The 57,671-nt window shown below is 56.3% G+C and carries 50 protein-coding genes and 3 pseudogenes (1 of these 53 running past the window's edge); 20 read left to right on the forward strand and 33 right to left on the reverse strand.

The window, feature by feature from the left end:
* Positions 1–653 precede the first annotated feature (653 nt).
* The 8 genes and pseudogenes from RMR21_RS14805 to RMR21_RS14840 form a co-directional block, all read right to left on the reverse strand.
* Positions 654–1,648, reverse strand: a pseudogene (locus tag RMR21_RS14805) (IS3 family transposase); the annotation flags it as partial.
* Between the two features lie 26 nt (positions 1,649–1,674).
* Positions 1,675–3,330 carry an IS66 family transposase gene (gene tnpC, locus RMR21_RS14810; RefSeq protein ID WP_498667440.1) on the reverse strand — a complete coding sequence of 552 codons (1,656 nt, stop codon included), beginning with the start codon at positions 3,328–3,330 and terminating at the stop codon, positions 1,675–1,677.
* A gap of 45 nt (positions 3,331–3,375) precedes the next feature.
* Complete coding sequence (gene tnpB, locus RMR21_RS14815; protein WP_498667441.1) at positions 3,376–3,723, reverse strand: IS66 family insertion sequence element accessory protein TnpB; 348 nt, start codon at positions 3,721–3,723, stop codon at positions 3,376–3,378.
* Positions 3,720–4,130, reverse strand: a complete 411-nt coding sequence (tnpA, locus tag RMR21_RS14820; protein WP_498667442.1) for an IS66-like element accessory protein TnpA — start codon at positions 4,128–4,130, stop codon at positions 3,720–3,722. Before tnpA (RMR21_RS14820) ends, tnpB (RMR21_RS14815) begins: the two co-directional genes overlap by 4 nt.
* A gap of 79 nt (positions 4,131–4,209) precedes the next feature.
* Positions 4,210–4,410: pseudogene (locus RMR21_RS14825) on the reverse strand (transposase); the annotation flags it as partial.
* Positions 4,411–4,761: 351 nt separating this feature from the next.
* The gene (locus tag RMR21_RS14830) at positions 4,762–6,456 is read right to left on the reverse strand and encodes a hypothetical protein (RefSeq protein WP_498670244.1); all 1,695 of its coding nucleotides are present in this window, start codon (positions 6,454–6,456) and stop codon (positions 4,762–4,764) included.
* Entirely contained in the window at positions 6,429–8,174 is a 1,746-nt protein-coding gene (locus RMR21_RS14835; protein WP_498670245.1) for a hypothetical protein, read from the reverse strand. Before RMR21_RS14835 ends, RMR21_RS14830 begins: the two co-directional genes overlap by 28 nt.
* Positions 8,175–8,415: 241 nt before the next feature.
* Positions 8,416–9,309 (reverse strand): DMT family transporter, encoded by an 894-nt coding sequence (locus RMR21_RS14840; protein ID WP_498670246.1) that lies wholly within the window; start codon positions 9,307–9,309, stop codon positions 8,416–8,418.
* Between the two features lie 269 nt (positions 9,310–9,578).
* Between RMR21_RS14840 and RMR21_RS14845 the strand changes: the two genes are divergently transcribed.
* Both RMR21_RS14845 and RMR21_RS14850 read left to right on the forward strand, forming a co-directional pair.
* Positions 9,579–9,878 (forward strand): hypothetical protein, encoded by a 300-nt coding sequence (locus RMR21_RS14845; protein ID WP_498670247.1) that lies wholly within the window; start codon positions 9,579–9,581, stop codon positions 9,876–9,878.
* A 180-nt stretch (positions 9,879–10,058) separates the two neighbouring features.
* Positions 10,059–10,199: a hypothetical protein gene (locus tag RMR21_RS14850; protein WP_498670248.1), complete on the forward strand. Its 141-nt coding sequence runs from the start codon at positions 10,059–10,061 to the stop codon at positions 10,197–10,199.
* 13 nt (positions 10,200–10,212) lie between these two features.
* Here the strand turns inward: RMR21_RS14850 and RMR21_RS14855 are convergent, their stop codons facing one another.
* The 12 genes and pseudogenes from RMR21_RS14855 to tssI form a co-directional block, all read right to left on the reverse strand.
* A complete protein-coding gene (locus tag RMR21_RS14855) occupies positions 10,213–10,557 on the reverse strand; it encodes an IS5 family transposase (RefSeq protein WP_498670249.1) in 345 nt (114 codons plus the stop codon).
* Positions 10,558–10,574: 17 nt separating this feature from the next.
* Positions 10,575–12,230: an IS66 family transposase gene (tnpC, locus tag RMR21_RS14860; protein ID WP_498667440.1), complete on the reverse strand. Its 1,656-nt coding sequence runs from the start codon at positions 12,228–12,230 to the stop codon at positions 10,575–10,577.
* 45 nt (positions 12,231–12,275) lie between these two features.
* The gene (tnpB, locus tag RMR21_RS14865; RefSeq protein WP_498667441.1) at positions 12,276–12,623 is read right to left on the reverse strand and encodes an IS66 family insertion sequence element accessory protein TnpB; all 348 of its coding nucleotides are present in this window, start codon (positions 12,621–12,623) and stop codon (positions 12,276–12,278) included.
* Positions 12,620–13,030, reverse strand: a complete 411-nt coding sequence (gene tnpA, locus RMR21_RS14870) for an IS66-like element accessory protein TnpA (protein WP_498667442.1) — start codon at positions 13,028–13,030, stop codon at positions 12,620–12,622. The genes tnpB (RMR21_RS14865) and tnpA (RMR21_RS14870) overlap by 4 nt, the downstream gene beginning before the upstream one ends.
* 79 nt (positions 13,031–13,109) lie before the next feature.
* Positions 13,110–13,531, reverse strand: a pseudogene (locus RMR21_RS14875) (IS5 family transposase); the annotation flags it as partial.
* Between the two features lie 388 nt (positions 13,532–13,919).
* The gene (locus RMR21_RS14880; RefSeq protein ID WP_498670250.1) at positions 13,920–14,348 is read right to left on the reverse strand and encodes a hypothetical protein; all 429 of its coding nucleotides are present in this window, start codon (positions 14,346–14,348) and stop codon (positions 13,920–13,922) included.
* Positions 14,349–14,369: 21 nt separating this feature from the next.
* Positions 14,370–14,912, reverse strand: a complete 543-nt coding sequence (locus tag RMR21_RS14885; RefSeq protein ID WP_498670251.1) for a hypothetical protein — start codon at positions 14,910–14,912, stop codon at positions 14,370–14,372.
* A complete protein-coding gene (locus RMR21_RS14890; protein ID WP_498670252.1) occupies positions 14,909–16,165 on the reverse strand; it encodes a hypothetical protein in 1,257 nt (418 codons plus the stop codon). The genes RMR21_RS14885 and RMR21_RS14890 overlap by 4 nt, the downstream gene beginning before the upstream one ends.
* A complete protein-coding gene (locus RMR21_RS14895) occupies positions 16,117–16,509 on the reverse strand; it encodes a PAAR domain-containing protein (protein WP_498670253.1) in 393 nt (130 codons plus the stop codon). Before RMR21_RS14895 ends, RMR21_RS14890 begins: the two co-directional genes overlap by 49 nt.
* A gap of 24 nt (positions 16,510–16,533) precedes the next feature.
* Positions 16,534–17,292, reverse strand: coding sequence for a hypothetical protein (locus RMR21_RS14900; protein ID WP_498670254.1), 759 nt, complete (start codon positions 17,290–17,292; stop codon positions 16,534–16,536).
* Positions 17,267–18,229 (reverse strand): hypothetical protein, encoded by a 963-nt coding sequence (locus RMR21_RS14905; protein ID WP_498670255.1) that lies wholly within the window; start codon positions 18,227–18,229, stop codon positions 17,267–17,269. Before RMR21_RS14905 ends, RMR21_RS14900 begins: the two co-directional genes overlap by 26 nt.
* 9 nt (positions 18,230–18,238) lie before the next feature.
* Positions 18,239–20,350, reverse strand: a complete 2,112-nt coding sequence (tssI, locus tag RMR21_RS14910) for a type VI secretion system tip protein TssI/VgrG (RefSeq protein ID WP_498670256.1) — start codon at positions 20,348–20,350, stop codon at positions 18,239–18,241.
* A 253-nt stretch (positions 20,351–20,603) separates the two neighbouring features.
* On the opposite strand from tssI, the gene RMR21_RS14915 reads away from it, so the two are divergent.
* Positions 20,604–21,008 (forward strand): host attachment family protein, encoded by a 405-nt coding sequence (locus RMR21_RS14915; protein WP_498670257.1) that lies wholly within the window; start codon positions 20,604–20,606, stop codon positions 21,006–21,008.
* 39 nt (positions 21,009–21,047) lie between these two features.
* Here RMR21_RS14915 and RMR21_RS14920 read toward each other — a convergent pair whose 3' ends face one another.
* A complete protein-coding gene (locus tag RMR21_RS14920; protein ID WP_498670258.1) occupies positions 21,048–22,487 on the reverse strand; it encodes a phospholipase D-like domain-containing protein in 1,440 nt (479 codons plus the stop codon).
* A gap of 183 nt (positions 22,488–22,670) precedes the next feature.
* On the opposite strand from RMR21_RS14920, the gene RMR21_RS14925 reads away from it, so the two are divergent.
* Both RMR21_RS14925 and RMR21_RS14930 read left to right on the forward strand, forming a co-directional pair.
* Positions 22,671–23,252, forward strand: a complete 582-nt coding sequence (locus RMR21_RS14925; protein ID WP_498670259.1) for a DedA family protein — start codon at positions 22,671–22,673, stop codon at positions 23,250–23,252.
* A gap of 35 nt (positions 23,253–23,287) precedes the next feature.
* A complete protein-coding gene (locus RMR21_RS14930; RefSeq protein ID WP_498670260.1) occupies positions 23,288–24,316 on the forward strand; it encodes a hydroxyacid dehydrogenase in 1,029 nt (342 codons plus the stop codon).
* Between the two features lie 57 nt (positions 24,317–24,373).
* Here the strand turns inward: RMR21_RS14930 and RMR21_RS14935 are convergent, their stop codons facing one another.
* Positions 24,374–24,952: a ribonuclease H family protein gene (locus tag RMR21_RS14935; protein WP_498670261.1), complete on the reverse strand. Its 579-nt coding sequence runs from the start codon at positions 24,950–24,952 to the stop codon at positions 24,374–24,376.
* A gap of 69 nt (positions 24,953–25,021) precedes the next feature.
* Between RMR21_RS14935 and RMR21_RS14940 the strand changes: the two genes are divergently transcribed.
* Entirely contained in the window at positions 25,022–25,843 is an 822-nt protein-coding gene (locus RMR21_RS14940; protein ID WP_498670262.1) for a GGDEF domain-containing protein, read from the forward strand.
* A 69-nt stretch (positions 25,844–25,912) separates the two neighbouring features.
* Here the strand turns inward: RMR21_RS14940 and RMR21_RS14945 are convergent, their stop codons facing one another.
* The 7 genes from RMR21_RS14945 to RMR21_RS14975 all read right to left on the reverse strand — a co-directional run bounded on the left by RMR21_RS14945 (position 25,913) and on the right by RMR21_RS14975 (position 33,133).
* On the reverse strand, positions 25,913–26,827 hold the full coding sequence (locus RMR21_RS14945) for a TIM barrel protein (RefSeq protein ID WP_498670263.1): 915 nt from the start codon (positions 26,825–26,827) through the stop codon (positions 25,913–25,915).
* A gap of 14 nt (positions 26,828–26,841) precedes the next feature.
* Positions 26,842–27,600, reverse strand: a complete 759-nt coding sequence (locus tag RMR21_RS14950) for a glycerophosphodiester phosphodiesterase family protein (RefSeq protein ID WP_498670264.1) — start codon at positions 27,598–27,600, stop codon at positions 26,842–26,844.
* A 16-nt stretch (positions 27,601–27,616) separates the two neighbouring features.
* A complete protein-coding gene (locus RMR21_RS14955) occupies positions 27,617–28,498 on the reverse strand; it encodes an ABC transporter permease (protein ID WP_498670265.1) in 882 nt (293 codons plus the stop codon).
* Positions 28,499–28,509: 11 nt separating this feature from the next.
* Positions 28,510–29,436 (reverse strand): ABC transporter permease, encoded by a 927-nt coding sequence (locus tag RMR21_RS14960; RefSeq protein WP_498670266.1) that lies wholly within the window; start codon positions 29,434–29,436, stop codon positions 28,510–28,512.
* A 10-nt stretch (positions 29,437–29,446) separates the two neighbouring features.
* On the reverse strand, positions 29,447–30,373 hold the full coding sequence (locus RMR21_RS14965) for an ABC transporter ATP-binding protein (RefSeq protein ID WP_498671709.1): 927 nt from the start codon (positions 30,371–30,373) through the stop codon (positions 29,447–29,449).
* A gap of 56 nt (positions 30,374–30,429) precedes the next feature.
* The gene (locus RMR21_RS14970; protein ID WP_498670267.1) at positions 30,430–31,425 is read right to left on the reverse strand and encodes an ABC transporter ATP-binding protein; all 996 of its coding nucleotides are present in this window, start codon (positions 31,423–31,425) and stop codon (positions 30,430–30,432) included.
* A 73-nt stretch (positions 31,426–31,498) separates the two neighbouring features.
* Positions 31,499–33,133: an ABC transporter substrate-binding protein gene (locus tag RMR21_RS14975; protein WP_498670268.1), complete on the reverse strand. Its 1,635-nt coding sequence runs from the start codon at positions 33,131–33,133 to the stop codon at positions 31,499–31,501.
* A gap of 204 nt (positions 33,134–33,337) precedes the next feature.
* Between RMR21_RS14975 and RMR21_RS14980 the strand changes: the two genes are divergently transcribed.
* Entirely contained in the window at positions 33,338–34,282 is a 945-nt protein-coding gene (locus RMR21_RS14980; RefSeq protein ID WP_498670269.1) for a sugar-binding transcriptional regulator, read from the forward strand.
* Positions 34,283–34,298: 16 nt separating this feature from the next.
* A complete protein-coding gene (locus RMR21_RS14985; protein ID WP_498670270.1) occupies positions 34,299–34,823 on the forward strand; it encodes a 2'-5' RNA ligase family protein in 525 nt (174 codons plus the stop codon).
* A gap of 174 nt (positions 34,824–34,997) precedes the next feature.
* Here the strand turns inward: RMR21_RS14985 and RMR21_RS14990 are convergent, their stop codons facing one another.
* On the reverse strand, positions 34,998–35,468 hold the full coding sequence (locus tag RMR21_RS14990) for a winged helix-turn-helix transcriptional regulator (protein WP_498670271.1): 471 nt from the start codon (positions 35,466–35,468) through the stop codon (positions 34,998–35,000).
* Positions 35,469–35,554: 86 nt separating this feature from the next.
* On the opposite strand from RMR21_RS14990, the gene RMR21_RS14995 reads away from it, so the two are divergent.
* Positions 35,555–36,367 carry an oxidoreductase gene (locus RMR21_RS14995; RefSeq protein ID WP_498670272.1) on the forward strand — a complete coding sequence of 271 codons (813 nt, stop codon included), beginning with the start codon at positions 35,555–35,557 and terminating at the stop codon, positions 36,365–36,367.
* A gap of 18 nt (positions 36,368–36,385) precedes the next feature.
* Here the strand turns inward: RMR21_RS14995 and RMR21_RS15000 are convergent, their stop codons facing one another.
* Positions 36,386–37,297, reverse strand: coding sequence for a LysR family transcriptional regulator (locus RMR21_RS15000; RefSeq protein ID WP_498670273.1), 912 nt, complete (start codon positions 37,295–37,297; stop codon positions 36,386–36,388).
* Positions 37,298–37,444: 147 nt separating this feature from the next.
* Here RMR21_RS15000 and RMR21_RS15005 point away from each other — a divergent pair, with 147 nt between their 5' ends.
* The 4 genes from RMR21_RS15005 (at position 37,445) to RMR21_RS15020 (ending at position 44,283) form a co-directional block, all read left to right on the forward strand.
* The gene (locus RMR21_RS15005) at positions 37,445–38,242 is read left to right on the forward strand and encodes an alpha/beta hydrolase fold domain-containing protein (protein ID WP_498670274.1); all 798 of its coding nucleotides are present in this window, start codon (positions 37,445–37,447) and stop codon (positions 38,240–38,242) included.
* Between the two features lie 49 nt (positions 38,243–38,291).
* Positions 38,292–39,482 (forward strand): efflux RND transporter periplasmic adaptor subunit, encoded by a 1,191-nt coding sequence (locus RMR21_RS15010; protein WP_498670275.1) that lies wholly within the window; start codon positions 38,292–38,294, stop codon positions 39,480–39,482.
* A gap of 130 nt (positions 39,483–39,612) precedes the next feature.
* Entirely contained in the window at positions 39,613–42,807 is a 3,195-nt protein-coding gene (locus RMR21_RS15015; RefSeq protein WP_498670276.1) for an efflux RND transporter permease subunit, read from the forward strand.
* A gap of 162 nt (positions 42,808–42,969) precedes the next feature.
* Positions 42,970–44,283 carry an MFS transporter gene (locus RMR21_RS15020; protein WP_498670277.1) on the forward strand — a complete coding sequence of 438 codons (1,314 nt, stop codon included), beginning with the start codon at positions 42,970–42,972 and terminating at the stop codon, positions 44,281–44,283.
* Positions 44,284–44,287: 4 nt separating this feature from the next.
* On the opposite strand, the gene treZ is transcribed toward RMR21_RS15020, so the two are convergent.
* Positions 44,288–46,072 (reverse strand): malto-oligosyltrehalose trehalohydrolase, encoded by a 1,785-nt coding sequence (treZ, locus tag RMR21_RS15025; RefSeq protein ID WP_498670278.1) that lies wholly within the window; start codon positions 46,070–46,072, stop codon positions 44,288–44,290.
* Positions 46,073–46,244: 172 nt separating this feature from the next.
* Here treZ and treY point away from each other — a divergent pair, with 172 nt between their 5' ends.
* Complete coding sequence (gene treY / locus RMR21_RS15030) at positions 46,245–48,767, forward strand: malto-oligosyltrehalose synthase (RefSeq protein ID WP_498670279.1); 2,523 nt, start codon at positions 46,245–46,247, stop codon at positions 48,765–48,767.
* An 8-nt stretch (positions 48,768–48,775) separates the two neighbouring features.
* Here the strand turns inward: treY and RMR21_RS15035 are convergent, their stop codons facing one another.
* Positions 48,776–49,687 carry a helix-turn-helix domain-containing protein gene (locus RMR21_RS15035; RefSeq protein WP_498670280.1) on the reverse strand — a complete coding sequence of 304 codons (912 nt, stop codon included), beginning with the start codon at positions 49,685–49,687 and terminating at the stop codon, positions 48,776–48,778.
* A gap of 152 nt (positions 49,688–49,839) precedes the next feature.
* On the opposite strand from RMR21_RS15035, the gene RMR21_RS15040 reads away from it, so the two are divergent.
* The 6 genes from RMR21_RS15040 to RMR21_RS15065 form a co-directional block, all read left to right on the forward strand.
* The gene (locus RMR21_RS15040) at positions 49,840–51,069 is read left to right on the forward strand and encodes an ABC transporter substrate-binding protein (protein ID WP_498670281.1); all 1,230 of its coding nucleotides are present in this window, start codon (positions 49,840–49,842) and stop codon (positions 51,067–51,069) included.
* Positions 51,070–51,159: 90 nt separating this feature from the next.
* On the forward strand, positions 51,160–52,068 hold the full coding sequence (locus RMR21_RS15045; RefSeq protein ID WP_498670282.1) for a carbohydrate ABC transporter permease: 909 nt from the start codon (positions 51,160–51,162) through the stop codon (positions 52,066–52,068).
* Entirely contained in the window at positions 52,068–52,919 is an 852-nt protein-coding gene (locus RMR21_RS15050) for a carbohydrate ABC transporter permease (RefSeq protein WP_174155513.1), read from the forward strand. The genes RMR21_RS15045 and RMR21_RS15050 overlap by 1 nt, the downstream gene beginning before the upstream one ends.
* Positions 52,916–55,021, forward strand: coding sequence for an alpha-galactosidase (locus RMR21_RS15055; protein WP_498670283.1), 2,106 nt, complete (start codon positions 52,916–52,918; stop codon positions 55,019–55,021). The genes RMR21_RS15050 and RMR21_RS15055 overlap by 4 nt, the downstream gene beginning before the upstream one ends.
* Positions 55,014–56,105, forward strand: a complete 1,092-nt coding sequence (locus RMR21_RS15060; RefSeq protein ID WP_498670285.1) for an ABC transporter ATP-binding protein — start codon at positions 55,014–55,016, stop codon at positions 56,103–56,105. The genes RMR21_RS15055 and RMR21_RS15060 overlap by 8 nt, the downstream gene beginning before the upstream one ends.
* Positions 56,105–57,671, forward strand: the 5' portion of a protein-coding gene (locus RMR21_RS15065; RefSeq protein WP_498670286.1) for a beta-galactosidase. Its footprint extends 374 nt past the window's final position; the window shows 1,567 of its 1,941 coding nt (coding positions 1–1,567); the start codon lies at positions 56,105–56,107; its stop codon lies beyond the right edge, outside the window. Before RMR21_RS15060 ends, RMR21_RS15065 begins: the two co-directional genes overlap by 1 nt.

The following is a 57,671-nucleotide window of genomic DNA, read 5'->3' on the forward strand; positions in this document are numbered from 1 at the left end:
TGATACTGTTACTGTAATATCAATCTGCCTCGGTTGAGAACCAAAAAACCACCTGCTTTTCCTCCATTTTCCGTGCACACATAGCCAAATCCCTTCATTTACAGTCGATTCCGGGCTTTCTGGCTGGTTTCTATCCAAAAATACGCGCACTTATCTAGACCATCCGCACGTTCGATTGCGGATAATTTATATATTAACGCGCACAATCGATCTGCAAATATATATTTCTATATATGCAGCATTTTAAATTTAGTGATTTTATATCTTTATGTTCTTATCCTTCGATCTCACCTCTTTCCTTTAACAAGACACACCTATTCGTTCACGCAACTCATTGAGCTCGCGTCATCACCATTCGTTGCTCGTCCAACCATAAGCTAAACAAGCCATTTCAACGGGGTGCTGAAAGCTACCTCGTAACTGTATATGTGTGGCACCTCTCAGCGCCCCGAAATTATCAAACCGCACTTCCAGCCAGCATCCGGGCCCGCACGCCAGGCTGAAATCTAATCTTCCTCGTCTTCCTACTTCTCTGCCACTATCCGCATTCCAAACTCAGCCATGCTCGAAATACATCGACGCGCAATAAGAAAGCCCGTTCTGCCCATAGGGTCACCAACGGGTTATTCCGCCTGTGACCTGCCACTGAAGTTTCATCCGGCTGCGATTAGAGCCTCGGCGGTTTTTGATACGCCAAATGGCGCGGTGGGAGCAACCGGCGGCAACGCGAAGCTTCCACTTTGCGTAGCGTTGGAGCCGGTTGCGGCGATGATCCCGGCATAGTCCGCCGGGGTCTGGTATCCGAGCGATGAGTGCGGCCGGAAATTGTTATAGTCGTCGGCCCATTCCGCAATGGCGCTGCGGGCATGATCGAGCCCAAAGAACAAACTTTCATTGAGCAGTTCGTCGCGCATGCGGCCGTTAAAACTCTCGACATAGCCGTTTTGCATCGGTCTTCCCGGCGCAATGTAGTGCCACTCAACCTTATGATCCTTTGACCAGGCAAGGATGGCATTCGAGGTTAGTTCGGTCCCATTGTCTGAGACAATCATGCCGGGCTTGCCCCGTCGCTCGATAAGCGTCGTCAGTTCTCGCGCGACACGGCGGCCGGAGATCGATGTGTCCGGGATCGCCGCCAGGCATTCGCGCGTGACATCGTCGACCACATTGAGGACACGGAAGCGTCTGCCGCAGGCGAACTGGTCGTGGACGAAATCCAGCGACCAGCGGGCATTTGCCTTTGCTTCGACGAGGATCGGCGCACGCGTACCGACAGCACGACGCCTGCCTTTCCGCTTGCGCACGGAAAGACCTTCCTCGCGATATAGCCGGTAGATGCGATTGATACCAGACGGCTCTCCGTCTCGTCGAAGCAAGACGAACAATCGACGATAGCCGAACCGGCGGCGCTCATTGGCCAGATCGCGCAACTTCGCTCGCAGCTCTAACTCAGGTGGTCGACTGGATTGATAACGGACCGTCTTGCGGTCGGCAGATATGATCTGGCAGGCCCGCCGCTCCGAAAGCCCCATTGTGACCTTCAGATGCGTGACGGCTTCACGCTTGGCGGCAGGCCCTACCATTTTTTTCCAAGAAGCTCACGAAGAGCGGCAACATCCAGCATCTGCTCGGCCAACAACTTCTTCAGCGTAAGCATCCGGCGAAGGCCGCAGGTCAGGCCGCCTGAGCACTCAGCGTCTTGGGTGTCCAGTTCCACGGCAGGAGTTGCTCAAGCCTTCTGATCGGCGTGTCCGCAATGTTGGCGAGGACGTCTGCAAGCCAGGCCTGCGGGTCGATGTCATTGAGCTTGGCGCTCATGATCAGTGTCGCCATGAACGCCGCACGTTCAGCACCACGATCCGATCCGGCAAACAGCCATGACTTCCTGCCGAGTGCAAAGCCTCTGAGCGCTCGTTCGGCAGCATTGTTCGCCAGGCAAATCCGACCGTCATCGAGGAATGACGTAAAGCCATCCCATCGCTTGAGCATGTAATCTATCGCCTCGGCGACGGGAGAACTGCGCGACAATTTTGCCCGCTCGGTTTGGAGCCAGTCATGCAGCTCTTCTACGAGTGGCTGGCTGTCTTTGCGGCGGCGCTCCAGACGCTGCTCGGCGGCAAGACCGTTGATCTCCCGTTCGATATCGAACAGGGCATCGATCTGTTTGACGGCCTCTAATGCCATTGGCGAGATCGGCGCAGCTTTGCTGCCACGTTTGGCGTTCGCGGCGATGTCGGCCAGCACGAAGAACTTTCGGCGTGAATGTGCCCAGCAGAGTGCTTGGCGCAGAGGCGCGGGATCGCGATCTACCTTGAACAGCGGATTGTAGCCGCCATAAGCATCCGCCTGCAGAATGCCATAGAAGGCCTTCAGGTGGCGTACGGGATGCTCTTGTCGCCGGTCTCGCGACGCGTAGAACAGAGCTGCTGGCGGTGACAGCCCGCCAAACGGCCGGTCATCCCGGACATAGGTCCAGATGCGGCCCGTATCGGTCTTTCCCTTCGCCAGGATCGGTACGGTCGTGTCGTCGCCATGCAGTCGCTCGGCGGCCAGGACATGGGCCTCGATCAACGAATGGATTGGCTTCAGGGCCGCGGCGCACGCGCCGACCTGATCGGCAAGCGTCGACAGGCTGAGGTCGATCCCCTCTCGGGCATAGCGCTCGCTTTGGCGATTGAGCGGCTGATGCTGGGCGAACTTCTCGAACAGGATCATCGCCAGAAGGTTCGGGCCGGCAAAGCCGCGCGGCGTCACGTGGAAGGGTGCTGGCGGCTGCGTGATCTTCTCGCATTCGCGGCAGGAGAACTTCTCCCGCACGGTCTGAATGACTTTCCACTGACGCGGGATGACCTCCAGCGTCTCTGTGATATCCTCACCGAGCTTCGAAAGCTTGGCCGAGCCGCAGCAGGAACAGTTTGTTGGGGCAGCAATGACGACACGTTCGCGTGGCAGATGCTCGGGAAACGGCTTGCGTGACGGACGCTTGCGCTCGAAGACCCTAACGGTCGAGCCCTTGGCAACCATCTCCGCCGCGAGCTCGTCTTCGCCAGCATCAGCCTCCAGTTCCTCGAGCTGCAGTTCCATCTGTTCGAGAAGCCGCGCTTTGCGCTCGGAGCGACTGCCATAAAGCTCCCGGCGGACTTTCTCGATCTCCAGCTTCAACCGCGCGATCAGCGCCTCGGAGTGCGACACGAGCGCCTTTGCACTGGCGGCTTCTGCCTTGGCAGTCGCTGCTTCTACCTCGGCAGCAACACGCCGGGCACGCTCCGCCGCCAGGGCCGCAAGTGCGCTGGCAAGATCGTCGGGAAGCTGTTCGGCCGTATCGTTCATGGACTGATGGAATCATATTCTATCCAGCGATTCCAGCGTTTTTGCTCATCCGGCTGAGGTCGGTCTCCACGTTTTTTTTGGCATCCGCCAGTCGATACCTTCCAGCAAATAACTGAGCTGCGCCGGCGTAATCACGACCGTCCCATCGGCCGCCGACGGCCATATGAAGCGTCCCCGTTCCAGCTTCTTCGTGAACAGGCATGCTCCCTGGCCATCATGCCAGATGACCTTGATCAGGCCGCCGCCACGACCCCGGAAGACGAACAGATGCCCGCACATCGGATCGCGCTTCAGCGTCTCTTGCACCATCAGCGACAAACCGGGAAAGCCTTTGCGCATGTCCGTATGGCCGGTTGCCAACCAGACCTTCACACTAGCAGGAACAGGGATCATCGTCGCCCCAGCACACAATCGAGAATGCGGCCAAGCGCCTCCGCGTCTATGTCGCTGTCCACGCGGACACGGCGATCGCGGCCCAGCTCAATCGTCACATCGCTACGCTTCCGACGGGGTTGCGATGGGGCTGGCGCTTCTAAGGCGGCGGGCTGGGCTGCCGGCGCGGCCTCCGAAACGATCACGGGCACCAAGGTGCTCGATACCTGCTTCGACGGCTCCTCGATCCGGCAGAGTTCCTTGCGCCACCGAAAGAGCTGGCTAACGTGGATGCCGGCCGCACGGGCAATCTCGGAAAGAACCGCACCAGGCTCAAGGCAGGCTGCAACCAGCCGCTCTTTGTCCTCGCGAGACCAGCGCCGACGGCGCTCGACAGACGTGATCACTTCAATCGGATGCTTGGTCATAGGACTACTCCTAGTGTTTGCACTAGGACTTCCGATGTTCGCATCAACCTCGCAAGACGGCCCTCACCGTGGGCTTACTCTTCAGCTTTGCATTCTCGTCCTCAAGCGCCTTCAGACGCTTGGCCTCAGACACCTCCATGCCGCCGTATTTGGCCTTCCAATTATAAAAGGTCGCCTCGGAAATACCGTGCTTGCGGCAAAGATCAGCGGCCTTAACGCCCGCCTCCTGCTCCTTCAGCACACCAATAATCTGCTCTTCCGTAAATCTCTGCTTCTTCATAAGTCCGTCCTCGATGAGCCGGACTATAATCGAATCTGGAGGAAATTCTCAGTGGCAGGTCACCTGCACAGCGCGCATTTCATTGATCGAGTTCTGCTATGATGCCTGAGTACCATCAAACAAAACCCGCCACCTTCTCATCTGGGGCTGCCAACACGAGAACGCGACTTCAAACACTATAAAGGAAAAATATCTCGCCGTAAATCAAATTATGAATATTTTCCTATTTTGATTTGAAACATTTCGAAGCTATCCGAAGCGGACAATGCTCAGCCTACAAATGAAGCAGTAAATAACTCGCACTAAGAAGTTAACGCGTCTTAATCGCCCTCAAAATGGATTTAACTCATCTCACTCCTTGATAAGCCAAAAATGCGGCGGTATCGGCAACCGATAATGCCGACAAGCGGCTAAAAACAAAACATCCAGGCCGGATTTGATCGCACTGATTTCGCTGATTTCGTTGCAATTTTCAATGGCCGCATCAAGGGTATCAGCAACCTCTTCGAACCGTCGTTGAGGCGACAGATCGGTAACGCACACGCCGTGATAGGTCTCTCCCCGCCAAATAAGGGCATCAGTTTCCTCGTCGGGGAGCCAAGCTTGATGGGTGCAGTTAGGTAAAAATCTCGCTACGCGCTCTCTGAAATCAGATTTCTCAACATCACTTCCGGTATATTCTAACCAAACAAACAGATAAGGGTATAGAATACTCCCACTACACGCTTCGGCGCGATAGGAAACGTCAGAGCTGACTGGATGATTTAAAAGATCCTCATAATCTTGAAAACAAGTGGGATAATGTGAGTTAACGGTCAAAGCTAAGGTAGCTTGGCGGGCAATAGACTTCAACCAAGGTACGAATCGTGGTGTCGAACCCGTAATTTGAGCAAGATACATGACCAAGGCGATTTCGATCATGTGATCGTCTTTGAAGGGCGAATTCAGCGTGGGATTGGAATTCACTAACTGAACTATAGTGTCCAAAACACGATTCGTACTATCCTTCATCGCCTTCGCAAAATCAGGTTCTTGCTCCGCTAAGTTCCGAGACAGCATAGCTGTCCAACAACCGCGAATGGCCAAGCGCCCGAGGAGCTCAAACAAAGCCAAATTGACATCCAACGCTTCTCGTGACCTAACCGACGTAGAAAGCGCATGAAGAGCGTCACTATGCTTAAAGGCGGTTTTAGCGAGATACAGTTCTGAACAATTTAAATAAAGCTTGATAAATTGATCTAGAAGCACGCTTAGTTCTTGATCGTGTTTGCTAGGTCGGCGCCTGTTGGGTTGGGCGCGTACGATATTCCAACATAACATAACTCCAAGCTCAGAGACTGTATAAATGCTCTCGAGATTGTTCGCTTCGATAGCCCACGTAGTTACAGCATTCAAACAAATATAAGCTTGTCTTAGGCGAAGAAGCTGGTCACTCGGCGATAGTCCCTCTTCCAACAAGTCGTGTAAAAATATACGAGAATACTCGTAGCAAGCACTGGGCTCATTTACCATCGCGACCGCTTTTTGGAAATTTCGCCGGGGAGTCTCATCCAACAATTCACGTGCAAGCAAGCTCCGCATCATAAGATCAGCTAAGCGATCTCCGTTCCATTCCTGATATCTTACTTTTTCCGTTTCGTTTTCAGTTGAGTATCCGGCCCAATTCATAAGGACAGTTTCATCAAGCTCACCGCCACAACAAAGAATTACCCGAACCGGAAGTCCAACATATTCTGCAGCCACGTTTGTACGGAGGTAAACGTCACGAATCTCGTTTAGCTCGGGACGTACCGCCTGTACTCCACTATCCCAATCGCGCCTGGTAATATTCCCAGCCTTTATACAGAAAAGGTATAAGTAACGTTCCTTATCTTCGCCCCTGATTTTACCCACTGCGGCAATATCAACCCCGTTTTGGCGTGTTCCAATCATTGGCGTATTGAGCACTCGCAGGCCAACCTCTGCTAGCAAGTTAGGGAGCACAGACTTGTCTAGGTCCCCCCGCTCCTTGAGCGACGCTAAATACTCCTTGAGGATAATTTCCATGCTGGCTTCCGCTTCATCGCGCGAAAAAAAGTAATCATCGCATTAAATCCAACAGGATCCATAACAATCAAACGGGGTAATTCTACACTGTGTGAAAACTCTGAAAGTGTAGAAATATTCGGATGCTTTTTACCTTCCGCACTGTGGATAATAGAAAAGCTCTTTCGCCCGTATAGGAGTGTTTGATGTGTCATCAAACTGGCGAAAATTGAATGCTCGTGCGCTTGTTTCCGAATATCACGATTCCGATCACGATCTTTCATTGCAACCGCGCGCCGATGCTCAATTGATGGAAGTAGTTCTACTAAATCTTTTGTCGTCTCAAGACCCAAAATATGCGCATCATGTTTGGAAAGCAGCCTCTTTGCACACTCTGAGATACGTTTGGAAGAATTCGAGCACTGTTTTTCGAGGAAAACTCTTAGATCGCCGCCATAGCTCAGTAGCAAAGGATCAAACAAAAGTTTTTCCACTGCTGATTGAGCTTCAGATTGCCCATATTTGACGATACTCAAAAGGATTGATGCAGCAGTCACCTCTCGATGCCACAAAAAACCTATACACTTGCGTGCCATAAATATTTGATCATCTACGTGTGGTGGGAGATGTAGCTTTTGCAGCCAAACTTCGTTTGGTCCATCACTTGCACCAAGTAGTTCTGCTAAGAATGAGCAGAGACTGAATTCGCCCTCACTGAGCCAACCCGCACAAAGATACGACAAGTATTCCGGGTTACCCCAGACCCAATTTGAAAAACTATAATAATCTCTCTTCCTAGCCTTCTCATCAAGACGAGGAATGCAAGTACCAAAAACGCGCGCAACCTTTACAAAAACCCAACGATCATCGTTTTCTTTGATCGCGTTATTTAGATTATTGAGTGTCGCCGCGCTATTTGACGGTAATGTCTCGAGAATATCAATAACCTCCTCAATGCTCTCTTTTGGTAGGCCCCTCTCATGATAGAATAGCATAGCAGAAAGAAAGCTTATTTCGGCTTCGTCGGCTCGCGTTGGTATTGCTCGAATAAATTCTCTTTGACGATAGGATTCCGAAGGAACAAGTTTTTCCCAAAGTCGAAAAGCAGTTTCAATAGCCGCAAATCTTAGCTCTCTATCAGTTTGAAATTTGATGACATCAAGAGCACTGTCTACGCCTCGTTTTATGCTACCGACTGATACAGTCTCAAATCGACCAAGTGCTTGCAGCCCAACTGCTACGACAGACAAATCTGATTGCGCGATGAGATCAAAAGCCAACGACTCATCACCAACACCAACAACCGCGAACACTCCATGCGCTAAGCAAAGATCATTAAGCTCTTTGACGCCGTTAACAATCTCGCGAGCCTTCGTCAGGTTGTTTTTGGACCAAGTTACGAGCGACGAATTTGGAATGCCGGCCGCACCATCCGAACCTGCTTTTTTTACCAGTTTTTGAACTAAACTTAAAACTTCGAGATACGAGCAATCGAGATTAGGAATGGCCTTATTTAAGGGATGCACCACTCTCCAAAAATCTTCGTGGACAAGAGCCTCAATTGCAGACAAATTCTGAGCGGATACTAAATTGATTGAACCAGCGTTGTGTAACTCGCATAAAGTGTCACCTAACTCTCTTCGCTGAGGCCGTATTTCTTCGGATAACAATGCTTGTATCAAACAGTCTTGCTGCTCGGCGTGAATCAAATCTGAGCGTGGATCACGTAAGATGTTCATGTGTAAAAGCCGAATCGTTGAGATAAGCCTATTTTAGCAACTTTCCCGCTCATTGCGCGGCTACAATTACAATCAAATTAATTTGCGACAGATTATCGCTTCAAATACTGTACTAGCCACACAATATCGCACGGTTAGTTGTTTGACGTCCTTACCGAACCATTCCCGCCAAACTCAACGCAGCTATGCTTGAACTATGCTGTAGCTACTTAACTATGCTCATCACGTTCTTGCAGAAAAATTAGCCAATCCGCTCCTTCGCAGTCCTCATGCTCAGTCGTTCCCACCCGACAAGCACAAGGCTCGCCGCGACGATAAGAACTGCGCCGATGAAGACGTTGATGGCCGGTACTTCCGTCCAGATGGCATAACCATAGATGAAGGCCCAGATCAGGCCGGTATATTCCACTGGCGCGAGTGAGGATGCGGGCGCGTATCTGAAGCCTTCGTAGAGAAGATATTGCCCGATTGTCGACACCAGCCCGACCCCGATCATGAGAAGCCAGCCCTGCACATCAGGGTTTTTCCAGAGCCAGGGCAAGGACAGTGCGCAGGCGATGCCGAACAATGCGCTGGTGGCATACATCTGCGTCAGCGTCGTTTCGCTTCTGCTGACAAGGCGAATGAGGATGGTGCTCCACGCCCAGCAGAAGCCTGCGACGATACAGAGTGTTGCGGGGAGCCAGTTTGGGGAGTTGGCGGGGTTTGCAGCCACGACGACGCCGACGAAACCCACCGCACAGGCTATCCAGCGGCCTGCGCCGACTGTCTCCTTCAGCACAAAGATGGAGAGGACCATGACCATGATGGGTGCGGAGAAATAGAGCGTGGTGAGTTCCGCAAGCCCCAGATATCGGGCGGAGCTGTAGAACAGCATCCATGCGGTGAGCATGAGTGCTGCGCGAATGATGACGGTGCCGCGGTATTTGCTTTTTAGGATGGAGGGGTGGCGGTAGCGATGTGCCAGTATGCCGGTGATCAGAACGATGACGGCGCTTCGCACAAAAAGGATCTGCGGGACCTCGTAGCTTTCGACAAGCCATTTGACGAGCAAATCCTGCAACGCGAAACAGGAGTAGCCCATGGCCGCCAGCCCGATGCCGAACAGCGGCCTTGCTTCCAATGATCCTGCCATGCGTTTCACCACGATACTGCTGATGATCTGTCCTAGCCGAGTCCCGTGGTATGATCCATGGCGATTGAATCGATTCTATCGGAGCCAGCCATCGGTGCGCGCCGGAAACCACTGGCAGCGGCAAATTCGGGAGCTTCCGGCCGTTGCACGTCAAAAAGTTTTGAGATCCGATTGTTCACAGATAACGTTTTCGCGATGGCAGGTGAAACATCTCGTGCTCACATATCGCTATGCCTATGTAATTGGCTGAGGTTAGAAGAGGAGACGGAATGAGCGAGAAATATGGTCCCCACGTCCTGATGGGAACACTTGCTGAGCGAATGGCGGCCCATTACCAAACAGATGCAAACCTGGAGTTGGGCCCGCACCTTGCGCACTACATGGAAGAGGTCGAGATCAACATTGCGGCTCACAGTTTCGACCACGTCGGGTTCATGTCCAAGATTCACGACCGGCTGGAAAAAACGCTGTTGGTACCCTCGGGTGTTCGGCGCGACGCTTTTCTGCAGGCCGTTGTTGCCTCGCTTCGGGACCGGATAGACCGGCATACTGTGGTGGCCGCCGGTTAGCATTGGCGCTAGCTTCGTGCGCGTTGCACTTGCCCCGGTGCGAAATAGGCGGTGGACGCAAAGCCGAGGTCCGTGGGCCGGCACCGGCTGCGGCAAAACGACAGATTGTTGACGATGCAGTTTGGGCGTAGCGCTATCTGACGACAGACCGTGTCGCGTGATAGCCTGGAAGTGTCCAAAATGATGGATCCCGATTGGGTCGATTGGTTCCCCATAATCCTCTTGCCGCTCAAGATTATCGTGCTGGGGGTGGGGATGTTTTACGCCATCAAGTGGCATCACGACCAGGCGAAGAAGGACAGGGAAACTGGTGGACACTAGGGCGGATCGACATTCATCGTAGCCAGATCATAATTGCAGCGAGATGGATGAACGCTGTGAAGTGAATGGTCCGTCGTTCATAACGCGTGGCAAATCGCCTGAAATGCTTGAGGCGATTGAAGCACCGCTCGATGCGGTTTCGATGTTTGTAGATGATCGGATCGTGAGAGATGATGATCTTGCGAGTGCGGTTGGAAGGGATGACTGCCTCGGCATTCATGGCCTTGATCGTCGCCCGCAAGGCATTGCTGTCATAGGCTTTGTCGCCAAGTACGGCTTTGCCTGCCTGTCCCTCGAGAAGCGCCGGTGCCTGCGTGATGTCACCGACCTGACCGGCCGTTACGATGAAGGTAAGCATCCGGCGAAGGCCGCAGGTCAGGCCGCCTGAGCACTCAGCGTCTTGGGTGTCCAGTTCCACGGCAGGAGTTGCTCAAGCCTTCTGATCGGCGTGTCCGCAATGTTGGCGAGGACGTCTGCAAGCCAGGCCTGCGGGTCGATGTCATTGAGCTTGGCGCTCATGATCAGTGTCGCCATGAACGCCGCACGTTCAGCACCACGATCCGATCCGGCAAACAGCCATGACTTCCTGCCGAGTGCAAAGCCTCTGAGCGCTCGTTCGGCAGCATTGTTCGCCAGGCAAATCCGACCGTCATCGAGGAATGACGTAAAGCCATCCCATCGCTTGAGCATGTAATCTATCGCCTCGGCGACGGGAGAACTGCGCGACAATTTTGCCCGCTCGGTTTGGAGCCAGTCATGCAGCTCTTCTACGAGTGGCTGGCTGTCTTTGCGGCGGCGCTCCAGACGCTGCTCGGCGGCAAGACCGTTGATCTCCCGTTCGATATCGAACAGGGCATCGATCTGTTTGACGGCCTCTAATGCCATTGGCGAGATCGGCGCAGCTTTGCTGCCACGTTTGGCGTTCGCGGCGATGTCGGCCAGCACGAAGAACTTTCGGCGTGAATGTGCCCAGCAGAGTGCTTGGCGCAGAGGCGCGGGATCGCGATCTACCTTGAACAGCGGATTGTAGCCGCCATAAGCATCCGCCTGCAGAATGCCATAGAAGGCCTTCAGGTGGCGTACGGGATGCTCTTGTCGCCGGTCTCGCGACGCGTAGAACAGAGCTGCTGGCGGTGACAGCCCGCCAAACGGCCGGTCATCCCGGACATAGGTCCAGATGCGGCCCGTATCGGTCTTTCCCTTCGCCAGGATCGGTACGGTCGTGTCGTCGCCATGCAGTCGCTCGGCGGCCAGGACATGGGCCTCGATCAACGAATGGATTGGCTTCAGGGCCGCGGCGCACGCGCCGACCTGATCGGCAAGCGTCGACAGGCTGAGGTCGATCCCCTCTCGGGCATAGCGCTCGCTTTGGCGATTGAGCGGCTGATGCTGGGCGAACTTCTCGAACAGGATCATCGCCAGAAGGTTCGGGCCGGCAAAGCCGCGCGGCGTCACGTGGAAGGGTGCTGGCGGCTGCGTGATCTTCTCGCATTCGCGGCAGGAGAACTTCTCCCGCACGGTCTGAATGACTTTCCACTGACGCGGGATGACCTCCAGCGTCTCTGTGATATCCTCACCGAGCTTCGAAAGCTTGGCCGAGCCGCAGCAGGAACAGTTTGTTGGGGCAGCAATGACGACACGTTCGCGTGGCAGATGCTCGGGAAACGGCTTGCGTGACGGACGCTTGCGCTCGAAGACCCTAACGGTCGAGCCCTTGGCAACCATCTCCGCCGCGAGCTCGTCTTCGCCAGCATCAGCCTCCAGTTCCTCGAGCTGCAGTTCCATCTGTTCGAGAAGCCGCGCTTTGCGCTCGGAGCGACTGCCATAAAGCTCCCGGCGGACTTTCTCGATCTCCAGCTTCAACCGCGCGATCAGCGCCTCGGAGTGCGACACGAGCGCCTTTGCACTGGCGGCTTCTGCCTTGGCAGTCGCTGCTTCTACCTCGGCAGCAACACGCCGGGCACGCTCCGCCGCCAGGGCCGCAAGTGCGCTGGCAAGATCGTCGGGAAGCTGTTCGGCCGTATCGTTCATGGACTGATGGAATCATATTCTATCCAGCGATTCCAGCGTTTTTGCTCATCCGGCTGAGGTCGGTCTCCACGTTTTTTTTGGCATCCGCCAGTCGATACCTTCCAGCAAATAACTGAGCTGCGCCGGCGTAATCACGACCGTCCCATCGGCCGCCGACGGCCATATGAAGCGTCCCCGTTCCAGCTTCTTCGTGAACAGGCATGCTCCCTGGCCATCATGCCAGATGACCTTGATCAGGCCGCCGCCACGACCCCGGAAGACGAACAGATGCCCGCACATCGGATCGCGCTTCAGCGTCTCTTGCACCATCAGCGACAAACCGGGAAAGCCTTTGCGCATGTCCGTATGGCCGGTTGCCAACCAGACCTTCACACTAGCAGGAACAGGGATCATCGTCGCCCCAGCACACAATCGAGAATGCGGCCAAGCGCCTCCGCGTCTATGTCGCTGTCCACGCGGACACGGCGATCGCGGCCCAGCTCAATCGTCACATCGCTACGCTTCCGACGGGGTTGCGATGGGGCTGGCGCTTCTAAGGCGGCGGGCTGGGCTGCCGGCGCGGCCTCCGAAACGATCACGGGCACCAAGGTGCTCGATACCTGCTTCGACGGCTCCTCGATCCGGCAGAGTTCCTTGCGCCACCGAAAGAGCTGGCTAACGTGGATGCCGGCCGCACGGGCAATCTCGGAAAGAACCGCACCAGGCTCAAGGCAGGCTGCAACCAGCCGCTCTTTGTCCTCGCGAGACCAGCGCCGACGGCGCTCGACAGACGTGATCACTTCAATCGGATGCTTGGTCATAGGACTACTCCTAGTGTTTGCACTAGGACTTCCGATGTTCGCATCAACCTCGCAAGACGGCCCTCACCGTGGGCTTACCGATGAAGCGCAATGGACGGCCGAGCGCATCGGCCAGCATGTGGATCTTGGTGGTCAGTCCACCTCTGGAACGCCCCAGCGCCTGATCCTTGGCCCCCCTTTTCCGCTCGCTGCCTGTTGATGGGCGCGCACGATGGTGCTGTCGATCATCAGATACTGGTTGTCCCGGTCCAGCGTCAGCGCGTCGAATACCCGCTCCCAGACACCTGCATGGCACCAGCGACTGAAGCGGCGATGAACCGTCTTCCACTTGCCATAGCGCTCCGGCAGGTCCCGCCAGTGTGCGCCCGAGCGCAGAACCCACAAACAACCGTTTACAAACAGCCGGTTATCAGTTCCGCTCCGGCCTGGATCACCTGCCTTGCCTGGCAACAAGGGCGCAATTCTCGACCATTGCGCCTCATTCAACTCGTAGCGTCTCACAGCCATAATCGGCCTCCGTGCTCAACACGGTGCCCTATGAATCAGCGATCAACTGATTTGGGAATCCTGAATGTCGATCCGGCCTAGCCTTCAGCAAGCGGCTTGTTCGGCAACAATGGCGCAATAACAGTCCGTTCGAAATCGGTGAGATCAAACCGGCGACGGGTCATCACGGGCCTCCCAATCAAGGCCGCAGTGAATCGAAAGCAGATCCATTTGAGAACCGGTTTATGAATGCGCAGCCTGGCGATGGGCGCATGGGATGAAACGAACGGTCTGCCTTGGTTTCTTCTTGGGAATGCTCGTCCAGCATCTGCGTTGATTGACGACATTAGAAATCACACCCGGGACGCAACGACGCCACTGGAAGGGACATCTCCCCATCAGTTCACGATGCAGGAATGGGATCCGAAGAAAATAATGCATTATAAAGGGTGGGATCAGAATCCAAGTCTAACAAATTTATGCTATAAGACGTCAGTAAAGTCTCGTTTTCTAGAATAGAGAAACCGGAATTCTCAAGACTATCAAGAATTTCCTTCATATCAGAGATGGAGCCGGTGAGAGCAAATGCCGCGGCGAAGGGGCCGACGAAGGATAGCTTGATGCAGAACTGTTTGGTATCGGCAGACGCAATCAATGTGCGACAGACATCGGTGTTAGGCTCTGTGTCATCCGCAACCGTAAAGCCGATTGTCTTCAATTTTTCTTCTATCTCCGAATGGAGATTATTTTCCAGGGCCAATCTGACAAAGCTATAATCCGGATTTTCCAAATCCTTATATGCGTCGGAAATGTAACGATCGAAATCTACCATAGAATGCTCTCCTAACGTACCTTACGAAGACGGAACAGGCGTTTCAGGGCCTGCCGGGTGCCCGTGAATCCGTCCGTCATTCCCTTGGTGAACTCTGACTTTCGTTTGACTGCCGCCGCCGGGGCCCTTGCCGATAGGGCGCCCGAAATCATGATCCTTGACATTGGGGCGACCTGGAACCGGCGTGCCTTTTTGCCACGCTTCCTGCGTCAAGTCATCGGCTTCCTGGCGATCACCATCGAAAGTGGATGTGGGTTTGCCCTGCTTTTCACGGTTCTTGTTTTGCGGCGTTCCTTTGACGTGGCCGTCCTGTTTCTGGTCCGCGATCTCAGGCGCTGCTGGCGGACACTCGCCAGTGCATTCACCGGGCTCTTCGTCGGACGTTTCCGCGTGGCTTTTGTTGTACATTTGGTAGAGTTCATACGCGCCGTAAGCAAGCAGTGCCGCACCGAGCGCAATTCCAAGCGGGCCACCGATCAACGCAGGAGCGGCACGTGATGCCACTCTTGCCGCGACACTGGCGGCCGTGCGGGCCTCGACGCCGCCGATTGCGAGTGAACTCACGTTCTTGCCCCCGTCATCGCAGCGTTCGCCATGAAGCCCATCATCTCGTCCAGACGCTTATCCGGGTTTTCTCCTTTCAGATGATCACGGATGTCAGGCGACTGGATGAACCGTCCCTCGCTTGCGCTCATCAGATAGGTCCATTGATAAAAACCACGTTCTGTCCGAAGGCCGTATGTACGCGCCTGCTGCTCATACCGTTCCATGCAGACAAGCGCCTCTTCATCGTTCAGACCCTCCAGAAGATGCGGTACTGACGTCCGAAACAAGGCAGCCCGCTTTCGGCGCGACGCCTCAAGGCGAATATCGGCCATCGCATCGATGTTCTGTTCACTCAGGGTCAAAATGCCGTGCTGCTGCGGGACGCCGTCCCTCTGCCGCGCACGCTTCACGCCGCCGCCCCATGTTGCATCCGGCGCAAAGATAATCTGCTCTGCAGGACCAAAGAGGATTGCCGTCTGGGTTTCATCCAGAACAGGAATGACCTGCATCATGACATTCGCATCGGCATGACGAAAAATCACGCGCTCATAGCCACGCAAACTCGACGTATCTGCACTGTCATCCTCTTGACCGGCAACAGCAATGTCGCGGCCATCTCCCGCCCCCGGCATTCGCGTATTTTTATCGCCCTTGGCTGACGTGGGCACGCGGACCGTATTCATACCGCGCAGGTGTCGATAAAGGTCCTGAGCGGCGAAATCGTTATCCCCCGACCAGAACATCAGTGCCGGCTTTTGATCACTCAACGAGATGATTTTCTGGAGACGCTCGATAACCAGTGCCGGATCGGCCTCGTCACTCGGCAGCATACCCCCGCCGGTCGGGTCGCCCGCCTTCAAGGATGACACCATCTGGGCGGACAAAGCCGCGGAACGGGCTTCCAGGTCCTCATCGGAAACATCACCCTCAGCGGCATCATGGGAAGAACGGTCACTCGAATGGGGCAACGCAGCCTGATACGGGTTCACCAGCCAAGGCCCGCCGATGATGACGGCATGGTCTCCTCCCGCAAAGCGATACAGCGGTCGATGGAAGACATCGGCCTGCTTCAACAGGCGCGGTAGATCGTTGAACTGCGAACCGTCCATGACGGCATAAACGCGCTTGTCGGTATCGGATGCGAGGTCCGAAACGCTTTTCACCAAAGCCTGAGCGACTGACGACAGAGGCGTCTCATCAATGGCATCCGGCATCATGCCATCTATCCCCGCACCGTCGGCATCGATTGGGAGGCCATGCTCTTCTGGCACTCCGTTCCACCAGCACCAGAACCAGCACCTGGGCCTGAACCACCCTCATCTCCGATGAAGACGTTGGATGAACCCGTTTGTGCCTGTCCACCACAGTCGATCGCATCGCCGATACGACCGGCCGGCTTGCCGTTTATGAAGACGGTGGACGAGCCAGCGGCCAGCTTGCGGCCATGGGTGGGTTCGGGGCAGACCGGGCAGCCGTGGGATACATAGGCGTCACCGACGCGCATCAAAGGCTTGTTGTTGACGTAGACGTTCGGACTGCCACCGGTCGCGAGCGTGGGCGGGAAGTGGCAGGAATGGCCGGAGCCTATGTCAGTTCGGCGATGTGCGGCAGGCATCAATTAAAGCTCCAAATTACAAGCTCAATCCCAGAAACCAATATATTTTTCCGTATTCTCTATAAAATTATCAAGTTGCTCCATACTCTTATCACTGATAGTTTTCTGTGGAAGTATATAATCCCAAGGAGCATTGCTATCAGTTACTACTCTGACCATAACCGATGCACCACCGTAACTAAGAAGGTTAAATCCTCTCTTAACTAATTTACGGGCATCTTTCACTACTTCCTTCACCTCCTCTTTAGCTCGTTTGGCAAACTCATCTTTCAAAGGTATATCTTCTGTAAGTAAATATATATAATAAATAATTCCCCATTCCAAATCTCCCGATTCAGAACCGACTGTAATGTGCAGCACCGCCTCTACACTAGGAGGACCAAGATTAAATTGACTTACCTTATACCCCTCACCTGGAGAAGGATGCATAACGTAGAGATTACCACTAGGAAAAACTAAGCTACCTCCAGCAGTTCGAACATATATAGGTATCTGCGAAGGAGTCGCTGTTACGTTGAGGCCAGCAGTTTTAACAATATAGTATTTAAAGTCACGCCGTTGAAGACCGTCAGCGTCTACCCCTGTACCAATTACAGACCTTTCATTTAGAAATTCCTTCCATCCATCAACAGTCGAAAAATCAAAACTATCCTTTGAGTAAAAATCACGAACATCTTTCGCAATATCATCTAACTCATTTTTATTCTGTAAATCTGACATATAAGCCTCACTATCTAAAGGAAGACGCGGATCAAAACTACTGAAGACTAAATCTTTTATCAATCTGGTCTGCCGTTTTTGGTGATAACATTCGAACGAAATCAACTATCCGCCGAATATATTCTTCCGAAAGAACTGGATTCGTCTGGGTCATCAGATCACGAACAAATCGGACTAAATCACCGGAACTAACAGGGATATCCTTATCTAATATACCCATTACCGAGGAGCATTCTTTTGCAAGCTCGAAGCCATATCTTGACATCGCATTCAACTGAAGAGATGCAGAACACGATGAGTCAATTATCCCGGACCTCCTAAGAGATAACAAAAGAGATGGATCATCCAAATCGTAAATACATTTTCTCAACCCTTCTGTCGTAATAGCTATCGAATTCAAATAGTAAACCTTGAGATGCATAAAACTTTCAGGATTACACACATTGGAAATTGCCGCTACTTTCCCGCATTTGTCGGCTGAGCATACTTCAAAAAACTTACTCCGTTGTAATTGGTCCCTCCAGACAGGCATGTAGAACGCATACCTATCTAAATCAAATGGCGTACCTTTTTCCTCGCGTGCAGCAAGTACGAAGTCATAAACATCTTGCAAATCTTCAACAAAATTTGGATTTCTATCCATCAACCCATTTAGTGATTGATATATATCAGCATCATACTTAAAATATCCGTGATCTCCGTTTCTTACTATTCCCTTCAAATAACTGATAATTTCCATGTCAGAGACAGTGCCTACTAAAGCAGAGACATATCCTGCCTGTAGAATTGCGGGCGCGAAAGAAGCATCTGTTTTTCTGCCTATTTTCACAGCGCATTCCGCCGATAAGTTAACGCCCAAGTATACTGAATCAACAGACCCGTCGTCTCGTAATGCGCGTTCTGCGGTACAATCTGCTGAGATTCCATAGTTTGGTTGCAAATAACAAAACAAAAAAATTGCAGCAAATTTTGTTAAGAGCAAAAACGATCGAAAAAACATAAATTATTCCTAGTTCAGATTTATCCTGTTGCCCTTTAGATCTATTTTTAATCCCGTGATCTCAATAGTTCCATCTTTCCTCATAACAAATTTTGACTTTCCACAACGAACTTCGAATGTCTCCTTGGCATGAATAAATTTTCCTTCTCTTATGCTTTCGAAAGAGCTTCGATGAACTCGCTCTATTTTATTTGCTCCAACTGTCAAAGTGTATGACATACCAATTGCGTTTGTGGCGGAATTTAGAACTTGCATAGTCATTGAAGACCGAACAAACGTATGAAAATCACGTCCTACAGCAACAATCATATTTCCTCCCCCCTTTAGATTATCACTTTTCGCCGTCAATGAATAAGCAATACCTAACAGATTGGAATTAAACGGACTGAATTTTTCTGAATAATTATTCCACAAGTCACGAGATCCGACTGTGATCGCATAACTACCGCCGACTACATTATCCAAATTGCGTGAGATCGCAGAGTATTTCGATCTTCCTATACTTTCTACATAAGAAGAATCCACTCGCTTTGACATATTATTTTCTACGTGAATATCATAATCTCTTTGAGCATGAATGTATATTTTCTCATTTTCAGTTTCATCGTCAAAACTAATTTCGTTAAAGCCGACGCCCTTATGAGTATTGGTCCTGAACGTGCTCTTCGTCTTGTTCGCCGGCAAATCATAAGGCACCTTCTGCCTCGCATTCGGCACCACCCCCGTCACCAATGGCCGATCCGGATCGCCGTCCACGAACGCAACCATGACCTCCATGCCGATGCGCGGAATGATCTGGCCTCCCCAGCCCCCGCCAGCCCAGCTCTGTGCTACCCGAACCCAGCACGTATCCGTGCCATCCTTCTTCGCCTTGCGGTCCCACGGGAACCACAGCTTGATGCGGCCATATTGATCGGGGTGGATTTCCTCACCTTCTGGACCGGCCACGATGGCGACCTGCGTGCCCTCGATCTTCGGGCGCTTGGTCGTGCGGTGAGGGGTCAGCGGTACGCGAGCGGGGATGGCCTCGAATTGGTTGCGGTATTCCGGCTCGTTACTGTTCGTCTCGTATGAGCGATCCACAATGGTATGGCTGGCTCTGATGATCACATGCTCTTCGTATTCGTGCTCGGGATGGGCTTCCTCGTAGGGGGTGAAGCGACGACCGGCTTCGAGAATACGCGATGTCGAACCACCGAAGACCCGGTCATGATCGGCCTCGATGGATTGTGCCCGCAGCTTTTGGGCGCGTTCTGCCTCATCCACCGTCCTGATGCGGGCCGGGTATTCATAAAGCTCGCGCTTGGTCGCATCTGGCATTTGCACCAGAGACGGCATCATCGTACCCGGCACCATGCCCGGCGTCTCGAAGTTCCAGTCGGCACCGGCGCGCTGGCCAGGCACATAGGAAAAACGACGGGCCCAGTCGTTGATGTGGTTGCGATCCGACGAGCCCTGTGCCAGTCTCACTCTGCCTTCGCCCTGAGCCGAGGGCGATGGTCCAAGCCATCCATTGGCGGTATCGGCCACATGCAGCTTGTGAGAGCCGTCCTCATGGCTGAAAAAGTAGTATAATCCGTCCTCCTGAAAGCGACGTAAGAGATAATCAAGGTCAAGTTCGTTAAACTGGACGCTGTATTCTTGTGCAGGCGGAGGTTTGATGATCCCCGATGTATCCGGTGCGGGAATGCCGTGCTCGGAAAATAGCGTCTCGACGATATCGATCGAGGTCTTGTTCTGCCAGATACGGCAATCGGAGCGACGGGAGAGTAGCCACATCTGTGGACGAATGGTCATGGCATAGGAGCGCAGGCCACGGGTAATGGGTGGGCCTTCATGAAGGTCCGTCACGAGGCCGTTGAAGGGACGGCGGACACCGCTACCGTCTTCACCATCGCCCTGCTGAACCTCGACCGATACATCGACCAGACGCCCGATCAGCTCTTCCGGCTTGACCGCTTCCTTCTTGGCGCGGACATTCAGCTGTATCTCGAACAGCTGTGAAACACCTTCATTAATCACCATGCGCTCGGGCAGCAACTGGTCTTCGCCCAGCGGCGACTTGACCTTCAAAACACGGCTGGCCTGGATGAAATCGGACGACGACGGCTGGTCGGTCATGGGGAACCCCGGTGATCGGAAATATCAATCAAATGTCAAAATCGGAACATAATGCAATCATTCATTGTGTCAACGATGTAAATTTTGAAAATTTCGTCGGTATTATTCGCGTTGGTTGCGTCGCCCTGCGAGGGCATAATAGGCCATCGCTTCCACATCAGCGTCAAGCTCAACTGCGTCAGGGAACAGATCGCCGTCCGATCGGTTCACCTCTGCAGGGCGTAACGCCTGATAGAAAACAAGGGAGAAGACGATGGATATTCCACAGAACACGGTCGTTGCCGTTGCGGATGGTGAAAAGCTGAGCCTTTTCAAAAATGATGGCGACGCACAGAATGTAAAGCTGACGGCGATGCAGAATGCGGATGTCGATGACACCAAGATTTCATCCGGCGCTCGCCATTCCAGCAGCTCGGCAAATCCCGATGACAGCCAGCAGGACGAGGATGGCTTTAGTGCAGGCGTTGCTCAGATGCTGAACAAGCAGGTTCTGGATGGCAAGATCAAGGGGCTCGTGATCATTGCAGCGCCGCGCACGCTGGGCGAGATGCGCAAGGCGTATCACAAGTCTCTGTCTGACGTGTTGCTGGGCGAGCTTGACAAGGACCTGACGGGACATTCGATTCAGGAAATCGAAAAGGCGCTGGCTGCAGCCTGACCTTCAACTGGCGGGAATGGACGGCTACGGCCGCTCCATTCAGCTGGCGCGGCGGCGCTTGAAGCGCCGTGTCACGCGCTCCTTGACCCCACTTGGACGTTCGGGATCGGCAATATCCGATTCCGCAAAGAGTTCTTCGTCAACCGTCAAATCCCGCATCGGCACGTCGACCAGGCCGCGACCGCTTGCTCGGTTCAGGGCGTCGATTGCGCGGATGACCGAGCCGCGTGTTTCGATCTCACCCTGCAGCTCCTGCGGGTCGCAGCCTAGATGTTCCGAGATCAGGCCGTTGCGGTGCTCGGTGATTTTGGCAGACAGAATGCCCTGATCCGGACGGGCCTCGATGACCACATCGCATTCGGAATCATATCCCATCGAGCGGTTGTTGAGATTGGCCGAGCCGATCTTGATCAGGCGATCGTCAGCGATCATGACCTTGGCGTGAACATAGATCGGCGTTCGCTGGTCATTGACGGGATACATCAGCCTGAAACGGCCATGCGTGTCCGCGTCGCGCACCAGCTTCATCAGGCGGATCCGCGCCGAGTCCATGGCTTTTGCTTCCAGCCAGCCTTCCGCACCATCGGGGTTGATGAGAATGATCTCGGGGCCGTTGGTCTCTTGCAACCTGGCGGCAATGGCTTCCGCAACCTTGCGTGAGGCGAAATACTGACTTTCGATGTAGAGGCATGTTTTCGTGGAAGCGATAATGGCGAGTTTGGCGGCCTCGATCTCACAGACCTGCGACTGCTTGTCGAACTCTGGCAGCGTTCGAGCAATAGCAACCGAAATGTCGTGAAAATCGACATCGAGGGCATCGGGCCAGGGGTCGGACGATACGACGACAGGCTCCAGTGTCTCGGCTGTTGCGAGCTCCCAGCGCGTTCTTGCCAGCTGTCCCAACTCGGCTGCGGCATCGCCGGAGATGCAGCTTGTTACGTCATGCCAGGGCCCTTGGGAAAAACCCAGCGGGGACAGACGGCGTTTGTCGCTTTCCAGATGCTCGCGCGTATCCCAACGCCCGACAGTCATATCGATGCCGCCGCAAAACGCCACGCGATCATCGATCACGAGCAGTTTCATATGGTGGGCCGACAGGGGTGGATGCGCGCTATCGAGTTTCAGCTGCACGCGTTTGGAAAACAGCCAGCGCAGAATGTAAAACGGCGTCTCACCTCTGGTAATGGAGTTGATGAGGCCGATATCCCATTTCAGAATGCGCACGTCGAGGTCGTCGCGCCGTCTTGCCAGCCAGTTCAGAAAGCTGCCAAGTTTTTCTGGTGCTTCATCCTCGGCCTTGCCGGGCACAAGGTTGATGCGGGTATCGAAATCCCAGCCGACCATGAAAATCGACCGCTCCGCTTTCAGCATGGCGCTACGTGCATGCTGGAAAAACGCGGCGGCATCAACGATGACACTCACGCGATCAGCACCGGCTATCTTCCAGCACGTTTCGCCTTCGACAAGTACAGACGTCATTCCAAGCCCCACGCATTTTCTGTCGTGCGGTATAAGCCAGAATACGCCCCTGCAATAGCATAAATTTTCCCGAAACCTGTTTCGTCCGCCCCTGTCTTCGTCTAACTTGCATGTTCAATATATGAAGGCATGCCAGCGCCGGGCTTGGCCGAAAATCATGGTCGGGGCCTCTTGGAAAGTTTTGTGACTGCAACAATGGATCAGATGGGTGTCTTCGGCATCACCCTGCTGATGTTCCTCGAAAACATCTTTCCGCCGATTCCCTCCGAGCTGATCATGCCGTTGGCGGGGTATCGAGCAACCCAGGGCAATATCTCGATCCTCTCCGTCATCGTTGCCGGATCCCTCGGTTCCGTAGCAGGGGTCGTGCCCTGGTATTTTCTGGGGCGGCTTCTGGGAGAGAGGAAACTGATGAAGATCGCGGCCCGTTATGGACGCTGGCTCACCATGTCGCCTGCCAATGTGGAACACGCTGGCGATCACTTTCGCAAACACGGCAAGACGTCGGTGCTTCTCGGCAGGCTGGTGCCGACGGTGCGCACCCTGATCTCGGTGCCCGCTGGCATCGCTCGAATGCCATTCGCCTTATTTCTGCTCTACTCCGCCATCGGCAGCGTCATCTGGACCGCAGCGCTCGCCTTTGCGGGCTTTGGCCTGGGGCAGGCCTATGGCATGGTGAAAGATTACATCAACCCGGTTGCAACCGGCGTTCTCGTCGTCATGATCGCCGTCTATATTTACCGGGTTGCAACATTCAAAGCCTAGCGGCGACCCACGCCGAAGATATAAAGGGAGGCATCATGCCTGAACGCAATATCGTGCTGGTCGATCCACTACCACGCACGCTCGATCTCATCATGGAGCCGGATGTACGCGCGCGTCTGGACAGGCTGGGAGAGGTGATCGTCTCGGAAGAGCGGCAAATGCCGGATGGACAGGTGGATGCCCTATTGCCCGATACGGTGCTGATATTTGGCCAGACCGATATGCCGAGAGCGCGCCTTGATCGGGCGCCGAAACTCAAGGCCATCATCAACGTCGAATCCAATTTTATGCCGAACATCGACTATCAGGCGTGTGTGGAGCGTGGCATCTGGGTGATCACGCCAGCGTCTGCCTTTTCGTCGCCGGTGGCAGAGGCCTCGCTTGGCATGGCGCTCGATCTGGCCCGTGGCATTACGATTGCCGACAGGCAGTTTCGCGATGGTGTGGAGGAATACGGTCTTGCCGGAAACACGGATACGTTCCGGTACGCTGGTGCACCCATCGGGATCATCGGATTTGGAGACCTTGGCAAGGAACTTCGCGAGTTGACGCGACCCTTCAAGAACGAGGTTCATGTTTACGATCCCTGGCTGCCGAAGGAGATCATCGAACGTCTGGACTGCATTCCAAGTGCGCTGGACGATGTCTTTTCCAAGTGCCGGGTCGTCTACGTCTTTGCAAGTGTAACCAGTGAAAACGAGGGTTTCATCGGCAAACCCCAATTCGATCTGATGCAGCCGGGCTCCGCATTTCTGCTGATGAGCCGGGCCGCTGTCGTGGATTTCCCCGCCATGCTCGAGGCGGTCAAATCCGGCCATATCCGTGCCGCGACGGATGTGTTTCCGGATGAGCCGGTTGCGGCTGACGACCCGGTCCGCTCCATCCCAGGTTTGCTGCTTTCTGCCCATCGCAGCGGAGGCACACGCGATGCGTTCTACCAATTGGGGGCGATGGCGGTCGCAGATGCAGAACTCATCATGAAAGGCCTGCCACCACAGCTTTGCCGACGCGCAGACCCGGCGACGGCAAGCAGGCTGCGCTCCAAACCAGTCAGTGTTTCCTGACGTTTCCATCGAACCCGAAAACACCCTGGACCATCCGGCGCGGTCGCGCCTCATGGGTCAGGATCTGGCGGAACTTGCTGCGCGGGCGAGCCTGTCCGCAAGCTCGTTGCCGATGTGCCCCCGGTGGCCTTTGCACCAGGCAACGGCAAGCTGTTGGTGCTCCAGGAGATGCCGATCGAGCGCTGCCCACAATTCCCAGTCTGCGATGCGGCGGTTTCGGGCGCGGGAATTGGGATTGTAATGCTTCCAGCCATTGTTGCGCCAGATCGGCCGCCAGCGATTGCAACCTTCAACAACATGCATCGAATCCGACCAGATCGTGACCGGAACCGAGAGAATATTGTCGCTTGCCCATCGTGCGGCGTGCAGCGTTGCGACGACTTCCACCGCATTGTTGGTTGCGGCGGCCAAACTGCCAGACTGTGTGACGACAATATCTTCGCCTTCTATCACCACGAATGCCCATCCACCTTTTTTCGACACGACATCATAGGAGCCATCCACGTAGATATCGATAGGCTGCGCACGCACGAGACCGATGGTATCCGGCAGCAGAGACGTCTCATTATTGGTCACATCGAGGTCGCCATTTCGCAGTGTTGAGAAAGAGAGCCAGGGGGACAGCAACCCGTTCATGACTCCTCAATCCATTTGTAGTCTTGTAACTCTTTGACGTTTTCATACGTGCTTATGGAGCCACGGGCTATGCTCGCATTTATCGATCGTTACGTAAAAGAGGCGTGTTCCACAAACCGTTTCGAAACACGTCGCGATGTCCTGTTTTTTGCGCTGACGATCACGATCTACGTCACGATAGCTGCCGATGTTCTCAATATTCTGGCTCATTATACGTTGAATGCGCTTGGGCTGCTGCCATATGCCGTTGTTCCCGCAGCAACCGTCGGCGTCATCATCTCCACGCTCGTTGCGTCCAGTCTGACGTTCTCCATCGTCTATATCGTCGGCATTGCCATCCACCATCTGACAATCTCAAGAGCAACCTTCGAAAGATTGAGCCGCACCGACATGCTGTCCGGTCTGCTCAACAGACGGGCGTTTCTGGAGGAGGCCGTCCGCGCACCAGCCAACTCTTCGCTCATTCTGTTCGACATCGATAAATTCAAGTCCATCAATGATCGCTATGGCCACGATATCGGCGATCAGGCAATTGTCGCGGTGGCCAGCCAGCTTTCCGACATCTTTGCTCAAAGTCAGGCCGTTGCCCGGATTGGTGGAGAGGAATTTGCGGTGCTGGTCTCCGCGCTCAGCCGCACGGAGCGTCTGGCTCTGGCGCAACGCTGCGTGGAACTGATTGCTGCCAAACCATTCTCCGCAGGCGGCAAGGGCTTTCGCATTACCATCTCCGGCGGCGTTGCCGATCATGAAGATCATTCCACCTTCGAAACACTGTTCAAGGCATGCGACAAGGCACTTTATCTTGCCAAGGCATCCGGACGCAATCGTATCGTCCACAGCAGCGAGACGAAACCGCTCGAACGCCAGGACGGCAAACGCGCCACGCTTTAACTTTGCAGGCCAAACCGGCTCACAGGAAATGGATGACCTCCCCCGACCGGAGGGAGGTCATCTGTCATGTCATTCAGCGGCAATCGCGACCTGCCCAGCATTCAGCGCCATCAACCTTTTTGCAAGTGCAAGGCTTTCCGGCTGTTCGGCGCGGTAGCGACGACCGACTTCCATCATCAGCACGGTGTCGGGAAGAAATGTCAGTTCGGAGAAAATCCCTTCCCAATCCATATCCCCCCAGCCGAGCGGCATATGGAGATCTCCGATACCGAGCGCGGTATTTTCCTGAATATGGTGCGGTTTATAAAAGGCTTGCGGACGACCGAAGCTGTCATGCACATGCAGGTGCCCAGCTACCGGTGCCATGGCCCGCACCTCTTCACGGAAATTCAGACCGCGATAGGTGGATTCGATATAGGCGTGGCTGAAATCGATCAGCGCAACGAGATTGGGATGACCGATGGTTTTGACGGTCTGCGTAAGCTCGGTCGGTGTCTGGCGATACTGACCCAGTTCCGTCGTGAAGATATTTTCGAATGCGATGCGCACGCCATAGGGTTTGCAGAATTCAGCAAGTTCATGCAGAGCGTCGCGCTCCCGACTTTCGGCATCGGCGCGTTCTGCCAGTTGGTCGGCGCGCAGGCATCCGCCGTGCTGAACCAGAATACGCGCACCGATCCGGTCGCAGATGACGGCAAGCGCCTTGGCGGCATCGAGCTGGTAACGGCAGGTTGCCGGGTCCATGAAGTTCGATGAGACGAGGCCGTGGACGGTATAGCGGAAATCGAACTGCTTGGTGAGGGCAACGAGTCTCTCAGCCCGCTCCTCGACGATGCGCCCACCGGCGATGAGGTCGAGACTGGTCAGGCCCAGTTCGACCGTATCGACGCCGATATCTGCGAGCGCGCGCAGATCTTCTTCCAGACTTCCAAGCTCTCCGTCTGTGGAGCCAGCATTGAAACCGGTACCGATGATGTTACCCATATTCGTATTCCTTCTCAGGCAGGTTGCGTTTGGGATTGGATTTCGCGACATAGCCGCAGGGCAAGGTCGGGGCTGTCTGATGTCAGATGGCCTATTCCCCGCTCAAGCCACGGGCGGATCAGCGCCTCGTCGTTGAGCGTCCAGACACCGAGACGACCAAGCGGCAGATGTCGGGTGATGAGCGCCCATTCTGCGGACATCAGTTCATGATGAATGGCGACGATATCGGCCAGCCCGTCGACCGAGTGCAGAAAGCGCTCAAGCCCACCCTGCTTTTGCGCCCATTCGGCATTCACCGAAACGAGCCGCGCAATCTGTGGGGCAACCCGGCGGCACTCCTTCAGCACGGAAACGTCGAAGGATGTCAGGTGGCAGCGCGTGGACAGGCCGAAGCGCTCGATCTCCGCGACTACTTTTTCGGTGATGCCGGGATAAGGCCGGTTTGCTTCGTCGGATTTGATTTCGACATGCAGTTGCTTGCCACCGGCCTGCGCCAAAACCGCCAACACGTCCGCAAGCGTCGGCACGGTATCCGATGATCCCTCCAGATGCGTTGTCGCACGGGCATCGGATGTCAGCGCACGCACAGGTCCGGTTTTATCAGTTGTTCGGTCGAGCGTGGCATCGTGGATGACGACCAGTTCGCCCGCATCGGTCAGGTGCACATCGAACTCGATGGCGTCGATATCCAGTGCCAGCACGTTGCGGAAGCCGGTCAGCGAGTTTTCAGGCCAGATATTGCGGGCGCCACGATGGCCGACGATCTTTGTCATGGGTGATATCCTTGATTTATCGCAGTGTGGGATCGAGCTTGTCGCGCAACCAGTCACCGACCAGCGAGATGGAGAGTGTCGTCATCATGATGACGAAGGCCGGGGCCAGCATGATCCAGGGTGCACGGGTCAGATATTCGCGGCCGAAGCCCACCATGTTGCCGAGGCTGGTTTCCGGCGGCTGGACGCCGAGGCCCAGAAATGACAGTCCGCTTTCCATCAGGATGATTTCCGGGAAAGTCAGCGTCATGGAAACGATGAGCGTTGCGGCGACATTGGGCAGAATGTGGCGCATGTAAACGCGCCAAGGCGTGGCACCCAGTTGCACGACAGCCGAAGCATAGCCTTGCGCGCTGGCGGAAATGGCAAGCCCACGCGCGATGCGGGCGTAGCGTTCCCACCCGTAAAATCCCATCAGGCCAATCAGAAGCGGCATGGACGATCCGAAAAAGGCAAGAACCGCCAAAGACATGACGAGAAACGGTAGCGCCGCTTGAAAGTCGGCCAGCATGAGAACGAACTGCTCGACCACACCCCTGAATTTGGCGGCCGCAAAGCCGAGCGCCGTGCCGAAAACCGCTGAAATGATCGTCGCGCCGAAAGCGATGGTAAAGGACACGCGGATGGACTGAACAAGACGTGACAGCACGTCGCGTCCGAGTTCGTCCGTCCCCAGAAAATGCGCCGGGTTGCCCGGTAACGACAGACGCGCCCGCAAATCCATGGCGGTGATGCCATAGGGACGGATGGTATCTGCGAAGAAGGCAATCAGGACCATCGCCGCAAGCCAGGCTATGCCGAAGGCCACGGAGAAAGGCACTTTCCGCACTTGCCGGATGACGCGGGTGTAAAGGGAAACCTCGTGTGCCGGTGAACGAGTGGTGTCTGCAAGGGTCATCACGTCTATCCTCAATGGGCTGTCTGGCTGCGCAGGCGCGGGTCGAGCCAGCCGTAGAGCAGGTCCACGATCAGGTTCGAGACGACCATGGTGGCGGCGATGAGCAGCAGAATGCACTGCACGACGGCGAGGTCCCGGTTGGTGACCGAGACGACCAGCAGACGACCTATGCCGGGCCAGGAGAAAATCGATTCCACCACCACGGCGCCGGCGATCAGCGTGCCGACCATGAAGCCGACGATGGTGACGATGGGCACAGCGGCGTTAGGCAGCGCATGTCGCCAGACGACATCCTGCCACCGCATGCCCTTGGCGGATGCGGCGCGGATATAGGGTTGTCCCATCACCTCGATCATGGCGCTTCGTGAAAAGCGGGCGAGAATGCCGATACCGCCGATGCTCATGGTCAGCGTGGGAAGAATGCCGTGCTGCCAGGTGTCGTGGCCGCCGGATGGCAGAAGTCCCAGCGTGATCGAAAAGATCAACACCAGCAGCAGACCCATGACGAAGGACGGAATGGTAAAGCCGAAGATCGCGGCCAGAATGACGCCGCGATCCACCGCGCTCTGGCGATGAAGGGCCGCATAAACCCCTGCGGGAATACCGATCAACACCTTGAGGAAGAGTGCGGGGATCGTCAGTTGCAGGGTGGCGGGGATGCGCTCGATGACAAGCTGCATGGCGGACGCCTTGTCACGCATCGAGACGCCGAAATCACCTGTCAGGATCGACTTCATATAGGCGAAATATTGAATCCACAGTGGTTGATCGAGACCCCAGGCCTTGCGGAAGGCATCGACGGCCTCTTGCGGCACATCGGGGCCGAGCATGATCTGCGCGGGATCTCCCGACATGCGCAGAACAATGAAAGCGAATGTCATCACCGCGATGATGGTCACCAAGGCGCGGAGGAAGCGGACAGAAACGTAACGCAGCATGGGATATTCCTTACGCCGCAACCGGCTGATCTGCACTGGCCAGCAGATGGCAGGCAGCAGTGCGGCCAGCGGAGATCGGTCTCAGGGACGGAACGCTCGTGCGACAGAGGTCGACGGCGACGGGGCAGCGTGGGTGGAACGCACAACCGGATGGGCGGTTGGCCGGGTTCGGCGGCTCCCCTTGCAGGATCGTTCGGCCCTGAAGCAATTTGCCCGGCACCGGCACGCTGGAGACGAGCGCCTTCGTGTAGGGATGCAACGGCGTGGCGAAGATGACGTCGGACGATGCCTCCTCAACGATGCGACCCAGATACATGACGGCCACGCGGTCTGCGATGTTGCGAACGACCTTGAGATCGTGGCTGATGAAAACCATGGCGATATGGTTCTTCTCCTGCAGGTCGCGCAGCATGTTGACCACCTGCGCCTGGATCGACACGTCGAGCGCCGACACCGGCTCGTCGCAGACCAGAAGCTTGGGACGTGAAGCCAAGGCACGGGCAATGACGACACGCTGACGCTGGCCGCCGGAAAGCTCATGCGGATACGATCCTGCCTGATCCGGTCGCAGACCGACAGCAGACATCAGTTCGGCAACACGGGTTTGCCGATGCTCTTTGGGAACCAGATTATGGATGGCAAGCGGTTCACCGATCTGCTCGGCAATGGTCAGACGCCTGTCGAGGGCCGCAAGCGGGTCCTGATAGACGAGTTGCATCTTTGCCCGCAGTGCCCGCCATTCAGGCGTGCCGAGCTTCGGCATGGGTTGGCCTTCGAAACGCGTATGTCCCCATTGCGGCGGATCGATACCAAGAAGCATGCGGCCGAGCGTCGATTTGCCCGAGCCGGATTCCCCGACGATACCGAGCGTCTCTCCCGGCATGACATCAAGGTCGATGCCATCGACTGCGCGTACCGCTGCGGTCTTGCCGAACATGCCCTGGCGAACCTCATAGGTTCTGACGAGGTCTTTCGCCTCAAGAAGAGGCGCCGTCACGATACGGACTCCAGAACACGGGTTTCAGTCGCGGACTTGACGCCAACAGGATGATGGCACGAGAGCAGACGACGATCTTCCATGGCGATCAGGTTCGGCTGGCGTATGCGACAGTCCATCGCCACATTCACGCATCGGGGTGAAAACGCGCAGCCATGTGGCAGATCGCGCGGATGTGGCACCGTACCGGGGATAGGGATCAGCCGCGACCGTGGTCCATCCAGCCGCGGAATGGCATCGAACAGGCCGCGCGTGTAGGGATGCCTGGGATTGTCGAACAGCGTTGCAATGGGTCCCTGCTCCACGATGCGACCGGCATACATGACACAGGCGCGCTCACAGACCTGACTGACGGCACCCAGATCATGGCTGATGAAGATGGTCGCCATGCCGGTTTCGGCGCGAAGAGCAATCAGAAGATCGAGGATCTGGGCCTGTATCGTGGCATCCAGCGCAGTCGTCGGCTCGTCGGCCACCAGAAGATCAGGCTCTCCCGCCAAGGCCATGGCAATCATCAGGCGCTGGCATTGGCCACCGGAAAATTCATGCGGGAAGAGATCGAACCTGTTGCGGGCATCGGGAATGCCGACCATATCGAGAAGACGCAGCGCCTCGGTTTTGGCAGCATCGCCCATCAAGCCGCGATGAATGGCAAGCGTCTCGGTAATCTGCCTGCCGATCCTTAGGACCGGGTTGAGAGAGCTTGAGGGGTCCTGAAAGATCATGGCAATGCGTTTGCCGCGAATACCTTCCAATACAGAACGTGGCGCGCCCAGAATTTCCTTGCCGTCGATTTTGACGGAGCCTGAGACGGTTGCTTTGCCGGGAAGGAGTCCCAACGCTGCCAGCCATGTGACCGACTTGCCGCAACCGGATTCACCGACAAGGCCGATTGCCTCGCCGCGTGCGACATCAAGGTCGATACCGTGCAGCACCTGAATGCCGTCGAAAGCGACTTTGAGGCCGCGCAGTTCCACGAGATTGGAGGCCATAGGAGCTCATCTCCATTTCAGACATGAAAGACGCCGGCCGCATAAAGCGACCGGCGCAGAAGAGTATGAAGGTTCAGGAATTCCAGTTGGCGGTCCGGAAATCCATGGCGAAGGCAGGGGCAGCCTTCCATTTCAGCGACGATTTCATGCCGGTGAAGACGGCATTCTGGTGCAGGACCTGATAGGCAGGGTCTTCGCGCTCGCAGATTTCCAGCATGCGGGTGATGGCCTTTTTGCGAAGCGCATGGTCGGTGGAGGTTTCCAAGACAACGGAAAGCGTGTTCATCTCTTCGTTGACCCAGTCCTTCTTCTGCTGTGCCTCGCCGTTGGGGCCGAACTGCACGACCAGCGGCGTAATAGGATCGTTGATGGAGTTACCGGCCGACCAATCGCGAACGCCCTTGACGCCTTCGGGATCATGGATTTGCGCCCAGTTTTCCTTCATCTGGATCTCGACGTTGAGGCCAACCTGCTTCCACATCTCAACCATGATCTGGGCAGTCGCGGTCTGGTTGGTGTAGTAGTTGTTGAGCAGGCGATACGGGATGGGATCGCCCTTGTAACCGGCTTCCTTCAAAAGCTTCTGGGCGAGTTCCGGATTGAACTCCGGTGTCGTCCAGCCGTCCACGAACATATCCGTGGCCTTGAAGGATTCGAACTGCAGCCCTGCCGGGACAACGGTCTGGCCAGCCCAGAGCGCATCGACAATTGCCTGACGATCGATGGAGTGCGTCATGGCGCGGCGAACAAGAGGGCTCTTGAGAACAGGGTTCTGCGTATTGAAGGTGGAGATACGGTGGTTCCAGATGGTCGAATTCTGGACCTCAAGGCCTGGCGCTCCTTGAATGGCGGAAATCTGGTCAGGTGGCAGGTCGCAGGCAAAATCATATTCGCCCGACAACAAACCGTTGACGCGGGAGGCAACCTCGGGAACTTCAACGAAACGGATCTGCTGAAGTGGTGGACGGCCACCCCAATATTCGTCGAAGGCGGCGAGCGTCAGTGAAACGTCAGGCCGATAATCGGCAACCATATAGGGACCGGTCGTGACAGGCTTGCGCGCCCAGTCGATATAGGTCTTGGCTTCGTCCCAAGAGCGGCGGCTGGTGATCTGGCTGCCGAAGGAGTACAGGCGACCTTCGAGCGTCACGTCAGGGGTCGCATTGTGGAAACGAACCGTATATTTATCAATGACTTCGACACCCGCCAAAGCAGGCCAAAGACGACGACCGACACCGGGAACGATGGCGGGCAATTCCTTGGCCGTCACAGGCTTGTTGTCATCTTCGAAAACCGTCTTGCCGCCCTTCGGCTCGGTATTGCCGAACAGACGCTCTTTCGAAAACGAGAAGGCAACGTCTTCTGCCGTCAGTTCATCGCCATTGTGGAACTTCACGCCCTGACGCAGTTTAAGCTCCAACGTCTTGTCGTCGATACGCTTCCACTCGGTCGCCAGACCCGGGACCGGCCCCTGATCGCCCATCCAGTTGCGATTGATCAGGCCTTCCCACAGATTGGGGAAGAAAACACGTTCGCCGACATTCGACTGTTCGTTCCAGATATCCAGCGTGTTGTTGTTGGTGATCTTCTGAACGGCGATCGTCACGGATGGGCGAGCGCCCTGACTGAATGACATGCGCGGCAGCATGATGCTGCCAGCAGCAGCGGACATGAGCCCCAGCGCGTGGCGGCGGTTGATGGAAAGCATGGATCACTCCTGTATAAGCAAAGGACGATACGGACGCGCAGACACATGCGCAGCGCCGCAGGGCACCACGTCAGGTTCCGTTCAATTGGACTGTCGATGTCGTGTCGGGAAACGCAGAGATCAAATCTCTTTACCGGCTTCTCAACTTCGATTACCTCTAGGTTACAAATGTTACGCTGTTGTGACATTTGAGAGGGGGATCCTATGCCTCATCAGCAAAGCATGGTGCGCGCGTCGTGGCTCTACCACGTCGAGGGCTTGACGCAGGCCCAGATTGCAGAGCGCATGCTGTTGACCCGACGCAGGGTCAACGAGCTTCTGGCCGCAGCACTCGATCAGGGCGTGGTGAGGATCAGCTTCAACTCTCCTTTGACGGAAAATATTGAGCTGGAAGCTGAATTGAGACAGCGCTTCGGCCTCACGGATGTCGTCATCGTTCCGACACCAACGGACAAGAGCCAGATCGCAACCGTCATCGGCCGTGCAGCGGCGATGTATCTCGAGCGATTGATTCAGGCGAGTGAACCGGCATCACTGGGTGTGGGTTGGGGCGCGACGCTGCGGGAAACCGTGCACCACATGGCACCCGCCAATGCACCCGATGTGAAGGTGCGCTCGATGATGGGCGGACTGACACGCGGTTCCGAGATCAACACATTTGAAATCGTGCAACGTTTTGCAAAGGTGATGAGCGCCGAGTGCCATTATCTGGCAGCACCGATTTATGCCGATAGCCCCCGGTCGCGTGACACGATTGTCTCTCAACCCGTTTTTGACAGTCTTCTACAAGAGGCGACAGCTGTCGATATATCCATCCTCAGCGTCGGAGATGTGTCATCGGAATCGCTTCAGGTGCGTTACGGCCTGCCAGAAGGTACGGACATTGGCGATATTACATCCGCCGGCGCGGTGGGCGATCTCTTGGGTCGTTATCTCGACAAAAACGGGGTTGAAGTCGATCATCCGCTCAACCGACAGGTCATCTCGCCATCCATCGACGAGTATCGAAAAATTCCCACACGCATCATTGCATCGGGAGGCGACCACAAGAAGACCATCTTGAAAGCCTGCATGATCGCAGGCCTTGCCACGACACTGATTACCGACTCGGGCAACGCGCTTCATCTCCTCGAACGCGACGCTGAGTGAACAAAGCCGGACGCCCATGAAAACCAATTATCCGCTGATCGTCACGGCACATGTCGTTGACGCCGATCTCGCGCCATTCGCGGCACTTCGCGCGCAGCATTTTCCACCGGACAGAAATTTCCTCCACGCGCATGTCACCATGTTTCACCGGCTGCCCGGTGAACATATAGACGCCATTACGGATGTCCTGAGAACGGTTGCGGCGTCTACGAGACAGATCGAGGCCAACGTCAACGGCGTTCGACATCTGGGGTTCGGTGTCGCCTTCACCATTGACAGTGCGGAGCTTCAGGCCACCAGAGGCCAACTGAAAAGCAATTTTTCCCATTGGCTGAACCCGCAGGACACACAGCCATGGCGACCGCACATCACCGTTCAGAACAAAGTGTCAAAAACAGCGGCAGATACGCTGTTTCACGAACTGAAACAAGATTTCGAACCAAGCCGGCTGCGGGTGGTCGGCTTCGATCTGTGGGCATATCTTGGTGGCCCATGGCGGCTGGAAGCATCGCTAGACTTCCTATCGCTTGCCGAGGCATAGAGAACCGGCACCGGCGCCACCGGATCGCAGCCGGATGGCGATACGAACGACGCGAATTGCGCTGCCAACACCCAGATTGCGCAGAGTTCGGCGACAACGACGACACCCGGAACACGATACCCTGCGAAATAATCGCCCGCAGTTACACCAGCCCGGCTGTATGCCGGGCTTCTTTTACGAAGGCACCTCATCCCGTACCCTTGGTCCGATCAGCCATCGACCGTCTTGACTTGTCCGCATCTTGCGCTTTCCGAGTTCCACGCCGGTGACGGCATCTATTGCGAGCGGTCTAATATCGGCGCCTGTCTCTTCATCGACATAGCGCGCGACGCCACCGCCGCAGTGGCGTTGAGCCCACCCGCCGATCATCATCAGCACCGGCAGAAAATCACGGCCTGCTTCGGTCAAAACGTATTCTTCACGAGGTGGATGTTCGGAATAGAGGCGTTTTTCCAAAAGCCCGTCCTCCGTCAAAGCCTTTAAACGCTTTGTCAGCATAGTCGGGGCAATACCGAGGCTCTTCCTGAATTGGTCAAAGCGGGTGAGGCCCGTATGAGCATCTCGCAAAACGAGAATGCTCCATGAATCGCCGACAGATTGAAGGGCGCGTGCGACCGGGCAAAGAGGATTGGCGTTTTTTTCCATTTAATATCTTTTCGATAGTGACAAGGTATCAAAAAGATAGTAACACACTTTTACTGAATGATCCACACACAATGAAAGCAAACAAAATGAGCAACAGAGATAAGGGCACAGCGCTCGTTACCGGCGCCTCGTCCGGCATCGGACTTGTCACAGCACTGGCGCTGGTCAAGGCCGGATACCACGTGTTCGGCACGAGCCGGAAACCGGCGGCAGGAGGGCAAGGCTTCACCATGCTGGTTTGTGATGTGACGGACGACGCGTCGGTGAAAAGCGCGGTCGACGCCATTATCGCTCAAACCGGTCGCATCGACCTCGTCGTCAACAATGCCGGTATCGGCCTTCTGGGCGGCGCAGAGGAATCATCCATCGAGCAGGCCAAGCGTCTTTTCGACGTCAACGTCTTTGGTGTTGCCCGTGTCGTGAACGCTGTTGTTCCGATCATGCGCAAGCAAAAGAGCGGCCGCATCATCAACATGAGCTCAATCCTTGGCCTCATACCCTCGCCCTACAATGCCTACTATGCCTCGACCAAGCATGCCATCGAAGGTTATTCGGAATCCATCGATCATGAGATGCGCGCGTTCGGCGTCCGCGTCGTGCTGGTCGAGCCCGGCGTGACCCGCACCGCTTTTGAAGAAAATCTGACGCGCGTGGACCAACCCCTGCCCGTTTACGAAGCAGAGCGGCTGCGGAGCGAAAACCTGATGCGCACCTGGGTCGAAAAGGGTGATGATCCACAGGTCGTTGCAGATACTGTGGTCAAGGCCGCCTTGGCCAAAACTCCGAAGCTACGCTATTCCGCAGGCAAGCAGTCGGCCCAGGTTCGGACGCTGCGCCGCTTCATGCCGGAAAAAATGGTCGACAGGATCTTTCGGAAGGTCAACGGTTTTACCGCCTGATTTACCCCGCCCTCGCCCTCACATCGCTCCCAAAGAGCTTTTGTGCAGAAGCTTTGCCAGCCAGTCAACGAAGACACGGACCTTGTTTGTGACGTGTTTCGTTTGCGGGTAAACGATATAGATCGGCATCGGCTCCTGCTTCCATTCCGGCAGAACACGCACGAGGTTGCCTTTGGCCAACTCGTCCCGGATGGCAAAGGGGGCGAGTTGGCCGATGCCCATTCCGGCCAGAACTGCGTTCTGATAAGTACGGCTGTCATTGGCCGACACGATGTACCGCGGATTCACCTCCACGGAGCGTGCGCCGTTGTCAAAGGCGAAGGTCATGATGTGTCCGGTGGTGGCGTTGAGATAGCCGACACTATAATGGTCACCCTCCAGCTCTTCAGGTTCAAGCGGCATACCGAATCGTTCGATGTAAAGCGGCGAGGCGCATGTCACGAGATCGAGTTCGGAGACCTTGCGAGCAATCAGCGACTGGTCGCGCGGTGTTCCTACGCGTAGGGCGCAGTCCACATTTTCCGCAATGTAGTCCACCAGCCTGTCGCCCACACCGATATCGAGCCGGATGAGCGGGAAGCGTTCATGGAAATCGCACAGGTTGGGTATGATGATGTTATCGGCAAACGCGCCCGCCATCTCGACGCGAAGACGGCCCGATGGTTGGACATTAGCATTGGACAGGCTTGCATCCAGTTCATCGACTTCGGATAGGATCTGGATGGCACGTTCATAATACAACGCACCGTCGGTCGTCACCATGACCCTACGCGTGGTACGATTGATAAGCGTCGTGCGCAAATGCGCTTCGAGCGCCTGGATCATATTGGTAACAGTGGTTTTCGGCATATCCAACGCACTGGCGGCGCGTGTAAAATTACCGGTTTCCACCACCCGCGCAAAGACGCGCATTGCCGAAAGCTGATCCATCCGCGCCGTCTCCGATCCATATTATCCATAATTTTGGAATAGTGTTTTCATTTTTGCACGCTTGCGCGAACTCTTCCGAACAATCATACCTAATTCAGAAATGACTGCAAGAGCAGGTCCTTTTTTAAAACCTGCTGAGGAAATGCAATGAACACGCAGTGGCACACCATGGAGAGCAGCGGCACCAGCCAGCCACCTCTGTCGGTTCGTGTCTACAAGGGCGAAGGCGAAAACCGCGCCCCGCCGCTGGTCTTGTACCTGCGTGGCGGCTCGTTTCTGGAGCAAGGCGGTCAGTGCGCGGAGTTGCCGGTGGCAAGAGCGCTGGCGGACAGAGGTGCCGTGGTGATCGAAGCGGATTACAGCACCTCTTCGGACAACGAGTTTCCAGCTGTGATCGATTGTGCATTCGAAGCACTGGATCGCCTGAGCAACAACCGCAAGGATTATGGCAGCGCGAAATCGCTCTTGTTCGTGGCGGGTGAAGAGGCTGGCGGCAATGTGGCGGCGGGTTTGGCGCTGAAGGCGCGCGATCGAATGCCTGGAAAATTGGCGGGGCAGATTTTGCTATCGCCGATGATCGACCCACAGATGGCGTCCACGTCTTTTCGTGATGCCGACAAGATTGGCATGCGGCAACGCTGGGCCGAGGGCTGGAGCCACTATCTGGCAAAGGCCTGTGGGTTTGCCCACCCCTATGCAGCACCGTGCCAGTGTACGCGGCTCAACCACGTGGCACCGGCATTGATATTTACAGCCGAGGACGACCCTCTGCGCGACGAGACCGTGGATTATGCCGGTCGTTTGAGCGAAGCGGGGGTTCAGGTTCGGCAACATGTTTTCCCGACCGGTTCCGGCTGGACGGGGCTTTATCGTGGTGGAGGTGGCAAGTGGCTTTCGGCTGTTTGCACCGAGTTTACGGATTTCGTTCAAGACCTGAAGCAGTAGTATTTTTCGACATAACTGACCGGCTCCCGGTGGAGCCAAGGAGACACCCATGACGCTCAAGAACAAGCGCCGTGCCCTTGCGGGTGCTGGCTTAGGCCTTGCCGTGTCCGTTGCAGCGGCGGCATTTTTATTCGACCTTCCCATGTCAACCGGTGCCGTGGCGGCATCAGCGCAGGCGCAGGCACCGGCTATTCCGGTCACCGTCGCGGTTGTTGAAAGCCGTGACATTACCCACTGGGAACAGTTTTCCGGTCGTCTTGAAGCTGTCGAGCGGGTTCAGATCCGGTCGCGCGTTGCAGGTCAGATCCAGGCCGTTCACTTCCGCGAAGGCGCGCTGGTAAAGGCTGGCGACGCCCTCTTCACAATCGATCCTGCACCCTATCAAGCCACGGTCGCCGGTGCCGAAGCGCAGGTCGCCTCTGCTGAAGCAAAGGTGAGCCTGGCCAGAACAGAGCTTGAGCGCGGTCGCAGAATGTCCGACAATCGCACGATCTCGCAAAGCGACTTCGACCAGCGCCAAAGCAATGTTGCCGATGCCGAAGCGCAAGCGCGGGCAGCGCGGGCCGCGCTGACGACGGCCCAGCTCGACCTGAGCTATACCGAACTTCGCGCGCCGGTATCGGGCCGCGTCGGCAAGCTTGAAATCACCGTCGGCAACCTTGTCGCTGCCGGTTCGGCATCGCCGGCATTGACGACACTCGTTTCCGTCGACCCGATCTATGCGAGCTTCAACGCCAGCGAAGAGATGGTGGCGAAGGCTTTGTCGCAGCTTCCGGTTTCCGATGGCGCGCTTCAGGCTCTGGAGCAGATCCCCGTCGAGGTCGGCACGCTGGCCGACGAGGGAACGCCGATCAAGGGCACGTTGCATCTCGTCGACAATCAGGTCGATAGCGCAAGCGGCACTATTGGTGTCCGCGCCGTGTTCGCCAACACGGATGGACATCTGATCCCCGGCCAGTTCGTGCGGGTCCGCATGGGTGAGCCGAAGTCGGAAAACCGCATCGTCATCACCGATCGCGCCATCGGCACCGATCAGGACAAGAAATTCGTGTTCGTGGTGGATGGTGACAACAAGGTGAACTACCGGCAGATCAAGCCCGGCCCGTCTGCGGATGGTTTGCGCGTGGTTGAAAGCGGCCTAGCTGCTGGAGACAAGATCGTCGTCAACGGTCTTCAGCGCATCCGCCCAGGCGCCATCGTTGCCCCACAGATGGAAGAAAAAGTCGCGATATCGCAGTAAACATTCCGGCGGACCAGCTCCCAACGGCCCGCCGATCCATTGATCAGAACAGAAAAAGAAGACCTGCCGGTGGCGATTTGCCACTGGCGTGGTTTTCTGTATCCAGAATTCACCCGGAGAGGGCTACCTCATGAACATCTCCAGATTTTTTGTAGACCGGCCGGTTTTCGCTGGCGTCCTATCGGTCCTCATCGTCGTGGCGGGCCTCATCGGCATGCGCGCTTTGCCGATTTCCGAGTATCCGGATGTCGTGCCGCCATCCATCGTCGTGCGCGCAACCTATCCCGGCGCCAACCCGAAGGTCATCGCCGAAACGGTTGCCACGCCACTGGAAGAACAGATCAACGGCGTCGAAGACATGCTTTACATGTCCAGCCAGGCGACATCCGACGGCGTCATGACATTGACGGTGACGTTCAAACTGGGCACCGATCCCGACAAGGCCCAGCAGCTCGTTCAGAACCGCGTTTCGCAAGCCGAGCCTCGCCTGCCTGCCGAGGTCAGAAGTCTTGGCGTATCCACCGTCAAGAGCTCGCCCGACCTGATGATGGTCGTGCATCTGGTGTCACCCGGCAACCGGTATGACCTGACATATCTGCGCAACTACGCCGTGCTCAACATCAAGGACCGCTTGGCGCGCATCGAGGGTGTGGGACAGGTGCAGATCTTCGGCGCAGGCGATTATTCCATGCGGGTCTGGATCGATCCGCAGAAGGCTGCCGAACACAATCTGGCTGCCAGCGATATCAGCAATGCCATTCGCGAACAGAACGTCCAGGCCGCAGCTGGCACCATCGGTGCCTCGCCAAGCCTGACCGGCGTCGATCTTCAGCTCAACGTCAACGCCCAGGGCCGCCTTTCCACCCCGGAAGAGTTCGGCAACATCATCGTGAAAAGCGGCACGAACGGCGAAATCACCCGCCTGCGTGACGTTGCTCGCGTTGAACTTGGTGCCGCCGATTATGCTCTGCGTTCGCTGCTGGACGGCGAATCCGCCGTTGCCATTCCCGTCTTCCAGGCCCCAGGGTCCAACGCCATCACAATTTCCGATCAGGTGTCTGCCACCATGCAGGACTTGCAGAAGGCAATGCCACAGGGCGTGAAGTACGAGATCGTCTACGATACGACGCAGTTTGTCCGCGCCTCCATCGACAAGGTCATCGACACCCTGCTGGAAGCTATCGCGCTTGTCGTCATCGTCGTCATCCTCTTCCTCCAGACCTGGCGTGCCTCGATCATTCCGCTGATTGCCGTGCCTGTGTCGATCATCGGTACATTCGCGGTGATGTATGTCTTCGGCTTTTCGATCAACGCGCTCAGCCTTTTCGGGCTCGTGCTGGCCATCGGCATCGTCGTGGATGATGCTATCGTGGTGGTGGAAAACGTCGAACGAAACATCGAAAACGGCTTGTCTCCCCGGGACGCGACCTACCGCGCCATGAAGGAAGTGTCAGGCCCCATCATCGCCATCGCACTGGTGCTGGTTGCGGTGTTCGTGCCGCTTGCCTTCATCTCCGGCCTGTCGGGTCAGTTCTACCGCCAGTTCGCGTTGACCATTGCGATTTCCACAGTCATCTCGGCCATCAACTCGTTGACACTGTCTCCAGCCCTGGCAGCTCTGCTGCTGAAAGGCCACGACGCGCCGAAGGATTGGCTGACGCGTGGCATGGACAAGGTGCTTGGCGGCTTCTTCCGTGGCTTCAATCGCGCCTTTGGTGCAGCCTCGAATGGCTACGGTAAAAGTGTCGGCGGATTGCTCAACCGCAAGAGCATCGTGATGATCGTCTATGTGGTTCTCGCCGGCGCGACCTACGGCATGTTCAATGCGGTTCCAGGCGGCTTTGTGCCCGCCCAGGACAAGCAATATCTGATCGGCTTTGCGCAATTGCCGGATGCCGCCAGTCTTGATCGTACGGAAGATGTCATCAAGCGCATGAGCGATATCGCCATGAAACAACCGGGCGTCGAACATGCGATTGCGTTTCCGGGCCTGTCCATCAACGGCTTCACCAACAGCTCCAATGCAGGCGTGGTCTTCGTGGCTCTCAGCCCGTTCGAAGAGCGAACCACACCTGAATTGTCTGGCGGTGCCATTGCCATGGCGCTCAACCAGAAATTCGGTGCCGTTCAGGATGCCTTCATCGCCATGTTCCCGCCACCACCGGTCAATGGTCTCGGCACAACCGGCGGATTCAAGATGCAGATCGAGGACCGCGCCGGCTTCGGCTATCAGGTGCTGGATGAAGTGAACAAGGCCTTCCTTGCCAAAGCCTATCAGACACCGGAATTGGCAGGTCTGTTCTCCAGCTTCCAGATCAATGTGCCCCAGCTTTACGCCGATCTCGATCGCGCAAAGGCAGAGCAACTGGGTGTGTCCGTAACGGACGTGTTCGAGACGTTGCAGATCTATCTCGGCTCGCTGTACGTCAACGACTTCAACGCCTTTGGCCGCACCTATAGTGTGCGGGTGCAGGCTGATGCGAAGTTCCGTGCGCAGGCAGACGATATCGGCCAGTTGAAGGTGCGCTCGAGCAATGGCCAGATGATACCGCTGTCCGCACTTTTGAAGGTGGACGCCACGACGGGGCCGGAACGCACCACGCGTTACAACGGCTTCCTGTCGGCCGATATCAATGGTGGTCCGGCTCCCGGTTTCTCGACCGGCGAGGCACAGGCCGCCATCGAACGCATCGCCAACGAAACGCTGCCATCCGGCATCGCTTACGAGTGGACAGATCTGACCTATCAGCAGATCCTTGCCGGAAGCTCGGGTTTCCTGGTCTTCCCGCTGGCTCTGCTGCTGGTCTATCTGGTGCTGGCTGCGCAGTATGAAAGTCTGACCCTGCCGCTTGCGATCATCATGATCGTACCGATGGGTGTCTTGGCTGCGATGACCGGCGTCTGGCTGACGGGAGGTGACAACAACATCTTCACCCAGATTGGCCTCATCGTCCTTGTCGGTCTCTCGGCGAAAAACGCGATCCTGATCGTGGAGTTCGCCCGCGAACTGGAGTTCGAGGGGAGAACGCCTGTTGCCGCCGCCATCGAGGCGAGCCGTCTTCGCCTGCGCCCGATCCTGATGACGTCGCTTGCCTTCATCATGGGTGTGGTGCCGTTGGTTATTTCCACGGGTGCCGGTGCAGAAATGCGCTCAGCCATGGGTGTCGCGGTGTTCTCAGGTATGATCGGCGTCACGATCTTCGGTATCTTCATGACGCCGGTGTTCTACGTGTTGGTCCGCAAACTCGCAGGCAACCGCCCGCTCATCCAGCACAAGCCGGAAGAGGCCGCGAATACGGACTTCAAGATGGATAAGGCCGTGTAATCTCGCCTTCCTGAAACGGAAGCCCCAGGACGATGTTGTCCTGGGGCTTTTTTTCGTTTCTGGGACCATGAAAAGGACTGGACACCGGCCAAGCGACAGGTCAGGTTCGGTGCCTCTGTTGTCCGATCAGGACCAACCCTCGAAACAAGACGAGTAGCACACGTGCAATCACCCATTTCGATTGAGCAGGGCGTGAAGATGGCTGGTGTCGGGACGTTCCAGCGTCGGCTCTTCGTCATCTTTGGTCTCGTCTGGGCGGCGGACGCAATGCAGGTTCTGGCCATCGGCTTCACCGCGCCTTCCATCGCCAAAAGTTTTGGCATCACCGTACCGGAGGCGCTTCAGACCGGAACGATCTTCTTTCTGGGTATGTTGATTGGCGCCTTCGTCTTCGGACGACTTGCCGACCGCATCGGTCGACGCCCGGTTCTGTTTGCAGCCATCATCCTCGACGCCGTGTTCGGTGTGGCCTCGGCTTTTGCCCCAGACCTCCAGTGGCTCTATGTCGCGCGGTTTCTGACCGGCGTGGGTGTGGGCGGAACCCTGCCTGTCGACTATGCCATGATGGCGGAATTCCTGCCCACGGATCGGCGTGGACGCTGGCTTGTGTTGCTGGAAGGTTTCTGGGCCATCGGCACCGTCGCACTTGCAGTACTGGCGCTCGTCGCTGGAAGCCAAGGAGGCGAAGCATGGCGAACGATCTTTTTCGTCACGGGATTGCCAGCGCTGATCGGCATCGCATTACGGTTATATGTCCCGGAATCGCCTCTTTATCTCAATCGCCAGGGTCGCTCGGAAGAAGCAAGAGACGTGCTTCGGCGGGTTGCCAGAACCAACGGCGCCGCCGACGATATTCCACCGCTTCTGCCCCAAAGTCCTGAACGCAAATCCATCGGCGCCCTTTTGTCGCCCGAGCTACGCCGCCGTACGGTTTTTTTGATGCTGGCATGGATGCTGATCTCGATTTCCTACTACGGTGTTTTCGTCTACCTTCCGGTCAAACTGGCAAGCGACGGCTTCGGCTTCATGCGCGGTCAGGTGTTCCTCGTCATTCTGGCGATTGCACAACTCCCCGGTTATGCGCTTGCAGCTTACGGCGTCGAGCGATGGGGGCGCAGGCCGACCTTGATCGGTTTTCTGTTTCTGAGTGCGGCAGGCACACTTGCCTATGGCCTGGGACAAAGCGTCGAAATCGTCGTGGCAGCATCTTTGCTCATGAGCTTTGCGTTGCTTGGCACGTGGGGCGCGATCTATGCTTTCACCCCGGAAATCTACCCGACAAGCCTGCGGGCAAGCGGCATGGGCACGGCGGGTTCGATCGCCCGCTTTGGCGGACTTCTGGCGCCATCCATCGTGGCGCCGGTTATGGCGTCCAGCTTCGGGCTGGCACTTGGCGTGATCTCAGGCCTGTTGCTCCTGGCAGCTTTCAGCGTCTGGTTGATCGATGCTGAAAGCCGCAACGAGGCTTTGGCCTAACCGATCAGTTTCGGTGGCGCAGGCTCCAGATGACCGACCAAGGACCGAGGTTCAAATCTTCCGTCTGACCAGAGGTGAAAATCCGGTGGCTGTCTTCCGGGATATCTCTGGCCGCTGCTTGGACGCCAGACAGATTTGCGACGAGCCGGAGCTCCGCGCCATCCGCCGACGTCCACACCGCTGTGACGACACCACTCTCAGTCTGGAACGTGCCTGGACCCAGATGCATCGCTTTCAGCAACGGGACGACGTGCCGGTGCCGGATATCGATCAACGAGCGATAGAACGCAAGCATCTCTGCACCGTCGCGGCTCTCGGCTCGAGACCAATCCAGCTTTGCGGAGGCGAAGGTTTCGTACGCGACGGGGTCGGAGACGTTGTCGCCATCGAAACCCGGCAGGCGGGATAGTTCTTCACGTCTACCCTTGCGCACCTTCTCGTTCAGTTCGTCATCGAATTCGCAGAAAAACGGAAAAGGCTCCTGAGCGCCCCATTCCTCACCCATGAAGAGCATCGGGATTTGCGGTGCCAGAAGGCAGACCGCCGCGATGGCCTTGAGCGGTTCAGGCGCCGTATAGGACGACATTCTGTCGCCATTTGCCCGGTTTCCAACCTGGTCGTGGTTTTGGGTGAAGGAGATGAAAGCCGTCGGCGGTAAGTTGCGTGTGGATTTGCCACGCTCTTCGCCGCGATAGGGCATGTGCTGGCCCTGAAACACAAAACCTTCCGCCAAGGCACGACCGAGATTGTCCTCGTCTCCAACATAGTCCTGATAGTAGCCGAAGGTTTCACCGGTTGCCGCGATGTGCAGCACATGGTGGATGTCGTCGTTCCATTGCGCGGTGAAATGCTTCGCGCCGCCGCCATCCTCCCGCGCCAGAAGATCACTGTTGTTATCCTCGTTTTCAACAATCAGATGAACGTGTCGAGACCCGGCCGCCTGTCTCACACGTCTGGACAGCTCGTGAAGCACGTGCTCTTCGCTATCGTCCTTGATCGCGTGGACGGCATCCAGCCGCAGGCCATCCAGCCGGAACTGCGTGATCCAGTAGATCGCGTTCTGAATCACGAATTCCCGGATAGGCTTGCCACCCTTGTCGTCGTAATTGATGCCCTTGCCCCACGGCGTCATGTGGTGATCGGTAAACAGCGGCGCATAGTTCGGCATGTAATTGCCATCGGGCCCGAAGTGATTATAGACCACGTCCAGAAACACGCAGAGGCCCCGTTCATGGGCTGCGTCCACCAGCGCCATCAGATCTTCCGGGCGACCGTAGCTGCTGTCCGGGGCATAGGGTAGGACACCGTCATAGCCCCAGCCGTACCGACCGGGAAAATCACTGAGCGGCATCAACTGGATGGCGGTCACGCCCAGCGTCTGCAGATGATCAAGCTTATCGATGGCCGCCAGAAAACTGCCGTCCTGTGTGAACGTGCCAAGGTGCAGTTCATAAATGACCATCTCTTCCCAAGGGCGACCGGACCATTCTCCGGTTTTCCAGATGTAGCCGTTGAGATCAACGACTTCGCTCGGGCCGTGCACATCCTGGGGCTGAAACCGCGACGCCGGGTCAGGAACGGTGAGACCATCCGGCTGCTTGAAACGATACTGCGCGCCAGCACCCACGCTGGGCAGCTGGCAATGGTGCCATCCGCCATCGACAGCCTGCATCACATGCTGCTCGCCGGTTTCAAGCTGCAACATCATGCTGGGTTGCAGCGGTGCCCAAATGCGGAAAAGCGTTGCGTTGTTGAGAATGAGTGGCCCGAAATCAAAATTTTCTGACAAAAATCTGGCGCCTCTAATAGAGCTGGGACTATGGATTTAACTGTGACGTGAGAAAAAAGTTCAACAGGTGCGTAAGCTTCTTTGCGACAGATTACGCCAATCTCCGTCTCCTCACGTGGAACCAGATCGTTGCGTTACGGTTTCGGACTCATAGTCCCACTGGAAGCCCCGCATGACCATTCCCACAGCCACCTATCGTCTTCAGTTTCGCAACGGCATGACCTTCGATCGCGCAGCAGCGATCGTGCCCTATCTCAAACAACTGGGTATCAGCCATCTCTACGCCTCGCCGATCTTCACCGCCACCAGTGGTTCAACGCATGGCTACGACGTGACCGATGCCAACGAGATCGATCCGGCCATTGGTGGACGGGCGGGGTTTGACCGGCTGGTGAAGGCGCTGAAGGCTGTCGAGATTGGCCTCATCCTCGATATCGTACCCAACCATATGGCGGCATCCTTAGAAAACCCCTGGTGGGCAGATGTCGTCGAACATGGCGAGCAAAGTGCCTACGCGCGGCACTTCGACATCGACTGGAGCCGCCGCCTGACCCTGCCGGTGCTCGGCGAGGATTTCGATCAGGTGCTGGAGGCTGGCGACATATCGATCGAGCTCGACACTGCTACAGGCAAACCAGCACTGCGCTGCTATGAGACCCATTATCCTCTTTCGGTCGCGTCCTATGTGGGGCGGCAAGCGCAAATCGTCCATACGTCGGACAAGGCCCTGATTTCCCAACTGCACGACGCGCAGCCATACAGATTGATGAATTGGCGCGATGCCAGCAGCGCGCTATCGTATCGACGGTTCTTCGAGGTCACGGGGCTGGCGGGCGTACGGATCGAAGATGCATCCGTTTACGAGGACTCGCACCAACTGATTTTCGAACTGGTTCGCAACGGAGACGTCGACGGTCTGCGCATCGACCACGTTGATGGTCTGGCCGATCCGAATGAGTATTTGGAGCGCCTGCGCAAGGACGTTGGCCCCGACTGCTACCTCACGGTCGAAAAGATTCTGGGTGAAGGCGAAACGTTGCCGTCGGAATGGCCCGTATCGGGAACGACGGGCTACGAATTTATTGCCGCATTGAGCGATGTCTTCGTGGATGGCGACACGCTGTCAAATTTACGCAGCGCGTATGAAATCACCATCGGCAAGCCGCTTGATGTCACAGACGAACTCCGCTCGGCAAAACTCCTGATGGTCGATAAGAATTTTGCCGGAGAGTTTTCGACGCTGCTGCGCTTGGCCATGGACATCCTCGCCGCGCAGAGCGCATCGGCGGAGGTGAATGAAGGGGATGTGCGTTGCGCCCTGCGCGAACTCGTCGTCTCGTTCCCCGTTTACCGAACCTATGGCACACCTGCGGGCATGTCGGAGGAAAGCCAAAGCGTTCTGGCAGATGTCGTGGATAGCATTGAAAAAAGCGAATTTGCCCCCGATCCGGATGCCCTCCACAGGCTGCAAAATATCCTCACCGGTCAAATATCGGACCAAACCGGCAAATCTTCGGAACTCAGAACCCGTTTCCAGCAACTGACTGGCCCGCTGATGGCGAAATCTGTCGAGGACACGCTGTTTTACCGGCAGAACATGGCACTGGCACTCAACGAGGTCGGCGCAGAGCCCTTGCCAAGGGTCTATTCGGTTGACCGCTTCCACGCGGAAATGAAACACCGGTTGGAAACGCAGCCGGATGCGCTGTCCACAACATCCACGCATGACACAAAACGCGGAGAAGACGCGCGCGCGCGACTTTACGCGATCAGCGAAGCCCCTGACCTCTGGCATAGCTGTGTGAAGCGCTGGTGCGATCTGAACGCCCCTTTCAGGACAACGATCAATGACGGCGTGGCTCCTGAACCCCTCATCGAGTGGATGCTGTACCAGGCCCTGGCTGGTGCCTGGCCTCACACTTTACAGCCCACCGACAGCGTCGGTTTGAACGCTCTCGAAGCACGCTTCATTCCCTATGTGGAAAAGGCGCTGCGCGAGGCAAAATTGCGTACGAACTGGGGAGACAGCAACGAACTCTATGAAGACGCCGTTCTGAATTACGCCCGCAATCTTTTGTCTCCAGACAATCATGTCTTCCTCAACGATTTCACACAGACGCTTGAGCCGTTTATCAAGGCCGGTTCATCGAACAGCCTTGCGCAAACCGTCATAAAACTCACCGCCCCGGGGGTCCCCGACATCTATCAGGGCTGCGAGGGTTTCGATCTCAGCCTTGTCGACCCCGACAACCGCCGCGAACCGGACTTCGAAGCATTGTCGGCTCAGTTATCAGCACTTCCGGACAATCTGAATGAAGTGGAAGATCCCTGCGAACCGAAGGTGAAACAACACATTATCAAACTGCTTCTGGCGTTGCGGAGCCAAGCATCTGATCTCTTCCTAAAAGGCGATTACCTGCCGCTCGACGTAACCGGTCAGAGCGCTTCGCATCTGGTCGCCTTTGCCAGATCGACGAAGAACGCCGCCGTTATCGTCATCGTCCCCCGGCTCGCCATGACCGCAATCACAAACGCCCATTCTCTCGGGAACGCTGCGCATATCCATCTCCCGTCAAGCTTAGCGAACAGCAGGTATGTTGATGTGCTGACAGGTAAGGCGTTCGATCTCAGCGACGGCATCGATGCTACGGAGGTAACAGGCGGCCACGGCTTTGCCGTTTTACGACGGGGGTAGTGTTTCCATCACGCGTTGCTGCGCATGCTCGCACGGTATTGTTTCGGTCGCATGGCAAATCGTTCGGAAAAGGCCTGGTAAAAACGCGATACGGAGCCGAAACCGGATTCGAAAGCGACATCGGTGATGGGCATGTCCGTTGCGATCAACAGCGACTGGGCCGTGTCGAGGCGGTGACGGATGATGGCTTGGTTGATGGTCATGCCGACGGCACGCTTGAACACGGACATGGCATAGTTGGGATGAAGCCCCGCATTGCGACCGACGTCTTCTGAAGAGATTTCGTTGAGGGCATTCTCGGCGATATAGCGGAGCATGCCCTCAACGTGCTCCATGCGTTCGCTGTCATTGGCGCCAAGGCTCGCGATGGCCGAGCCCTCCTCGCGCAGGTCACGCCAGCCATCGCGTTCGATGCGCAGTACACGTGCGCTCAATTCATTGCGCACGATCTCGATGAGCCCCTCGTCACCGGAACGCAACTCGTCACGCCAGCGCTGGAATATGTCGTGATCGTAAGAACGTAACGCGATGGCCTCGATCATGGCGCCACGAAACACCGCATCACGAAAACGCGTCAGGCTGGCGAGACCCAGAAAAAACGACATCGGTATATAAAGACAGATGAAGGACGTACCCTCCGCACGCGCGATTACCTGATGCGGGATCATGCCCCAGAACAGGCACAGCCGCCCCTTGCCGAGAGAAAGCTCACGCCCGTCGAACCAGTAGGTCATTTGGCCCTCCAGCACGAAATTCAGCTCCACCTGGCTGTGCATATGCGGCCCGGCCATGACCTGCACCAGAGAGGCTTCGCCAGCGCAAAAACGGTGATCGCCGAAGACAACCAGCGGATGTCGCGGATCGTGCTCTGGATGTACCGGTACGGATTCGTCGCGTCGAGCGTGCTGTATGGAGACCATAATCTTAGGATCCTAGAGAAAATATCCGAAATTTCGGTAGCTTATTGCGGGTTTCGGTCAGATGTTCAAGCTGAACTTGGATTTGGCTTGGGAGGGCGTGCTTATCGTTCACAGTCTCCACGGCGACGTGTCACGGTCATAGGGAGGAAAACATGACCCTTTTAAAAAGCCTCAGCGGAGTTGCCTTTTCGGCAGCGCTCTTTTCATCTGCCTTTGCAGGCGAAATCACCATCAATTCCGACCACTCTGATCCGGTGCCAAAGAAGGCAATGGAAGAGCTGATTGCCGACTTCCAGAAGGCCAATCCTGACGTAACGGTCAAGTGGAACAACTTCGACCACGAGGGCTACAAGTCCGCCATCCGCAACTTCCTGACCGCCGATGCGCCGGATGTCGTTGCCTGGTATGCCGGCAATCGCATGGAGCCTTTCGTCAAGGCTGGTCTTTTCGAAGACGTGACCGATGTGTGGACCGCAAACGGTCTCGAAGATCAGTTGAAGTCCGCCTCCCCGTCCATGACAATCGACGGCAAGAAGTGGGGCGTTCCCTACACCTACTACCAGTGGGGCATTTATTACCGCAAAGACATCTTCCAGAGCCAGAGCATCACCCCACCAAAGACCTGGGATGAGCTTCTGGCCGCTTCCAAGAAGCTGAAAGATGCTGGTATCACGCCGTTCACCATCGGCACCAAGGCATTGTGGCCAACCGCTGGCTGGTTCGATTATCTCGACCTACGCGTCAACGGCTATGATTTCCATATGCAACTGACATCGGGCAAGGTTCCCTATACGGACCCGCGCGTCAAAGCCGTGTTCGAGAAGTGGGCAGAGCTGGTCAAGCCGGGCTACTTTATCGAAAACCACGCCGCCATCGACTGGCAGGACGCCGTTCCACAGCTCGTACAGGGCAAGGCCGCCATGTATCTGATGGGCAATTTCGCGGTTGCCACCTTCAAGAATGGCGGGCTGAAGGAAGAACAGATCGGCTTCATGCCCTTCCCGGAAATTACCAAGGGTCTTCCGATTGCGGAGGAAGCACCGACCGACACGTTCCACATTCCAAAGGGCGCGAAGAACAAGGACGATGCGAAGAAATTCCTCGCCTATGTCGCGTCTCCTGAAGCGCAGACGAAAATGAACGCAACGATGGGGCAGCTGCCCGTCAACAACAAGGCGGAGAAGCCAACGGACCCGTTCCTCGAGGCAGGCTTCGACATGTTGTCCAAGGCCACCGCAATTGCACAGTTCTATGATCGCGATGCGCAGGCGGAAATGGCCAAGGCCGGTATGGAAGGCTTCCAGGAATTCATGGTCAAGCCTGACAAGATCGACGCCATTCTGGCGCGCCTCGAAAAAATCCGCGCCCGCGTCTACAAATAAGACCCGTTCCTCCCAGCGCCGGGTGCCGTCAGCGGCATCGCCCAGGTACCCGGCTGCTATTTTATATGTATATTTCCAAAAGGTGCCGCCGTGAGCAACGCCGTTTCACCATCGCCCAGTTTCTGGAAGCGCAATCAGCAAAAACTGGCGCCCTGGCTGTTTCTAGCCCCAGGCCTGCTGATGTTCGTCATCTATGTTCTTGTGCCCATCTTTGAGTCGATCTGGATCAGTTTTCACGACTGGGACGGAATGGGCACAATGAATTGGGTGGGCTTCGGCAATTATGCCGAGCTGCTTCAAGACGATACTTTCTACGTCTCTTTGAAGAACAACATCATCTGGCTGGTGCTTTATCTCCTGTCCATTCCAGCAGGACTGGCTGTCGCTCTGTTCCTGAACCAGAATGTTCGTGGCATCCGGCTCTATAAATCTCTGTTCTTCTTCCCCTTCGTCATTAGCCAGGTCGTTGTCGGGCTCATGTTCACATGGTTCTATGCGCCGGATTTCGGACTGTTCTCCAAGCTGCTGGAATGGGTGACGGGCGAGCAGATCGCGATCCTGGCGGACGAACGCTTCGTGACCTATGGCATCATCGTCGCGGGATTATGGCCGCAGACCGCCTATTGCATGATCCTCTATCTGACCGGCCTCAACAACATCAACCCGGAGCAGGTGGAAGCCGCGCGCATGGATGGCGCCAAGGGTTTCAAGCTGCTGTGGAACATCATTCTGCCGCAACTGGCACCCGCGACCTTCATCGCCATGGTCGTCACCGTCATCGGCTCGCTACGCTCCTTCGACCTCGTGTCGGTCATGACGGCTGGTGGGCCCTACGGTTCGAGTTCGGTGCTGTCCTATTTCATGTATGAACAGGCGCTTTCGGAATACGGCTTCCGAATGGGTTATGGCGCAGCCATCGCCGTTGTCCTGTTCCTCATCATGATGATCTTCATCACGCTCTTCATCGTGCGCATGCTGAGCCAGGAAAGGAATTCCTGATGTTCCCGGCACCCATTCAGAACACATCGCCTTTCATTCAGAGGGGCTACAAAATCCTGCTGCCCATCGCGCTCATTCTGTGGCTTCTGCCACTGATCGGCGTTGCCATCACCTCCGTCAGACCGGCCGGCGATTTTGCGGCGGGCAATTATTTCGGCATTCCCTCGGGCTTCGCAGGCGTCGAAAACTACACCGCCGTTTTCCGGGATTCACCCATCGGCCTCTATATTCTGAACTCGTTCAAGGTCACGATCCCCACAGTGATCGGCGCTGTTGCGCTATCCTGCCTCACCGGCTTTGCGCTGGCGGTCTACAAATTCAAGGCCAACCTGCTGCTGTTCTTCATGTTCGTTGCCGGGAACTTCATTCCGTTCCAGATCCTGATGGTTCCGGTTCGCGACATGACGCTGCGCGCCGGTCTCTACGACACGACGATGGGTCTTGTGCTGTTCCATGTCGCCTTCCAGACCGGCTTTTGTACCCTGTTCATGCGCAATTTCATCAAGGGTTTGCCCTTTGCGCTGATCGAATCTGCGCGTGTCGAAGGCGTCTCGGAGTGGAGGATTTTCCGCTACATCGTGCTGCCATTGATGCGCCCCGCCATCGCCGCCCTTTCCGTCCTCGTCTTTACCTTCGTGTGGAACGATTATTTCTGGGCGACGGTTCTGGTTCAGGGACAGCATGCCATGCCTGTCACCGCGGGCCTCTACTCACTCAACGGGCAATGGGTTGCCGCCTGGCATCTGGTGTCTGCGGGATCACTGGTCGCCGCGCTGCCGCCCGTCGCCATGTTCTTCATCATGCAAAAGCACTTCATAGCCGGACTGACATTGGGAGCGACAAAGGGATGAGCCAGATCATCACCATCGGTAAAGGCAATTTCGCGCTCAGCCTTCGGCTGCCAAAGCTCGGCATGCCGGAAATTGTGTCGTTCGGAGCGGACGCGACAGCGCGGGATGCCCTGTTCGATATCGAGCGGTCCAGCCGCATCAACGGCATGGACGTCGCTGTCCCCTCCTCCGTTTTGCTACCGACCGGCGGTATGGGCTTCTTCGGCTGGCCAGCCATCACCGGCCACCGGCATGGGCGGGACTTCACGCTGCAATTCGACTCGTGGGCGGTGGAAAGCAGCGGCACCAATACCATTCTGCATGGTCACGACACCGTTGCAAAAATCGATCTCTCCATCACGCTGACCGAGCATGACTCTGGTCTGATCGCGATGTCCACTTCGCTGACCAACCGGGGAGACGCTGGTTATCAGCTGGACCGCTGCATGGCGGCAACATTTGCCATACCGGCAGGCGAAACGGAACTGACGAGCTTCACTGGCATGTGGGGACGCGAGTTCCAGACCCGCAGCGAGACGCTTGGCAATGGCGTCTGGTCTCAGGAAAGCCGTCGCGGGCGCACGTCGCATGATCGATTTCCGGTGATCTTTGTTGAGAATGCCGGACAACGTTTCGGCGTTACCCTTGGCTGGAGCGGTAATCATCATGTTGTCATTGATCGCACCGATGATGGCCAGCGCCTGATCCATATGGGTGAGCTGTTCGAGCCGGGTGAAGTCATTCTCGGCAGCGGCGAGAGCTATCAAAGCCCGGTTGCCTATGCCGGGCCTGACACGCAAGCGTTTCACGCTTTCGTCCGCAGCGAGCTTCTTGATTGGCCGGGCGGCCAGATGTCTCCCCGCCCCGTCACGCTCAACACGTGGGAAGGCAATTATTTCGACCACAAGATGGTTTCGCTGAAGGCGCAGGCGACGGCTGCCGCCGATATCGGTATCGAACGTTTCGTCCTCGATGATGGCTGGTTCGGCAAGCGTGACGACGATACGACCAGTCTTGGCGACTGGGATATCGATGCCCGCAAATACCCGGATGGTTTGAAGCCGCTGGTCGATCACGTCACCGGGCTTGGCATGCAGTTCGGCATCTGGTTCGAGCCAGAAATGATCAACCCGGTTTCGGAGCTTTACAAGAAGCACCCGGACTGGGCGTTGCAAATCGAAGGGCGGCCTCTGCTCCAGTCTCGTACCCAGCTTGTGCTCGATCTCACACGTAAAGAGGTTTCCGACTATCTGTTTGCCAAGATCGACGCTGTCCTTGCAAACCACGCGGTCTCCTACATCAAATGGGACATGAACCGTGACCTGACCCATGCGGGCGGACGCGATGGCAAGGCGAAAACGTCTGCCCAGACCCGTGCCGTCTATGCGTTGATGGACCGCGTTCGCGCAGCCCATCCAACTGTCGAAATCGAAAGCTGCGCATCTGGTGGCGGGCGTATCGATTTCGGTGTTTTGAAACGCACCCATCGTGTCTGGACATCGGATTGCACGGATGCGCTGGAGCGACTGGAAATCCAGCGAGGTGCCTCGCAATTTGTGCCGCCCGAAATTCTGGGCAGTCACATTTCCGCATCTCCCAACCACCAGACGGGACGGCGTCACACGCTGGCATTCCGCGCACTAGTCGCTATCGCCTATCACATGGGTGTCGAGCTCAATCCGCTGGAATTGACGCAGGAAGAGCGCGACGAGTTGAAACTCTACATCGAGGCTTACAAGCGACTGAGACCCGTGCTGCATGCCCCGGGCGAAAATTTCCTGCTACCGCCTCTCGATGGCCGTTACGTGTGGGGAGCGGCAAGTGCCGACAAGATCGTCGTGATCGTCGCGCAAGGGCCGCAGATGGTGAGCGAGCAACCGGCACCGCTGAAACTGCCTGAAAGCGTCACCCGCCTTGGCGGCACATGGAAAATATCCAACGCAATGCCGGCAACGCCGGACTTTATTCGCATCTCCGAGGGCCAGACAAAGCTGCTCGCCGGGACCATCAGCTTCGAGCTTTCCAGTGCTGGCCTTGCAGGCCTGCCATTGCCGATGCTGAAACCGGAAAGCGCGCTGCTCCTCGAACTGGAACCTGTCAAGGGAGGCAAGACCAATGGCTGACGTAAGCCTGCGCAACGTCAAGAAAGAGTTTGGCGCGCTCAGCGTCATCAAGGGCGTCGATCTCGACGTGAAAGACGGAGAGTTCTGCGTCTTCGTCGGTCCTTCCGGTTGCGGCAAATCCACGCTGTTGCGGATGATTGCCGGTCTGGAGCAGATCACCTCCGGCGCGCTGTCCATCGGTGGGCAGGACATGACCAAGATCGGTCCTTCCGAGCGCGGCGTGGCCATGGTTTTCCAGTCCTATGCGCTCTATCCGCATATGACGGTGGCTGAAAACATCGGCTTTGGGCTTCGCATGACGGGCCACTCAAAGGACATGATCGCCGAGCGCACGGCTCATGCTGCCAAACTGTTGCAGCTTGAACCGCTGTTGCAGCGCAAGCCGGGTCAGCTTTCCGGTGGTCAACGCCAGCGCGTGGCGATCGGTCGCGCCATCGTTCGCAACCCGGAAGTCTTCCTGTTCGACGAACCGCTGTCCAACCTTGATGCCGCCCTGCGCGTGCAGATGCGTGGCGAGCTTTCCAAGCTGCATCAGGATTTGAAAGCCACGATGATCTACGTCACCCACGACCAGGTGGAGGCCATGACCATGGCCGACAAGATCGTGGTTCTTTCAGCGGGCAAGATCGAGCAGGTCGGTTCGCCACTGGAACTCTATCACCGTCCTGCCAACCTTTTCGTGGCGGGCTTTATCGGCTCGCCGAAAATGAATGTGTTGAAGGTACCGGCAAAAAGCGAAGGCGGAAAAATCAGTCTGACGTTGCCGGGCGGCGTGACACTCGCTGTCGACGCTCCAGATGGTGCCGCACTGAAGGACGCCTCCATCGGCATTCGTCCCGAGCATATCAGCGCGACTGGCGAAGGTGATGTCGTCCTTGAAGGCACCGTGCGGCTTGCCGAATATCTCGGCTCCGAAACACTATTCTTCGTCGAACTGGCGGATGGTTCGGAGATCTCCGTCAAGGCCGATGGTCTGGCAAGTGCCAAACCGGGCGACACGCTCAAACTCGGCATCAATGCCAAGGCCTGCCATGTGTTCAACGGCCAAGGCAAAGCCATCATCAACGGAGATCTGACGCGATAATGTTGGGCGTATGTTATTATCCCGAACACTGGGACGAAAGCCGCTGGACCGAAGACGCGCGGCGTATGCGCGAACTGGGTATTTCCTTCGTGCGCATCGGTGAATTCGCATGGTCGCGGCTTGAGCCTGCGCGGGGCGAGTTTCAATTCGAATGGCTGGACCGCGCCATGGACGTGCTCCACGCCGCAGGTCTCAAGGTCGTTCTGGGCACACCAACCGCCACGCCACCGAAATGGCTGGTGGATGAGCATCCCGATATCCTGCCCTATGGCGAAGACGGCAAGGTGCGTGGCTTCGGCTCCCGCCGACACTACACGTTTTCATCAAAGACGTGGTGGCGCGAAAGTGCGCGCATCGTTGAGATCATCGCCAGGCGCTACGGCGAGCATCCCGGCCTCGTGGGCTGGCAGACGGACAACGAATATGGCTGCCATGATACCACCGCGTCCTGGGGTCCCGAAGACCTCAAGCAGTTCAAGCAATGGCTGCGGCTGCGCTACCAATCGCCAGAGCAACTGAACGAAGCCTGGGGCTCGGTTTTCTGGTCCATGGAGCTGAAGAGTTTCGATGATGTTTCGCTACCGAACCTGACCGTTACCGAAACCAACCCGGCGACACGGCTGGATTTCTGGCGTTTCCAGTCCGATCAGGTTGCAGCCTATGACAAGATGCAGTGCGATATCATTCGCAGGCATTCGGCCGGACGTTGGGTCACCCACAATTTCATGGGTTTCGTTTCGGATTTTGACCACTTCAAGGTCGGCGACAATCTCGATCTCGCCTCGTGGGACAGCTACCCGATCGGCTTTGTCGAGAAGTTTCCTTTCACCGAAGACGAGCGCAACCGCTGGGCCGAGACTTCCCATCCTGATATTGCACCGTACCATCATGACCTTTATCGCGGGGTCGGCAAGGGCCGCTTCTGGGTGATGGAACAGCAGCCAGGCCCGGTCAACTGGGCACCGTGGAACCCGGTACCGAAGCCAGGCATGGTGCGTCTATGGACATGGGAAGCGCTGGCGCACGGGGCTGAGGTCGTCAGCTATTTCCGCTGGCGGCAAGCGCCCTTTGCGCAGGAGCAGATGCATGCGGGCCTGAACATGTCAGGTCTCGATGAGCTTTCTCCCGGTGGGCTGGAAGCACAACAGGTTGGCAAGGAACTCGGAAATTTCGGCACCCTGCCGGAAAGCGGCAAGGCACAGGTCGCTCTTGTCTTCGATTACCAGAGCTACTGGACGACGATGATCCAGCCGCAGGGCAAGGATTTCCGCTACGAGGAGCTGTGCTTCCGCTGGTACGAAAGCTTGCGCCGTCTCGGTCTGGATATCGACTTCGTACGTCCGGGCGATTCTCTGGATGGCTATCCGCTCGTCGTTGTTCCCTGTGTGACGGAAGTCGATGTCGCAACGGAAGCTGCTCTCGCCAAGGCCACGGGGCAAATCCTCATCGGAGCACGCACGGGATCACGGGACCGCAACTTCGTCATTCCGAAGAACCTCCCACCCGGACCACTGGGTAAACACACCGGCAATCGTGTCATTCAGGTTTCCACACTGCGGCCCGGCC

The sequence above is a fragment of the Agrobacterium sp. rho-8.1 genome (assembly GCF_033957725.1).
GTDB lineage: Bacteria > Pseudomonadota > Alphaproteobacteria > Rhizobiales > Rhizobiaceae > Agrobacterium.

What these genes read in the sequence shown, in the direction of transcription:
- RMR21_RS14955 (WP_498670265.1), bottom strand. Translation starts at nt 28,498, where the DNA reads ATGACCCTTGCAGACACCACTCGTTCACCGGCACACGAGGTTTCCCTT.
- RMR21_RS14950 (WP_498670264.1), bottom strand. Translation starts at nt 27,600, where the DNA reads ATGACAAAGATCGTCGGCCATCGTGGCGCCCGCAATATCTGGCCTGAA.
- RMR21_RS14835 (WP_498670245.1), bottom strand. Translation starts at nt 8,174, where the DNA reads ATGAACATCTTACGTGATCCACGCTCAGATTTGATTCACGCCGAGCAG.
- RMR21_RS15050 (WP_174155513.1), top strand. Translation starts at nt 52,068, where the DNA reads ATGTTCCCGGCACCCATTCAGAACACATCGCCTTTCATTCAGAGGGGC.
- RMR21_RS15060 (WP_498670285.1), top strand. Translation starts at nt 55,014, where the DNA reads ATGGCTGACGTAAGCCTGCGCAACGTCAAGAAAGAGTTTGGCGCGCTC.
- RMR21_RS14915 (WP_498670257.1), top strand. Translation starts at nt 20,604, where the DNA reads ATGGATATTCCACAGAACACGGTCGTTGCCGTTGCGGATGGTGAAAAG.
- tnpC (WP_498667440.1), bottom strand. Translation starts at nt 3,330, where the DNA reads ATGAACGATACGGCCGAACAGCTTCCCGACGATCTTGCCAGCGCACTT.
- RMR21_RS14930 (WP_498670260.1), top strand. Translation starts at nt 23,288, where the DNA reads ATGCCTGAACGCAATATCGTGCTGGTCGATCCACTACCACGCACGCTC.
- RMR21_RS15010 (WP_498670275.1), top strand. Translation starts at nt 38,292, where the DNA reads ATGACGCTCAAGAACAAGCGCCGTGCCCTTGCGGGTGCTGGCTTAGGC.
- RMR21_RS14840 (WP_498670246.1), bottom strand. Translation starts at nt 9,309, where the DNA reads ATGGCAGGATCATTGGAAGCAAGGCCGCTGTTCGGCATCGGGCTGGCG.
- RMR21_RS15015 (WP_498670276.1), top strand. Translation starts at nt 39,613, where the DNA reads ATGAACATCTCCAGATTTTTTGTAGACCGGCCGGTTTTCGCTGGCGTC.
- RMR21_RS14970 (WP_498670267.1), bottom strand. Translation starts at nt 31,425, where the DNA reads ATGGCCTCCAATCTCGTGGAACTGCGCGGCCTCAAAGTCGCTTTCGAC.
- RMR21_RS15000 (WP_498670273.1), bottom strand. Translation starts at nt 37,297, where the DNA reads ATGGATCAGCTTTCGGCAATGCGCGTCTTTGCGCGGGTGGTGGAAACC.
- RMR21_RS14960 (WP_498670266.1), bottom strand. Translation starts at nt 29,436, where the DNA reads ATGCTGCGTTACGTTTCTGTCCGCTTCCTCCGCGCCTTGGTGACCATC.
- RMR21_RS15055 (WP_498670283.1), top strand. Translation starts at nt 52,916, where the DNA reads ATGAGCCAGATCATCACCATCGGTAAAGGCAATTTCGCGCTCAGCCTT.
- treY (WP_498670279.1), top strand. Translation starts at nt 46,245, where the DNA reads ATGACCATTCCCACAGCCACCTATCGTCTTCAGTTTCGCAACGGCATG.
- RMR21_RS14880 (WP_498670250.1), bottom strand. Translation starts at nt 14,348, where the DNA reads ATGGTAGATTTCGATCGTTACATTTCCGACGCATATAAGGATTTGGAA.
- RMR21_RS14945 (WP_498670263.1), bottom strand. Translation starts at nt 26,827, where the DNA reads ATGGGTAACATCATCGGTACCGGTTTCAATGCTGGCTCCACAGACGGA.
- tnpA (WP_498667442.1), bottom strand. Translation starts at nt 13,030, where the DNA reads ATGACCAAGCATCCGATTGAAGTGATCACGTCTGTCGAGCGCCGTCGG.
- RMR21_RS14940 (WP_498670262.1), top strand. Translation starts at nt 25,022, where the DNA reads ATGCTCGCATTTATCGATCGTTACGTAAAAGAGGCGTGTTCCACAAAC.
- tnpB (WP_498667441.1), bottom strand. Translation starts at nt 12,623, where the DNA reads ATGATCCCTGTTCCTGCTAGTGTGAAGGTCTGGTTGGCAACCGGCCAT.
- RMR21_RS14980 (WP_498670269.1), top strand. Translation starts at nt 33,338, where the DNA reads ATGCCTCATCAGCAAAGCATGGTGCGCGCGTCGTGGCTCTACCACGTC.
- RMR21_RS14995 (WP_498670272.1), top strand. Translation starts at nt 35,555, where the DNA reads ATGAGCAACAGAGATAAGGGCACAGCGCTCGTTACCGGCGCCTCGTCC.
- RMR21_RS14920 (WP_498670258.1), bottom strand. Translation starts at nt 22,487, where the DNA reads ATGACGTCTGTACTTGTCGAAGGCGAAACGTGCTGGAAGATAGCCGGT.
- RMR21_RS14965 (WP_498671709.1), bottom strand. Translation starts at nt 30,373, where the DNA reads ATGTTCGGCAAGACCGCAGCGGTACGCGCAGTCGATGGCATCGACCTT.
- RMR21_RS15035 (WP_498670280.1), bottom strand. Translation starts at nt 49,687, where the DNA reads ATGGTCTCCATACAGCACGCTCGACGCGACGAATCCGTACCGGTACAT.
- RMR21_RS14830 (WP_498670244.1), bottom strand. Translation starts at nt 6,456, where the DNA reads ATGGAAATTATCCTCAAGGAGTATTTAGCGTCGCTCAAGGAGCGGGGG.
- RMR21_RS14845 (WP_498670247.1), top strand. Translation starts at nt 9,579, where the DNA reads ATGAGCGAGAAATATGGTCCCCACGTCCTGATGGGAACACTTGCTGAG.
- RMR21_RS14975 (WP_498670268.1), bottom strand. Translation starts at nt 33,133, where the DNA reads ATGCTTTCCATCAACCGCCGCCACGCGCTGGGGCTCATGTCCGCTGCT.
- tssI (WP_498670256.1), bottom strand. Translation starts at nt 20,350, where the DNA reads ATGACCGACCAGCCGTCGTCGTCCGATTTCATCCAGGCCAGCCGTGTT.
- RMR21_RS14905 (WP_498670255.1), bottom strand. Translation starts at nt 18,229, where the DNA reads ATGTTTTTTCGATCGTTTTTGCTCTTAACAAAATTTGCTGCAATTTTT.
- tnpB (WP_498667441.1), bottom strand. Translation starts at nt 3,723, where the DNA reads ATGATCCCTGTTCCTGCTAGTGTGAAGGTCTGGTTGGCAACCGGCCAT.
- tnpA (WP_498667442.1), bottom strand. Translation starts at nt 4,130, where the DNA reads ATGACCAAGCATCCGATTGAAGTGATCACGTCTGTCGAGCGCCGTCGG.
- RMR21_RS14990 (WP_498670271.1), bottom strand. Translation starts at nt 35,468, where the DNA reads ATGGAAAAAAACGCCAATCCTCTTTGCCCGGTCGCACGCGCCCTTCAA.
- tnpC (WP_498667440.1), bottom strand. Translation starts at nt 12,230, where the DNA reads ATGAACGATACGGCCGAACAGCTTCCCGACGATCTTGCCAGCGCACTT.
- RMR21_RS14895 (WP_498670253.1), bottom strand. Translation starts at nt 16,509, where the DNA reads ATGCCTGCCGCACATCGCCGAACTGACATAGGCTCCGGCCATTCCTGC.
- RMR21_RS14855 (WP_498670249.1), bottom strand. Translation starts at nt 10,557, where the DNA reads ATGCTTACCTTCATCGTAACGGCCGGTCAGGTCGGTGACATCACGCAG.
- RMR21_RS15005 (WP_498670274.1), top strand. Translation starts at nt 37,445, where the DNA reads ATGAACACGCAGTGGCACACCATGGAGAGCAGCGGCACCAGCCAGCCA.
- RMR21_RS14985 (WP_498670270.1), top strand. Translation starts at nt 34,299, where the DNA reads ATGAAAACCAATTATCCGCTGATCGTCACGGCACATGTCGTTGACGCC.
- RMR21_RS14850 (WP_498670248.1), top strand. Translation starts at nt 10,059, where the DNA reads ATGATGGATCCCGATTGGGTCGATTGGTTCCCCATAATCCTCTTGCCG.
- RMR21_RS15040 (WP_498670281.1), top strand. Translation starts at nt 49,840, where the DNA reads ATGACCCTTTTAAAAAGCCTCAGCGGAGTTGCCTTTTCGGCAGCGCTC.
- RMR21_RS14935 (WP_498670261.1), bottom strand. Translation starts at nt 24,952, where the DNA reads ATGAACGGGTTGCTGTCCCCCTGGCTCTCTTTCTCAACACTGCGAAAT.